This is a genomic window from Mesorhizobium sp. B2-9-1 (assembly GCF_006439455.1).
Lineage (GTDB): Bacteria > Pseudomonadota > Alphaproteobacteria > Rhizobiales > Rhizobiaceae > Mesorhizobium.
On the sequence record NZ_VFTP01000003.1, the window covers coordinates 56,152 to 110,208 of the forward strand.

At 63.9% G+C, this 54,057-nt stretch carries 58 protein-coding genes, 1 tRNA gene and 3 pseudogenes; 30 read left to right on the forward strand and 32 right to left on the reverse strand.

Annotation, left to right across the window (positions count from 1 at the left end):
- Nucleotides 1-45: 45 nt before the first annotated feature.
- Together FJW05_RS07685 and FJW05_RS07690 are read right to left on the reverse strand one after the other, a co-directional pair.
- Nucleotides 46-834, reverse strand: a complete 789-nt coding sequence (locus FJW05_RS07685; protein ID WP_140629912.1) for an SH3 domain-containing protein — start codon at nt 832-834, stop codon at nt 46-48.
- 139 nt (nt 835-973) lie between these two features.
- Complete coding sequence (locus FJW05_RS07690; RefSeq protein ID WP_140541455.1) at nt 974-1,330, reverse strand: helix-turn-helix transcriptional regulator; 357 nt, start codon at nt 1,328-1,330, stop codon at nt 974-976.
- 195 nt (nt 1,331-1,525) lie between these two features.
- Here FJW05_RS07690 and FJW05_RS07695 point away from each other — a divergent pair, with 195 nt between their 5' ends.
- Entirely contained in the window at nt 1,526-2,704 is a 1,179-nt protein-coding gene (locus tag FJW05_RS07695) for an MFS transporter (protein ID WP_140629915.1), read from the forward strand.
- A gap of 368 nt (nt 2,705-3,072) precedes the next feature.
- Here the strand turns inward: FJW05_RS07695 and FJW05_RS07700 are convergent, their stop codons facing one another.
- Nucleotides 3,073-3,672: a LysE family translocator gene (locus FJW05_RS07700; protein ID WP_140629918.1), complete on the reverse strand. Its 600-nt coding sequence runs from the start codon at nt 3,670-3,672 to the stop codon at nt 3,073-3,075.
- Between the two features lie 100 nt (nt 3,673-3,772).
- Between FJW05_RS07700 and FJW05_RS07705 the strand changes: the two genes are divergently transcribed.
- Nucleotides 3,773-4,639 (forward strand): LysR substrate-binding domain-containing protein, encoded by an 867-nt coding sequence (locus FJW05_RS07705; RefSeq protein ID WP_140629920.1) that lies wholly within the window; start codon nt 3,773-3,775, stop codon nt 4,637-4,639.
- Between the two features lie 232 nt (nt 4,640-4,871).
- Here FJW05_RS07705 and FJW05_RS07710 read toward each other — a convergent pair whose 3' ends face one another.
- The 3 genes from FJW05_RS07710 to FJW05_RS07720 all read right to left on the reverse strand — a co-directional run bounded on the left by FJW05_RS07710 (nt 4,872) and on the right by FJW05_RS07720 (nt 7,913).
- Nucleotides 4,872-5,522 carry a dihydrofolate reductase family protein gene (locus tag FJW05_RS07710; protein WP_140629975.1) on the reverse strand — a complete coding sequence of 217 codons (651 nt, stop codon included), beginning with the start codon at nt 5,520-5,522 and terminating at the stop codon, nt 4,872-4,874.
- 153 nt (nt 5,523-5,675) lie between these two features.
- Complete coding sequence (locus tag FJW05_RS07715; RefSeq protein ID WP_140629978.1) at nt 5,676-6,518, reverse strand: protein-L-isoaspartate O-methyltransferase; 843 nt, start codon at nt 6,516-6,518, stop codon at nt 5,676-5,678.
- A 36-nt stretch (nt 6,519-6,554) separates the two neighbouring features.
- Entirely contained in the window at nt 6,555-7,913 is a 1,359-nt protein-coding gene (locus tag FJW05_RS07720; protein ID WP_140629980.1) for an Nramp family divalent metal transporter, read from the reverse strand.
- Between the two features lie 224 nt (nt 7,914-8,137).
- Here FJW05_RS07720 and mntR point away from each other — a divergent pair, with 224 nt between their 5' ends.
- The 3 genes from mntR to FJW05_RS07735 all read left to right on the forward strand — a co-directional run bounded on the left by mntR (nt 8,138) and on the right by FJW05_RS07735 (nt 11,100).
- Nucleotides 8,138-8,593 carry a manganese-binding transcriptional regulator MntR gene (gene mntR, locus FJW05_RS07725; RefSeq protein WP_140541448.1) on the forward strand — a complete coding sequence of 152 codons (456 nt, stop codon included), beginning with the start codon at nt 8,138-8,140 and terminating at the stop codon, nt 8,591-8,593.
- 154 nt (nt 8,594-8,747) lie between these two features.
- Nucleotides 8,748-9,668 carry a neutral zinc metallopeptidase gene (locus FJW05_RS07730; protein WP_140629983.1) on the forward strand — a complete coding sequence of 307 codons (921 nt, stop codon included), beginning with the start codon at nt 8,748-8,750 and terminating at the stop codon, nt 9,666-9,668.
- A gap of 163 nt (nt 9,669-9,831) precedes the next feature.
- Entirely contained in the window at nt 9,832-11,100 is a 1,269-nt protein-coding gene (locus tag FJW05_RS07735; RefSeq protein ID WP_140629987.1) for a TCR/Tet family MFS transporter, read from the forward strand.
- Nucleotides 11,101-11,106: 6 nt separating this feature from the next.
- On the opposite strand, the gene FJW05_RS27355 is transcribed toward FJW05_RS07735, so the two are convergent.
- Complete coding sequence (locus FJW05_RS27355; RefSeq protein WP_246673262.1) at nt 11,107-11,385, reverse strand: helix-turn-helix transcriptional regulator; 279 nt, start codon at nt 11,383-11,385, stop codon at nt 11,107-11,109.
- Between the two features lie 112 nt (nt 11,386-11,497).
- A complete protein-coding gene (carA, locus tag FJW05_RS07745) occupies nt 11,498-12,700 on the reverse strand; it encodes a glutamine-hydrolyzing carbamoyl-phosphate synthase small subunit (protein ID WP_140629989.1) in 1,203 nt (400 codons plus the stop codon).
- 261 nt (nt 12,701-12,961) lie between these two features.
- Here carA and FJW05_RS07750 point away from each other — a divergent pair, with 261 nt between their 5' ends.
- Nucleotides 12,962-13,411, forward strand: a complete 450-nt coding sequence (locus tag FJW05_RS07750) for a GatB/YqeY domain-containing protein (protein WP_140629992.1) — start codon at nt 12,962-12,964, stop codon at nt 13,409-13,411.
- Nucleotides 13,412-13,420: 9 nt separating this feature from the next.
- Here the strand turns inward: FJW05_RS07750 and FJW05_RS07755 are convergent, their stop codons facing one another.
- On the reverse strand, nt 13,421-14,419 hold the full coding sequence (locus FJW05_RS07755; RefSeq protein ID WP_140629995.1) for a hypothetical protein: 999 nt from the start codon (nt 14,417-14,419) through the stop codon (nt 13,421-13,423).
- Nucleotides 14,420-14,703: 284 nt separating this feature from the next.
- Between FJW05_RS07755 and FJW05_RS07760 the strand changes: the two genes are divergently transcribed.
- Both FJW05_RS07760 and FJW05_RS07765 read left to right on the forward strand, forming a co-directional pair.
- Nucleotides 14,704-15,414: a DNA helicase gene (locus tag FJW05_RS07760; RefSeq protein WP_140629998.1), complete on the forward strand. Its 711-nt coding sequence runs from the start codon at nt 14,704-14,706 to the stop codon at nt 15,412-15,414.
- Between the two features lie 47 nt (nt 15,415-15,461).
- Nucleotides 15,462-16,018 (forward strand): annotated as a pseudogene (locus FJW05_RS07765) (GNAT family N-acetyltransferase).
- Between the two features lie 104 nt (nt 16,019-16,122).
- Here the strand turns inward: FJW05_RS07765 and FJW05_RS07770 are convergent.
- The 3 genes from FJW05_RS07770 to FJW05_RS07780 all read right to left on the reverse strand — a co-directional run bounded on the left by FJW05_RS07770 (nt 16,123) and on the right by FJW05_RS07780 (nt 19,401).
- The gene (locus FJW05_RS07770) at nt 16,123-17,304 is read right to left on the reverse strand and encodes an MFS transporter (protein ID WP_140630001.1); all 1,182 of its coding nucleotides are present in this window, start codon (nt 17,302-17,304) and stop codon (nt 16,123-16,125) included.
- 127 nt (nt 17,305-17,431) lie between these two features.
- The gene (locus FJW05_RS07775; protein ID WP_140541439.1) at nt 17,432-17,641 is read right to left on the reverse strand and encodes a DUF2061 domain-containing protein; all 210 of its coding nucleotides are present in this window, start codon (nt 17,639-17,641) and stop codon (nt 17,432-17,434) included.
- Between the two features lie 95 nt (nt 17,642-17,736).
- Nucleotides 17,737-19,401, reverse strand: a complete 1,665-nt coding sequence (locus tag FJW05_RS07780; protein ID WP_140630004.1) for a Na/Pi cotransporter family protein — start codon at nt 19,399-19,401, stop codon at nt 17,737-17,739.
- Nucleotides 19,402-19,753: 352 nt separating this feature from the next.
- On the opposite strand from FJW05_RS07780, the gene FJW05_RS07785 reads away from it, so the two are divergent.
- The 7 genes from FJW05_RS07785 (at nt 19,754) to FJW05_RS07815 (ending at nt 26,967) form a co-directional block, all read left to right on the forward strand.
- A complete protein-coding gene (locus tag FJW05_RS07785) occupies nt 19,754-20,116 on the forward strand; it encodes an RcnB family protein (RefSeq protein ID WP_140630007.1) in 363 nt (120 codons plus the stop codon).
- A gap of 132 nt (nt 20,117-20,248) precedes the next feature.
- Nucleotides 20,249-22,189, forward strand: a complete 1,941-nt coding sequence (gene dnaG / locus FJW05_RS07790) for a DNA primase (protein WP_140630009.1) — start codon at nt 20,249-20,251, stop codon at nt 22,187-22,189.
- 427 nt (nt 22,190-22,616) lie between these two features.
- Nucleotides 22,617-24,644 carry an RNA polymerase sigma factor RpoD gene (gene rpoD / locus FJW05_RS07795; RefSeq protein ID WP_095766628.1) on the forward strand — a complete coding sequence of 676 codons (2,028 nt, stop codon included), beginning with the start codon at nt 22,617-22,619 and terminating at the stop codon, nt 24,642-24,644.
- A 25-nt stretch (nt 24,645-24,669) separates the two neighbouring features.
- Complete coding sequence (locus FJW05_RS07800) at nt 24,670-25,248, forward strand: hypothetical protein (protein WP_140630012.1); 579 nt, start codon at nt 24,670-24,672, stop codon at nt 25,246-25,248.
- 191 nt (nt 25,249-25,439) lie between these two features.
- The gene (locus tag FJW05_RS07805; RefSeq protein WP_095766734.1) at nt 25,440-25,733 is read left to right on the forward strand and encodes a GYD domain-containing protein; all 294 of its coding nucleotides are present in this window, start codon (nt 25,440-25,442) and stop codon (nt 25,731-25,733) included.
- A 61-nt stretch (nt 25,734-25,794) separates the two neighbouring features.
- Nucleotides 25,795-26,175: a DCC1-like thiol-disulfide oxidoreductase family protein gene (locus tag FJW05_RS07810; protein ID WP_246673264.1), complete on the forward strand. Its 381-nt coding sequence runs from the start codon at nt 25,795-25,797 to the stop codon at nt 26,173-26,175.
- A gap of 135 nt (nt 26,176-26,310) precedes the next feature.
- Nucleotides 26,311-26,967 (forward strand): PadR family transcriptional regulator, encoded by a 657-nt coding sequence (locus FJW05_RS07815; protein ID WP_140630015.1) that lies wholly within the window; start codon nt 26,311-26,313, stop codon nt 26,965-26,967.
- 79 nt (nt 26,968-27,046) lie between these two features.
- On the opposite strand, the gene FJW05_RS07820 is transcribed toward FJW05_RS07815, so the two are convergent.
- Nucleotides 27,047-27,307 carry a YiaA/YiaB family inner membrane protein gene (locus FJW05_RS07820; RefSeq protein WP_040996673.1) on the reverse strand — a complete coding sequence of 87 codons (261 nt, stop codon included), beginning with the start codon at nt 27,305-27,307 and terminating at the stop codon, nt 27,047-27,049.
- A gap of 43 nt (nt 27,308-27,350) precedes the next feature.
- Nucleotides 27,351-28,028, reverse strand: coding sequence for a PspA/IM30 family protein (locus FJW05_RS07825; RefSeq protein WP_140630017.1), 678 nt, complete (start codon nt 28,026-28,028; stop codon nt 27,351-27,353).
- A gap of 178 nt (nt 28,029-28,206) precedes the next feature.
- Here FJW05_RS07825 and FJW05_RS07830 point away from each other — a divergent pair, with 178 nt between their 5' ends.
- Complete coding sequence (locus FJW05_RS07830; RefSeq protein WP_140630020.1) at nt 28,207-28,848, forward strand: TetR/AcrR family transcriptional regulator; 642 nt, start codon at nt 28,207-28,209, stop codon at nt 28,846-28,848.
- Nucleotides 28,849-28,896: 48 nt separating this feature from the next.
- Nucleotides 28,897-29,187, forward strand: a complete 291-nt coding sequence (locus FJW05_RS07835; RefSeq protein WP_095766632.1) for an HlyU family transcriptional regulator — start codon at nt 28,897-28,899, stop codon at nt 29,185-29,187.
- A gap of 13 nt (nt 29,188-29,200) precedes the next feature.
- On the opposite strand, the gene FJW05_RS07840 is transcribed toward FJW05_RS07835, so the two are convergent.
- From FJW05_RS07840 to FJW05_RS07850, 3 genes are all read right to left on the reverse strand, one after another.
- Nucleotides 29,201-30,133, reverse strand: coding sequence for a 3-keto-5-aminohexanoate cleavage protein (locus FJW05_RS07840; protein WP_140630023.1), 933 nt, complete (start codon nt 30,131-30,133; stop codon nt 29,201-29,203).
- 32 nt (nt 30,134-30,165) lie between these two features.
- Nucleotides 30,166-30,471 (reverse strand): hypothetical protein, encoded by a 306-nt coding sequence (locus FJW05_RS07845; RefSeq protein ID WP_246673266.1) that lies wholly within the window; start codon nt 30,469-30,471, stop codon nt 30,166-30,168.
- A 92-nt stretch (nt 30,472-30,563) separates the two neighbouring features.
- Entirely contained in the window at nt 30,564-31,202 is a 639-nt protein-coding gene (locus FJW05_RS07850; RefSeq protein ID WP_140630027.1) for an FMN-dependent NADH-azoreductase, read from the reverse strand.
- 115 nt (nt 31,203-31,317) lie between these two features.
- Between FJW05_RS07850 and FJW05_RS07855 the strand changes: the two genes are divergently transcribed.
- Complete coding sequence (locus tag FJW05_RS07855; protein ID WP_140630030.1) at nt 31,318-32,265, forward strand: LysR family transcriptional regulator; 948 nt, start codon at nt 31,318-31,320, stop codon at nt 32,263-32,265.
- Here FJW05_RS07855 and FJW05_RS07860 read toward each other — a convergent pair.
- Nucleotides 32,207-32,833, reverse strand: a complete 627-nt coding sequence (locus tag FJW05_RS07860; RefSeq protein WP_140630032.1) for a TetR/AcrR family transcriptional regulator — start codon at nt 32,831-32,833, stop codon at nt 32,207-32,209. The two genes, FJW05_RS07855 and FJW05_RS07860, sit on opposite strands and share 59 nt — an antisense overlap.
- Nucleotides 32,834-32,899: 66 nt before the next feature.
- Here FJW05_RS07860 and FJW05_RS07865 point away from each other — a divergent pair, with 66 nt between their 5' ends.
- A complete protein-coding gene (locus tag FJW05_RS07865) occupies nt 32,900-33,343 on the forward strand; it encodes a VOC family protein (RefSeq protein WP_140630035.1) in 444 nt (147 codons plus the stop codon).
- On the opposite strand, the gene FJW05_RS07870 is transcribed toward FJW05_RS07865, so the two are convergent.
- Nucleotides 33,340-34,287: a trypsin-like peptidase domain-containing protein gene (locus FJW05_RS07870; protein ID WP_140630038.1), complete on the reverse strand. Its 948-nt coding sequence runs from the start codon at nt 34,285-34,287 to the stop codon at nt 33,340-33,342. The genes FJW05_RS07865 and FJW05_RS07870 overlap by 4 nt on opposite strands.
- A 160-nt stretch (nt 34,288-34,447) precedes the next feature.
- Here FJW05_RS07870 and FJW05_RS07875 point away from each other — a divergent pair, with 160 nt between their 5' ends.
- Both FJW05_RS07875 and FJW05_RS07880 read left to right on the forward strand, forming a co-directional pair.
- A complete protein-coding gene (locus tag FJW05_RS07875) occupies nt 34,448-35,323 on the forward strand; it encodes a S1C family serine protease (protein WP_140630041.1) in 876 nt (291 codons plus the stop codon).
- Between the two features lie 8 nt (nt 35,324-35,331).
- Nucleotides 35,332-35,994: a helix-turn-helix transcriptional regulator gene (locus FJW05_RS07880; protein WP_140630044.1), complete on the forward strand. Its 663-nt coding sequence runs from the start codon at nt 35,332-35,334 to the stop codon at nt 35,992-35,994.
- Here the strand turns inward: FJW05_RS07880 and FJW05_RS07885 are convergent.
- The gene (locus tag FJW05_RS07885) at nt 35,960-36,388 is read right to left on the reverse strand and encodes a type II toxin-antitoxin system VapC family toxin (RefSeq protein WP_140630046.1); all 429 of its coding nucleotides are present in this window, start codon (nt 36,386-36,388) and stop codon (nt 35,960-35,962) included. The genes FJW05_RS07880 and FJW05_RS07885 overlap by 35 nt on opposite strands.
- Nucleotides 36,385-36,651 carry a type II toxin-antitoxin system VapB family antitoxin gene (locus FJW05_RS07890; RefSeq protein WP_140630049.1) on the reverse strand — a complete coding sequence of 89 codons (267 nt, stop codon included), beginning with the start codon at nt 36,649-36,651 and terminating at the stop codon, nt 36,385-36,387. Before FJW05_RS07890 ends, FJW05_RS07885 begins: the two co-directional genes overlap by 4 nt.
- Before the next feature lie 158 nt (nt 36,652-36,809).
- Between FJW05_RS07890 and FJW05_RS07895 the strand changes: the two genes are divergently transcribed.
- Nucleotides 36,810-37,676 (forward strand): NAD(P)-dependent oxidoreductase, encoded by an 867-nt coding sequence (locus FJW05_RS07895; RefSeq protein WP_140630051.1) that lies wholly within the window; start codon nt 36,810-36,812, stop codon nt 37,674-37,676.
- On the opposite strand, the gene FJW05_RS07900 is transcribed toward FJW05_RS07895, so the two are convergent.
- The 3 genes from FJW05_RS07900 to FJW05_RS07910 form a co-directional block, all read right to left on the reverse strand.
- Nucleotides 37,673-37,966 (reverse strand): type II toxin-antitoxin system RelE/ParE family toxin, encoded by a 294-nt coding sequence (locus FJW05_RS07900; protein ID WP_140630054.1) that lies wholly within the window; start codon nt 37,964-37,966, stop codon nt 37,673-37,675. The two genes, FJW05_RS07895 and FJW05_RS07900, sit on opposite strands and share 4 nt — an antisense overlap.
- Entirely contained in the window at nt 37,963-38,199 is a 237-nt protein-coding gene (locus tag FJW05_RS07905; protein WP_140541416.1) for a type II toxin-antitoxin system ParD family antitoxin, read from the reverse strand. Before FJW05_RS07905 ends, FJW05_RS07900 begins: the two co-directional genes overlap by 4 nt.
- Before the next feature lie 580 nt (nt 38,200-38,779).
- Entirely contained in the window at nt 38,780-41,068 is a 2,289-nt protein-coding gene (locus tag FJW05_RS07910; RefSeq protein WP_140630058.1) for an OmpA family protein, read from the reverse strand.
- 193 nt (nt 41,069-41,261) lie between these two features.
- Between FJW05_RS07910 and FJW05_RS07915 the strand changes: the two genes are divergently transcribed.
- Both FJW05_RS07915 and FJW05_RS07920 read left to right on the forward strand, forming a co-directional pair.
- On the forward strand, nt 41,262-41,708 hold the full coding sequence (locus FJW05_RS07915) for a YcgN family cysteine cluster protein (protein WP_140541414.1): 447 nt from the start codon (nt 41,262-41,264) through the stop codon (nt 41,706-41,708).
- Nucleotides 41,709-42,037: 329 nt separating this feature from the next.
- Nucleotides 42,038-42,391, forward strand: coding sequence for a hypothetical protein (locus tag FJW05_RS07920; RefSeq protein ID WP_095766645.1), 354 nt, complete (start codon nt 42,038-42,040; stop codon nt 42,389-42,391).
- Nucleotides 42,392-42,521: 130 nt separating this feature from the next.
- On the opposite strand, the gene FJW05_RS07925 is transcribed toward FJW05_RS07920, so the two are convergent.
- On the reverse strand, nt 42,522-43,232 hold the full coding sequence (locus FJW05_RS07925) for an SIMPL domain-containing protein (protein WP_140630061.1): 711 nt from the start codon (nt 43,230-43,232) through the stop codon (nt 42,522-42,524).
- A gap of 209 nt (nt 43,233-43,441) precedes the next feature.
- Between FJW05_RS07925 and FJW05_RS07930 the strand changes: the two genes are divergently transcribed.
- A tRNA-Ile gene (locus FJW05_RS07930) sits at nt 43,442-43,517 on the forward strand.
- Nucleotides 43,518-43,530: 13 nt separating this feature from the next.
- Here FJW05_RS07930 and FJW05_RS07935 read toward each other — a convergent pair.
- From FJW05_RS07935 to FJW05_RS07965, 7 genes and pseudogenes are all read right to left on the reverse strand, one after another.
- Nucleotides 43,531-43,839 (reverse strand): annotated as a pseudogene (locus FJW05_RS07935) (tyrosine-type recombinase/integrase); the annotation flags it as partial.
- Between the two features lie 264 nt (nt 43,840-44,103).
- Nucleotides 44,104-45,129, reverse strand: coding sequence for an ABC transporter ATP-binding protein (locus FJW05_RS07940; RefSeq protein WP_140630064.1), 1,026 nt, complete (start codon nt 45,127-45,129; stop codon nt 44,104-44,106).
- A gap of 8 nt (nt 45,130-45,137) precedes the next feature.
- On the reverse strand, nt 45,138-45,980 hold the full coding sequence (locus FJW05_RS07945; protein ID WP_140630067.1) for a carbohydrate ABC transporter permease: 843 nt from the start codon (nt 45,978-45,980) through the stop codon (nt 45,138-45,140).
- The gene (locus FJW05_RS07950) at nt 45,977-46,831 is read right to left on the reverse strand and encodes a sugar ABC transporter permease (RefSeq protein ID WP_140630944.1); all 855 of its coding nucleotides are present in this window, start codon (nt 46,829-46,831) and stop codon (nt 45,977-45,979) included. The genes FJW05_RS07945 and FJW05_RS07950 overlap by 4 nt, the downstream gene beginning before the upstream one ends.
- An 89-nt stretch (nt 46,832-46,920) precedes the next feature.
- Nucleotides 46,921-48,165, reverse strand: a complete 1,245-nt coding sequence (locus tag FJW05_RS07955; RefSeq protein WP_140630070.1) for a sugar ABC transporter substrate-binding protein — start codon at nt 48,163-48,165, stop codon at nt 46,921-46,923.
- A gap of 66 nt (nt 48,166-48,231) precedes the next feature.
- Entirely contained in the window at nt 48,232-49,017 is a 786-nt protein-coding gene (locus FJW05_RS07960) for an SDR family oxidoreductase (RefSeq protein WP_140630073.1), read from the reverse strand.
- Nucleotides 49,014-49,772: a FadR/GntR family transcriptional regulator gene (locus FJW05_RS07965; RefSeq protein ID WP_140630075.1), complete on the reverse strand. Its 759-nt coding sequence runs from the start codon at nt 49,770-49,772 to the stop codon at nt 49,014-49,016. The genes FJW05_RS07960 and FJW05_RS07965 overlap by 4 nt, the downstream gene beginning before the upstream one ends.
- A gap of 115 nt (nt 49,773-49,887) precedes the next feature.
- On the opposite strand from FJW05_RS07965, the gene FJW05_RS07970 reads away from it, so the two are divergent.
- The 5 genes and pseudogenes from FJW05_RS07970 to FJW05_RS07990 form a co-directional block, all read left to right on the forward strand.
- The gene (locus tag FJW05_RS07970; RefSeq protein ID WP_246673269.1) at nt 49,888-51,033 is read left to right on the forward strand and encodes a mandelate racemase/muconate lactonizing enzyme family protein; all 1,146 of its coding nucleotides are present in this window, start codon (nt 49,888-49,890) and stop codon (nt 51,031-51,033) included.
- A 52-nt stretch (nt 51,034-51,085) separates the two neighbouring features.
- Complete coding sequence (locus tag FJW05_RS07975) at nt 51,086-51,958, forward strand: DUF6772 family protein (protein WP_140630947.1); 873 nt, start codon at nt 51,086-51,088, stop codon at nt 51,956-51,958.
- The gene (locus tag FJW05_RS07980; RefSeq protein ID WP_140630080.1) at nt 51,958-52,293 is read left to right on the forward strand and encodes a hypothetical protein; all 336 of its coding nucleotides are present in this window, start codon (nt 51,958-51,960) and stop codon (nt 52,291-52,293) included. Before FJW05_RS07975 ends, FJW05_RS07980 begins: the two co-directional genes overlap by 1 nt.
- A 50-nt stretch (nt 52,294-52,343) precedes the next feature.
- Entirely contained in the window at nt 52,344-53,129 is a 786-nt protein-coding gene (locus FJW05_RS07985) for an SDR family oxidoreductase (RefSeq protein ID WP_140630082.1), read from the forward strand.
- A gap of 189 nt (nt 53,130-53,318) precedes the next feature.
- Nucleotides 53,319-53,711, forward strand: a pseudogene (locus FJW05_RS07990) (ArdC-like ssDNA-binding domain-containing protein); the annotation flags it as partial.
- Nucleotides 53,712-54,057: the final 346 nt, after the last annotated feature.

Here is a 54,057-nt window from a genome sequence, read left to right on the forward strand (position 1 = left end):
TCTCCAATTGCAACCACTTCCCTATTTCCCTACTCCCCTACTCCCCTACTCCCCTACTGCCACCTGATCCGTGATCTCGAAGCGCTCGGAAGCGCCGATGCGGATCATGTTGAGGCTGCCTTCGCGGGTGAAGCGGAATTCGTCGGGGGAGTCGGAGCCGGCGGGCTTGCCGTCGTGGAAATTGATGAGGCGGGTGCCGCCGTCCGGCCAGGTCACGGTCACGACGCTGTCGCCGCCCTCATGCGCGACACTGATTTCGCAGCGGGTCATCGGCTGGCCGACATGGCGGGCGCAGGGGATGCCGGCGTCCGGGGTGTCGGACCCGGCGCTGGCCGAGGCCGCGAAGGCGAGGCCATAGGCGTCCTGCATGGCGGTCCTGCCGATCTCGGCCGCAGATGGCGGCTCGGCCGGCTCGCCGCCGCCCAGGCGCGCTGCTATATCGGGCTGCGGCTCCTCGGAAGGTTGGAGCGCCGCGGCCGCGGGCGCTGCGGCATCTTCAGGCGCCGGCGCAGGGTTGTTGGGGCTGAGATAGCGTGCCGGCGCCCAGCCGACGATATGCGCGTCCTGCGTATCCTCGACCTTGCACCAAGGATAGCCGTTGACGACGTTGCAGCCGAGATTCTTGACGGCCGTGCCGTTGGGCAGCCGCGCCGCCACTTTTCCACTCGGCGAAGCGGTGACGCGGATGTTGAGGAGATCGTCCGGTGCCAGGCCGCCGATAATCGAAACGATCGGTCCCGGCGCATCCTGGGCCATGGCCGGGAGGGCCGCAAGCAGCGAGGGAACGGCGAAGAGTGCCTTCAGCGTCAGTCGGAGCGTAGTATTGCGCTTCATCTTTGGCTGCATTTTTCCGAGTCGCGCCCAGGGCCAAAGGGAGCTCCGACCGCAAGGCGATGGGTTATAGTCGGCGAGACCGCGGGATGTCATGCTGAATTTTAGCGGAATTGTGAGGCCAAGGGCACGCGCAGATCGTTCAGGCCGAAACCTCGATCTCGGACGTGCCGACCGCCGGCAGATCCTTGTCGCCGTCAGCCGCGGCGATCACGCTGTCGAGCAGGCCGGGAAAGCGCTTGTCGAGGTCGTCGCGGCGCAGCGTTATAAGTCGGCTGGTGCCTGCCGCCTCGCTGCGGGTGACGCCCGCCTCGCGCAGCTTGGCGAGGTGGTAGCTGAGATTGGTCTTGGAGGCGAGGTCGAGGAACTTGCTGCAGTTCATCGGCACGCCTTCCTTGCGCGCCAGATAGCGGACAATGGCAAGCCGGGTCGGGTCGCCGAGCACGGCGAGCACGATCGGCAGGCTGATCTGGTCGGCGGTTGGATGGGGCAGGCTCATGGCCCAGAATTAAGCATAAACGGCACGAACTTCAACGCGGCTTCCTTTTCTGCCGACAGACATTAGCCTCTTCCCTTTCGGCCCGTCCTGACACAGGGCTGTCAGCAGGGTTCAGCTATTTTCTCCCGGCTCGGTTGACATCATGCCCTGTTATGTCCAATTGTTCAATAACTTTTGAACTAAGGACAGTTCCCCATGGACAAGCGGATCTTCTGGCTTGCGCTCGGATCCTTTGCGATCTCGACCGAAGGCTTCGTCATCTCCAGCCTTCTTCCGGATATCGCCACTGACGCCGGCATCTCCGTGCCGCTCGCAGGCTCGCTGATCACCGCCTTCGCGCTCGCCTATGCGTTCGGCGCGCCGGTGCTGGCGACGCTGACCGGCGAATGGGACCGGCGGCGCGTCATCTTGTGGACGCTGGTGTTCTTCGTCCTTGGTAATGTTGCTGCCGCGCTCAGTTCGTCCTTCGAGGTGCTTTTGATCGCCCGCATCGTGATGGCACTGTCGTCCGGCCTGTTCGCGGCGACCGCGCAAGGCACGGCGGTGGCTCTGGTCGACGACCACCACCGGGCACGCGCCATCGCCGTCGTCGTCGGCGGCACCACTGTGGCGGTTGCCGTCGGCGCGCCGCTCGGCGCGCTGATCGCGGCCATTGCCGGCTGGCGCGGCACTTTCTTTGCCATTGCCGGGCTCGGCGCGCTGGCCGGTGCGATCCTCTGGTACCGGTTGCCCCGCAGCATCATCGGCACCAAGCTGCCGCTGAGGGCGCGGCTGGCGGCGGCAGTGCGGCCTGGCGTGATGCCGATCCTGCTGACCACGGTGCTGGCGCTGATTGGAGCCTTCACCGTCTTTGCCTTCATCGCGCCCTTGGCCATCGAAGGCGGCGGGCTCTCTGCGATCGCGCTGCCGGGCATGCTGCTCGCCTTCGGCGTCGGCGCCGTCATCGGCAACATCGCCGGCGGGCAGGCCGCCGACCGCTTCGGCGCCACCCGAACCGTCGCCTGGTCGCTGGCGCTCTCCGCCGCGATGCTCGCCACCTTCTCGCTGATCCCGACCTTCCTGCCGCAGTCGATCGCCGGGCCGGCGCTGATGGGTATGATGGTGCCGTGGGGCATTGTCGGCTGGGCCTTCCCGCCGGCGCAGGCGAGCCGCATCATAGAGATCGCGCCGGATGCCGCGCCCATCGTGCTGTCGCTCAATGCTTCGGCGCTCTATCTGGGCGTCGCCCTGGGCGCGGTGGTCGGCGCCGCGGTGCTGCGCTTCGGCGCGCCGGCCGATCTCGGCCTGATCGCGGCGGTGTTCCCGATCGTCGGGCTGGGTGTCGTGCTTGCCGGCCGGATGTTGGCCCGCCCCGTGGCGATGCCGGCGGAATAAAGCTGCCCATGGAGACTGACTGGCGGCCTGGCGCCAGAGATCGTTTCCTCGGCAAAGTCTGTTTTCCGACAAGTCGGCGGCCGCATGCTTTGTCTTGTGTAGCGCAGGTCGACCCCCACTCCGTCTCGGCTTCGCCGAGCCACCTCTCCCCCGATCGACGGGGTAGAGGAAAGGCGCCAAGCTTTTTGCCGTCAACGCTTGTCCAGCAACGCTCACTTCCGTTCCCTCCGGAGGAGGAAAGGTGGCGCTGCGAAGCAGCGACGGATTGGGGGAACCACCTGGCAATCAAGCCTCAGATCGATCAGTCACGCCAGTCACAGAAGATGTGCAGGAGCGTAGCCACCTTCGCGGGGGCGAGGAACCAGCGTTTATACCGGTCGCCACATCTGCAGGATCGAGGCGGCCAGCAACAGGCCGAGCACAATGTTGAGCGCGCGCCACTGGCGCTCCGTCTTGAGCAGGCGGGCAAGCAGGGTTCCCGCCACGCACCACAGCGACAGCGAGAAGGCCGCGGTCAGCCCGAACACGGCGCCCAGCAACAGCGCAAGCTGCAACGGACCATCCGCCAGTGCCGCGAAGGATGCGGCGGCGCCGAGCCCCATCGCCCAGCCCTTCGGATTCATCCACTGGATGCCGGCGCCGCCGAAAAAGCTGTTCGGCCTGGCCATGCTGATGTCGAGGTTGGGCGGGCCGCTGCGGCCGATCTTGATCGCCAGCCAGATCAGATAGAGCGAGCCGGCGATCTTCATGGCAAGCTGCAGGGATGGCACGGCGGCTAGAAGTCCAGCCAGGCCTGCCGCGCCCGCGGCGGCCACCGTAGCCAGCCCCGCGGCGCTGCCGGCCATCAGCGGCACCGACCGGCGAAAGCCGAATTGTGCGCCTGACGCGGTCGACAATGTCGTGGCGATGCCGGGCGTCGAGGTCGAGATCAGCGCGAAAAGGACCAGCGGGATGATGGTGTTGGACATGCGGGCTTCCCAATCGAGGAGTTGGCATGCTTAGGCGCTTGATGGCATCAGTAAATGCAATGTTTGATATGGTTCGCATTAGCGATTATAATGCCAGCCAATGATCCGCGATCTCGACACGACCCTCATCCGCACCTTCGTCACCACCGCCGACAAGGCCAGCATGACGGCGGCCGCCAATGCGCTTCACCTGACGCAAGGCGCCGTCAGCCAGCAGGTCAAGCGGCTGGAGGAGGTGTTCGGTGAGAGCCTGTTCGAGCGCGACCGCCGCGGCCTGAGGCTCACGCGACCCGGCGAGCGGCTGCTCGACAAAGCCCGCCGCCTGCTGCAGCTCAATGACGAGATCCTTGCCGAGATCAGGGGAAGGGCGGTTGCCGGGCAGGTGCGGATCGGCGTGCCTTACGATCTCGTCGGCACGCTGCTCGCGCCCGTGCTGAAGGCCTATGCGGAAGCCTATCCGCAGGTGGAGATCTCGCTGATCTGCGCGTCCTCGCCGGAACTCGCGGCGGCCCTGGCGGCGGGCACCATCGACCTTGCCGTCATCGAGGAGCGTGTCGGCCCGACCCTGGGCGAATGCCTGCTCGTCGACCGGCTGGTCTGGGTCGGCGCCAGAGGCGGGACGGCACGCCTGAAGCGGCCGCTGCCGGTTTCGATCGTCGCCGACACCTGCGCCTTCCGGCCGGCGGTGCTGTCAGCGCTCGGCGAGCAGGGGCTCGACTGGCGCACGGTGTTCGAGAACGGCAACATCGATGCCACGACCGCGATAGTGCGCTCGGACCTCGCGGTGACCGCGTGGCTTGCCTCTACGGTGCCGGCCGATCTCGACATCTTGTCCGATGCCGCTCTTCCGGCGCTGCCGAATTTTTCCGTCAACCTGCATCTGCCGAAACATGCCACCCAACCGGCGGCGCGAGAGTTTGCGGCACATATTCGCAAAGGCCTGGTTAGGCGGCGCGAGGCGGCTTGAAAGTCTCACTCCGCTGGAGCATCCGTCTCGGCGCTGCGCGCCGATCCACCTTCTCCCACAAGGGGACACAAGGGGGAGAAGGCAAGATCGCGCTGATGGCGCTGCCTATCGTCGATGTCGGAGATTGGCTGAGCTGCATGCGCCAGGCTCCGCCTTCTCCCCTTGTGGGAGAAGGTGGCCGAGCGAAGCTCGGTCGGATGAGGGGTGTTCCAGCTTGGCGACAACCCAAATTCTACTTCCAGTTCTTGCGCCGTTCGAGCTCGGCTTCCGAAGGCTCCTGCTGGGCAAACGAGCCCGTACGGATTTCGCCTCCGCGCTCATAGGTCGCCATGATGACGCCGGTGGTGGAAGCCTGCGATTTGACCAGCTTGAACGCCGCCGGCATCGCGTTGTCGCCGAACAGCCGCTTGCCCTTGCCCAGCAGCAGCGGGAAGGTCATCAGCCTGATCTCGTCGATCAGCCCGTTGGCGAGCAGGGTCTGGATCAGATTGCCCGATCCCTGGATGAGCAGGTCGGGTCCGTCTTCCTGCTTGAGCTCCTTGAGCCTTGCAACGACATCCGGTCCGAGCGACTGCGTGTTCTGCCAGGTCAGCGTATCCGGCCGGTGCGTCGCCACATATTTGACCGCAGGGTTGAAGACAGCCGCGATCGGATCGTTCTGATACGGCCAGTACGCGGCGAAGATATCGTAGGTTCTGCGGCCGAGCAGCAGGTCGAACGGCTTGGAGAACATCTCCTCCATGGCCGCGCCTGCCACCTCGTCAAAATAATGGAAGGTCCAGCCGCCGAATTTGAAGCCGCCGACCGGATCCTCTTCCGGCCCGCCCGGCGCCTGCATGACGCCGTCGAGGCTAACGAATGTGGCGGCGATGATCTTGCGCATCTGTCTTCTCCCTTTCACGATCCGCGCCGTCGCGGCCGGATTTCTGCCTAAAGCATTCGACGCAATTCCTGACGGAAAACCGCTTCGCACTTTTCCTGGAATTGCTCCAAGGACGAACGGCAGGGCTGCTCTCCGACACAGCCCCGCGAATTTCTAGCGCGTGTCGTCGACGCGAATGGCGCGTGACGAGAACCAGACATCGCCGGAGACGGCGGTTGCCGTCCGGTCCGGCGCCTTGTCTTCCCTCAGCCAGATCGAGCGCGTGCGCGCGGCGCGCTCACGTGTCGGTATTTTCGCGCCCGGCCCGGCAACGGAGGCGCCGACACAAGGGATGAACCAGGAGCCCATGAAGGGCCGGCAGGCAAAGCCGTTTTCCAGGCGCATTACGACCACCGCGAGACCGACGGTTTCGGAGGGGCGCCAGGGAAAGACCATGCGGCCGCCGGGTTTCAGCGCTTTCAGCCATGCGGTGGGCGGCGCGACGACGCCGGCATTGACATAGACGATGTCGGAGGGCGGCAAAGGGTTGGCGACGGCGTCGCCATGGATCACCTCGATGTTGCGGTACCGGGCGAGGTTCGCCTTGGCGCGCGCGGCAAGGCCGGCCTCGATCTCGAAGGCAGTGACGCCGCCGCCCGGCTCGACCAGCCTCGCCAGCAGCGCCGTGTAATAGCCTGTGCCGGCGCCGATATGGGTGACGTGCTCGCCCGGCTTCGGCTCGACCTTGCCGAGCCACATCGCGTGCAGCATCGGCTCGCCATTGTTGATGCCCTTGTCGGCATCGAGCACGACGAGCACATTCTGGTAGATATAACCAGGATCGGCGCTTGGCGTCTGGAACCGGCCTTCGCCGGCAAAGACGGTCCATGGCCCCGGACCTAGGAAGGCCTCGCGCGGCACCGCAGCGAACACCTCCTCGATGCGTGGATCGGCCGACCGTGCGTGCGCAGCCATCAGCCTGGCGTAGAATCTGCGGGCTTCGTCCGGTTTGGCCATGGCGCGAAGATAGCGCGGCCGGCGCGAATGTCGCGGTCAGCCGGCGACCGTGTCGTAGAGGAGCTTGAAGTTGAGAACGAGGATGACGGCGGCAACCACCCAGGCCAACGCCGCAACGCCGCGCGGGATGGCGAAATTGCCCATCTTCTTCTTGTCCGACACGAACTGCACCAGCGGCACCACCGCGAAGGGCAGCTGCATCGACAGGATCACCTGGCTGAAGACGAGCAGCTGGCCGGTTCCCTTCTCGCCATAGAGTGCCGTGACGGCCACCACGGGGATAATGGCAATGCCGCGCGTCACCAGGCGCCGCGCCCATTGCGGGATGCGCAGGCGCAGGAAGCCTTCCATCACGATCTGGCCGGCGAGCGTCGCGGTGACGGTCGAGTTGAGGCCGGAGGCAAGCAGCGCGACGGCGAACAGGATCGAAGCGATGCCCAGGCCGAGCAGCGGCGAGAGCAGCTCGAAGGCCTGGCCGATCTCGGCGACGTGGTGATGGCCGGTATCGTGGAAGGCGACCGCCGCGACGATCAGGATCGACGCGTTGACGAACAGCGCCAGGATCAGCGCGATGGTCGAATCCGTCGTCGCCCATTTGATGGCGTCGCGCTTGCCGGCATCGGTGCGCTCATAGGCGCGGGTCTGCACGATCGAGGAATGCAGATAGAGATTATGCGGCATGACTGTCGCGCCGATGATGCCGATGGCGATGTAGAGCATCGCCGGATTGGTGACGATCTCGGGCGAGGGCACGAACATCGAATGCAGGATCGTGCCGGCCGGCGGCGCGGCGACGAAGATCTGGATGGCAAAGCAGCCGAAGATGATGATCAGCAGCGCGACGACGAAGGCCTCGAGATAGCGGAAGCCCTTGTTCATCAGCAGCAGCACAAGGAAAGCGTCGAGCGCGGTGAGGATGGCGCCGCCGATCAGCGGGATGCCGAACAGAAGCTGCAGCGCGATCGCCGTGCCGATCACCTCGGCGAGGTCGCAGGCGATGATGGCCAGCTCGCAGGCGATCCAGAGCACCAGATTGACCGGGCGCGGATAATAGGCGCGGCAGGCCTGGGCGAGGTCGCGGCCGGTGGCGATGCCGAGACGCGCGGCAAGCGCCTGCAGCAGGATCGCCATCAGGTTCGACAGCATGATGATGAAAAGCAGCGTGTAGCCGAACTGGGCGCCGCCGGCGAGGTCGGTCGCCCAGTTGCCTGGGTCCATATAGCCGACCGAGACCATGTAGCCCGGCCCCATGAAGGCGAACAGGCGGCGGAACCAGACGCCGGTCCGCGGCACCGCGATCGAGGCGTTCACCTCGCGCAGGCTCGGCTGCTCGTCGTCGGGCCTGTCGAATCGCCATGCGGGTCGGGCTACGGTTGCTGCATCGGCATCAGACATGGGATTTCCGCTGGAATTGTCGAACGTGCCTCTTATCTACGCCATGGCTCAACATTATGCAATATGCTATATTTCATTGATCATGCTTTCGTGATGAGCCGAGACAAGGCTGGCGGCGGGCTGCCGCAAACGCCGGTTGCGCATGAGCAGGAATGCAAATAAACGGCCGGACCATCAGGGGTTCGTGTTATGGATGCGGTCCCCGATTCAAGGAGGAGCGCGGATTGGCGCTGAGGAATAAACCGGTTCGACGCGAAGAGCCGCTTCCCGATGCCGAAATCCATTCGGAGGGTTTCCGGCAGACGCGCGAGGCGCGCCGTAGCGCGCTGGTCGAGGACTATGTCGAGCTGATCGCCGACCTGATCGAGGACGGCAATGAAGCGCGGCAGGTGGATATCGCGGCAAGGCTCGGCGTCGCGCAGCCGACGGTGGCAAAGATGCTGACCAGGCTGTGCGCCGACGGGCTGGTGTCGCGAAAGCCCTATCGGGGTGTGTTCCTGACCGAGGCCGGCCGCAAGGTCGCCGAGGAAAGCCGCATTCGGCACCAGACGGTCGAGGCCTTCCTGCGCTCTCTCGGCGTCAGCGCCGAGACGGCGCGCATCGACGCCGAGGGCATCGAGCACCATGTCAGCGCCGAAACGCTGGAAGCTTTCCGCCGGGCGATGACCTCCGCTCGTTGAGCTCGGGCTCGATACGAGAATAGCGCTGCAGGACGCAAAGTGTCGGTACCGACCTCGCGAAAAATACTGACTTGACGTATTCGTTGCGATAATTGTCTGCAGGGGGCGGTGGCATGCCGCTCCCTCCAGGACATTCGTGTCGCGAGGAGTTGCCATGCTTTGGAGAGGCCGTCGTCAGAGCGACAACATCGAAGACGAACGCAGCGACAGCGGCGGCGGGCCTGGCGGCGGGCTGGGCGGCGGTGGCCAGTTCCGCATCCCCATCGGCGGCCGTACCGGTGGCGGCGGCAGCATCATCCTGGTTATCCTTGTCGTGCTCGCAGGATGGTATTTCGGCTTCGATCCATCGCAGATCCTGGGTGACGGCAGCGGGGGCCTGGTGCCGGGAGGCGGCGGCCAGATCTCCGACACACAGGACAATGGCAACGCCCCCGCCAATGACGAGATGAAGCAGTTCGTCGCGACCGTGCTTGCCGATACCGAGGACACCTGGACCGGCATTTTCAAGTCCCAGGGCCTGACTTACGAAGATCCCAAGCTGGTGCTGTTCAGTGGCCAGGTCCGTTCGGCCTGTGGTTTCGCCTCGGCGGCGGCCGGGCCGTTCTACTGCCCAGGCGATCGCAAAGTCTATCTCGACATGACCTTCTTCCAGCAGCTCGACCAGCAGTTCGGCGCGTCCGGCGAATTCGCCCGTGCCTATGTGGTGGCGCATGAGGTCGGCCACCATGTGCAGAACCTCACCGGCATCATGGGCAAGTTCAACCAGATGCGGCAAGGCATGAGCGAGGCCGACGCCAACCAGCTGTCGGTGCGCATCGAGCTTCAGGCCGATTGCTTCGCCGGCGTCTGGGCACATTACACGCAGCAGAAGGGCATCCTGGAGCAGGGCGATATCGAAAGCGCGCTGAACGCGGCCAAGCAGATCGGCGACGACACGCTGCAGAAGAAGATGCAGGGCTACGTCGTGCCGGAAAGCTTCAACCACGGCACCTCGCAGCAGCGGCAGACGTGGCTGGCGCGCGGCATAAAGAGCGGCAAGCTGTCCGACTGCAACACGATGGGCGGTCCGATCTGACGCGGCCCTGCCGCTTCTTTGGCGGCGAGGATCGGCGATCAAAGGCGGCTGGCAAGTGATGTCAGGATGAGGCAATTGCCTTCGTTCGCGTATTGTTCCTGTCGGCAACGTCGCCTATAAGATGCCTCCCGCCTTTGCCCCGGGCGGCCTGAGGAGATTCATCATGATCGACCCCAAAACCGCCAGGCGGGGCCTTGCGCTCGTTTTCACCACGCTGCTGCTCGACATCATCGGCTTCGGCATCATCATGCCGGTGCTGCCGGCCTATCTGGAGGAACTGAGCGGCGTCAGCGTCAGCCAGGCCGCGATCGAGGGCGGCTGGCTGTTTTTCGTCTATGCGGCGATGCAGTTCGTCTTCGCGCCGATCATGGGCGGCTTAAGCGACCGCTTCGGCCGGCGGCCGATCTTGCTTGCCTCGGTGCTGACCTTTTCCGTCGACAACCTGATCTGCGCCATCGCCTGGTCCTATCCGATGCTGTTCATCGGCCGCGTGCTCGCCGGTATTTCCGGCGCCAGCTATTCGACGACATCCGCCTTTATCGCCGACATCTCGAACGACGAGAACCGGGCGAAGAATTTCGGCCTGCTCGGCATCGCCTTCGGCGTCGGCTTCGTCATCGGCCCGGTGCTGGGCGGTCTGCTCGGCACGTTCGGGCCGCGCGTGCCGTTCTATTTCGCCGCAGCACTTGCTTTCGTGAATTTCCTGATCGCGATGTTCCTGCTGCCGGAGACGCTGGACGAAAAGCATCGTCGCCGTTTCGAATGGAAGCGCGCCAATCCGGTCGGCACGCTCATGCAGATGCGCAATTATCCGGGCATCGGCTGGATCGGGCTGGTGTTCTTCCTAATGACGCTCGGCCATATGATGTATCCGGCGGTCTGGGCGTTCGTCTCCAACTACCGCTATGGCTGGAACCAGCAGCAGATCGGCTTCTCGCTCGGCGCCTTCGGACTGTGCGGTGCGATCATCATGGCGACGGTGCTGCCGCGGATTATTCCCAAGCTCGGCGAATGGAGGACGGCGGCGATCGGCCTGACTTTCACCGCGCTCAGCGCCTTCGGCTATGCGTTTTCAACGCAAGGCTGGATGATCTATGCGGTCATCGTGGCCGGCTGCCTGGAGGCGCTGGCCGATCCGCCGCTCAGAAGCCTCGCGGCCGCCAAAGTGCCGCCCTCGGCGCAGGGCGAATTGCAGGGCGCGATGACCTCGATCTTCTCGATCACCTCGATCATCACGCCGCTGCTCTACACCGCGATATTTTCCTGGTTCACGGGCCCGACCGCGCCAGTCGTGTTCGGCGGCGCGCCCTATGTGCTCGGCGCAATTTTCCTGACGCTGGCGGTGATCGTCTTCGTGACGAAAGTTGCCAAGCCGACGCCGAAGGAAGTCGAGCGCATGCACACGCAGGAGCCGGTGACGGACACCGCCTGAGGACGACTAGCGTTCGATCCATGCTCCGGGAATGTCGAGCGCCTTCGCCAGCATTGCGCTGGTCTGCTCAGACGGCTTACGGCGATTGGATTCGAGGTCCGACAGGAAACCCTGGCTGACACCGATCGCCGCGGCCAGTTCGGCTTGGGTAAGCTTTCGCCAGTTGCGCAGCGCCTTTAGTCGACTGGAGCTGCGCAAGACATTCATGGTCACGTCCGCCGGCAGCGCCCTTTCGGTTTTTGAGATCGGCTTTGCGCTCGTCATAAATGGCGACATCCGCAGCATCTTTGAGAGCCTCCTCGGCGGCATGCAGCAACGCCTCGTAGTCCGCCTTGGGTATCACGACCAATTCCTCGCCGGTTGAGGTTTTGATGATTTGCGGTGCATTCGGAATGTGTCAACGTTCGGCCAGCGCTTCCTCGCCGCGGCGTTCGCGGATGAGGTTGACGAAGCGCCGGAACAGGTAATGCGAATCCTGCGGGCCGGGCGAGGCCTCGGGATGATGCTGGACCGAGAACACGGGACGGCCGGTCAGGGCGATGCCGCAATTCGAGCCGTCGAAGAGCGAGACATGGGTTTCCTCGACGCCTTCGGGCAGCGAGTCGGCGTCGACGGCGAAACCGTGGTTCATCGAGACGATCTCGACCTTGCCGGTGGTATGGTCTTTGACCGGATGGTTGGCGCCGTGATGGCCCTGGTGCATCTTCTCGGTCCTGCCGCCGAGCGCCAGCGCCAGCATCTGATGGCCGAGGCAGATGCCGAACACCGGGATGTCGGTCTTCAAGAGATACTGGATCACCGGCACGGCATATTCGCCGGTCGCTTCCGGGTCGCCGGGGCCATTCGACAGGAAGATGCCGTCCGGCTGCATGGCCATGATCTCCTCGGCGCCGGTCTTGGCCGGCACGACGGTGACCTTGGCGCCGAGGCCCGCAAGCAGGCGCAGGATGTTGCGCTTGACGCCATAGTCGACGGCCACGACGTGCATGGAAGGCTCGCCTTGCTCGCCATAGCCTTCGTTCCAGATCCACGGCGTCTCGCGCCAGACCGAAGACTGGCCCGACGTGACCTCCTTGGCGAGATCGAGGCCGACCAGGCCCGACCAGGCCGCGGCCTGCCGCTTCAGGTCCTCGATGTCGAAGACGCCGTCGGGCGCATGCGCGATGACGGCATTGGGCATTCCCTTCTCACGGATCAGCACAGTCAGCGCGCGGGTGTCGATGCCGGACAGCGCGACGATGCCGCGCCGCTTCAGCCACTGGTCGAGATGGCCGGCGGCGCGATAGTTCGACGGGTCGGTGACGTTGGCCTTGAAGATGGCGCCGACAGCACCCGCGCGGGCGGCTGGATGCAAATCCTCGATGTCCTCGTCATTGGTGCCGACATTGCCGATATGCGGAAAGGTGAAGGTGACGATCTGGCCGGCGTAAGACGGATCGGTGAGGATTTCTTCATAACCGGTCAGCGCGGTGTTGAAGCACACTTCCGCAACCGCCGATCCTGTGGCGCCAAGGCCGCGGCCTTCGATCACCGTGCCGTCGGCGAGCACCAGAAGGGCGGTCGGCTTTTCGGTTGCCCACGGGGCGGTGGTCGTGGCCATGGCGGCACTCCTGTCAGGCGCGGCAATCGGTCGGGAGGACCATTTGCGCAGCAAGGCGCGAAGCTGGATTGCCCGGCTCCCACGCGTCAACTCATTGTCTCATGCAGGACCGAGTACATAGGCGAACGCGCCGGAGCGGTCAATGCGGCGCCCCCCGGACCACGGCCGATTTGCTTTCGTCCAGCAATATCAGCGGCTTGGCGGGATTTGCGTTGACCGTTCGGCAAAGCTATTGTCCGCCGCATTCGAAGGAGAAGCACGATGCGCGAGAAAATCGCCGAATCCATGAAGAGCGCGATGAAGGCGCAGGACAAGCACCGCCTGCCGACACTGCGGCTGATCCAGGCCGCCATCCACGACCGCGACATCGCCAATCGCGGCGCCGGAAAGCCGCCGGCGAGCGAGGAGGAGATCCTGCAGATCCTCGCCAAGATGGTGAAGCAGCGCGAGGAATCCGCCAAGGCCTTCGAGGACGGCAAGCGGCCGGAGCTGGCGGCGCAGGAGCGCGGCGAGATGGAGATCATCCGCGAGTTCCTGCCGACGCAGCTCGACGACGCGGCGATCCAGGCTGCGGCGCGCGAGGCGATCGCGGCGACGGGCGCCGCCAGCCAGAAGGACATGGGCAAGGTGATCGCCGCGCTGAAGCAGAAATATGCCGGCCAGATGGACTTCGCCAAGGCGAGCGCCATCATCAAGGGGCTGCTGCAATAGACGACGGTCTCAGTCCTTGCAGATCGGCACCGGCTGCGGTGGCGGTGCCGGATGATCCTTCTTGTACTGGGCGATGATGGGCTCCAGCACCTTCTTCGGCCAGAATTTGGGAGTGCCGATCTCCTTCAGGCAGGAGGCGTTCCAATAGGTGCCCGCGTTTGAGAGCGCCTGGCCGGCGGCCTTGGCCCGGGCGACAGCGGCGATGTCGCGCGATTCCGGATAGATGTAGAGCGTCGTCGGGTTGTTCTTCACGAGGGGGATGATCTGCTCGGCGTCGGCGGGCGACCAACTGGTGCAGCCGTTGCTGCGGCCGCCGGCATAGTTCACCAGCTTGCCGAACGGAACGAGGCCGTCATGGTCGGCATAGGAGCTTTGCGGGCTCTTGCGCATGCACAGGCCCTTCAAGATCGCCGCCGGATGGCCGCCGATCACGCGCTGCCTGGCGTTCGCCGCTTCGCCTTCGCCGTCGAACTGGATGAAGCTGCGCATGAACACCGCGTTCTGCGCGCCGACACGATAGTAGCCCTTGAAGGACGTCTTGGTCTCTGCCGTCATATAGGCGCCGCCGGCCGTCAGCGCCGAGTCCATGGCATTGCCGAAATTCTTCGCGCAGCGCCTGCCGTTGGAGAAATCGGCAACGCCTTTCAGGTTGCGGCCGCCGCCATGGCCCGAGGAAACCGCGCGGAAGAGCTGCTTGCTTTCACAAATGATGTAGTAGCGCTGGCCAGGCACGCTGTTGCCCAAATCCCCGGGACGCGTGGCATCCATGGCGAAGTAGCAGGGGTTGCTGACCGAACCTTCGCTGACCTTCTTCTGGTAGAGCGCGCGCGCCCGCTCCAGCACGACCTGAGAGATCTGGCCTTCGCCGTCGCCGACATGGCGCTGCAGCCAGTCGGGAACGGTCGACGGCCGCAAAGCCGCAAAAGAGCTGACCGATGCCGTCAGGGCGGCCAGGATCGCGACAAGGCAGAAGATGGCCGCGCCCCGCGGGACAGATCTCAACCGCACCCTCTTGCCCCTCCCGTCGAAATGTCTCGTATCCGTGAATCAGCTGGGCCGATTATAGAAGGTCTCGCACGCATCGGCGAAACACTTCTAGTTTAGCGACGCCCTTTTGGAGGTCGGATTTTCGGCCCGCTTCGATTGAGCTATGATCTGATTCCGGCGCGCCCACGCCTCCTCCCTCCGTCGGGAAGCATCGTTCATGCAGGGCAGTTTATCACCGAACCAACTGTTCGAGCGCCAGGCATAAGGAGGGGTTGTCAAGACTGCTCGCGGCAGGAGGTTTTTCGATGCGGTTTTCCGCGCCCGTCTATCATCTGAAACGCCAGGCGAGGCTTCTGTCCCGCAGCGAAAATGTGCCCCTCCACCAGGCGCTCGACCGCGTTGCCGCCAAGCAAGGCTTCGGCAGTTGGAGCCTGCTTGCGGCCAAGGCCGCCGAGGCTGCGCCAGCCGGCGCCTTGTTGGCGCGGCTGATCCCCGGCGACATGGTCCTCGTGGCGGCGCGGCCGGGGCAGGGCAAGACGCTGATGAGCCTCGAACTTGCCGTAGCCGCCATGAAGCAAGGCAGTCGCGCCGTATTCTTCACCCTGGACTACATGCATGCCGATATCCTCGACCGGTTCCGTGACATCGGCGTCGACCCAGCCGATTTCAACCGCCTGTTCGAGTTCGACAATTCCGACGCCATCAGCGCCGCCTACATCATCGAGGCGTTGCGGGCGGCGCCGCGCGGCACGCTGGCGGTCATCGACTATCTGCAACTGCTCGACCAGAAGCGGGAGAATCCGGAACTCATGGTCCAGATCCGCGCCTTGAAATCGTTTGCCCGGGAACGGGGACTGGTGCTCATCTTCATCTCGCAGGTCGACAGGTCATATGATTCCGCCCGGAAAGCATTCCCGGATATCGGCGATATCCGGCTGCCGAACCCGCTCGACCTGTCGCTGTTCGACAAAGCCTGTTTCCTGAACAAGGGCGAAATCCGGTTTCAGGCGACTTGAGAGCGATCCGTATCGCTTCTATGCCGGTCTCGACAGGGAAGCCAAGAATGATCGAAATCGTCAAACCCGCGCTCGAACATTTGCCGTCCTACAAGGCGGCGCTCGAGCGCGGATGGTCGCCCACAATGTGCGGCTCCTCGAAGCGACGCGCGAGCAACTCGAGGCGATCGAGAAAGATCCCGTTGAATTTCTCGCCGGCCTTGACGATCCCGAAGCGAAGGGGCCGCCCATCGCGTTGCCCGACGGCACGACCGTGCCGCGCCTGCCGGGCTTCCGGCGCTGGATCTGGGACGGCGAGGCCGCCGGCTCGATCGGCTTTCGCTGGCAGAAGGGCACGTCGGAGCTGCCCTCGCATGTGCTCGGCCATATCGGCTATGCGGTGGTGCCGTGGAAGCGCAACCGCGGCTATGCCACCGAAGCGCTGCGGCTGATGCTGGACGAGGCGAGGGCGGTCGGGCTCGATCATGTCGAGATCACCAGTGATCTCGACAATCCTGCCTCGCACAAAGTGGTGCTTGCCAATGGCGGCAGGCTGGTCGGGCGGTTTGCCAAAATTGCGGCCTATGGCGGCGCAGAGAGCCTGAGGTTCCGGATCGATCTTTAAAGCGCTGGCGCTGAGACGAATTCAGGCGACGCGCTTTAAATTTTTGTTTTGATGCATGTCGTTGTCCCAGAACCGCTGCACACTTCTGGGCGAGATGCATTGAATTATTCCGCGGCCGCCGGCAGCGGCGGCGTCGCGCGGCTGCGCCATTCCCAGGTCTGCGAGGCAAAAGCCACCACGACCGCCACCAGCATGGCGAGCACGCCGGCCAGCGGCAGGCTGCGATAGCCCAGGCCGGCATTGAGCATCGCCGCGCCCAGCGAGGCAGCCAGCGCGATGCCGACATTGAAGCCGGACGGGATCAGCGAGGAGGCGAGGTTGGAGGCATCGGCCGTCCAGGCGAGGATGCGCGTCTGGATCGGCGCGCCGATAGCGAAATTGAGACCGCCCCAGATGACGATTGCCGCGACCATCGGCACCGGATAGGGGCTGACGAGGTAGATGACGCCAAGCGTCACCGCCTGCAGGGCAAGCATGACGACCAGCGACGGCATCAGCTTCCAGTCGGCGAGCTTGCCGCCGACCAGGACGCCGATCGTGGCCCCGACGCCGTTGAGCAAAAGCACAAAGGGGATCAGGCCCTCGTCGAGGCCCGTGACCTCGAGCAGCATCGGCGTGATGTAGGTGAACAGCGCAAACTGGCCGATCATCAGCATCAGCATCAGGATCAGCGAGGTCCAGACCTGCTGGCGGCCGAGCACGCGAACTTCGCGCGCCAACCCGGCTGGCCGGTTGGCGGCGCCCGCCGTGCGTGGCAGCAGCGCCAGCATGGCGACGATCGCGACAAGGCCCAGCGCGCCCATCACCCAGAAGGTCGCGCGCCAACCCCACAGGCTGCCGATCGCGGTGCCGGCCGGCACGCCGATGATATTGGAAACCGTCAGCCCCGAGAGAATGACCGCGACCGCCCGGCCGCGCTGGTCCTCGCGCACCAAGCTGACCGCAACCACCATGGCGACACCGAAATAGCAGCCATGCGCCACGGCAGTCGCGACCCGCAGCAGAAGCATCGAGGCGAAATCGGGCGCCAGCGCGCAAGCCGCCTGGCCAAGGGTGAAAGCGATCGTGAGCCCAATCAGCAGCGTCTTGCGCGAGACCTTGCCGGTGGCCAAAGCCAGCAGCGGGCCGCCGATCGCAATGCCGCAGGCATAGCCGGAGACGAGATAGCCGGCGGTGGGCACCGAAACGCCGAGGCCCTGCGCCACCTCCGGCAGCACGCCGGCGATGACGAATTCGGTGGTGCCGAAGGCGAAGGCGGCAAGGAAAAGGGCAATCAGCGGCAGCATGGTTCAAAACATAGGCGAGGAATGCACGTCTCAAACCATGCCTGCGCGGGCGCGGCAATGCAGAAATTGGCGATGGCGCTTTAGCTTTTCTTGACGGGACGCATCAAAGTCGGCCTGTCGCTTGCTGCTACGCTGCCTTTTTGCGCCCGTAAGGGATCTTCAGCCAGGCCCGTTCGTGCAGGTAGTAAAGCAGCGACTTGGTGACCACTTCGGTGAGCCCGATCGTGGCGGCGAGCTTGATGCTGCCGGTGACCACCAGGGAGATGATCATCGTGTCGATCGTGCCGGTGACGCGCCAGGAAAGCGCCTTGGCGAAGCTGCGCGAATGCGTGTCCATCGACGGATCGTCCTCCCAACAGGTCCACAGGCGTTCCTTAGCCGACGGAAGCGAGGATGAGCAAAGACTTATTTTTTCGGAAGGTCCCGATCGCCTCAGCTGGCCTTCAGCCGCGAACCGCCGAGCAGGCCGCGCTCCTCGAGCACCGGATAGGCGATCGAGGCGAGCAGCGAGTTGATCTGCTTCAGGTCGCGGATGGTGTCGAGGTGGATCGAGCTCGTCTCGACGCTCTTGGCGGTGCCTTCGCGCAGGCGCTCAAAATGGCTGGCGCTGGTTTCCTTCTCGCGTTCGCGCAAGAGATCCTTTTCGAGCACCAGCTGGCGCGCGGTTTCCGGATCGCGCGAGACCAGCACGTTGAAGGCAAGCCGCGCATTGGCGAGCACCGAGGAATGGAAGGCGCAGAGCTCCTGCCAGCCTTCAGGCGTGAATTCCAGGCCGCGCTCCAGCTTCTTCCTGACATGCACCAGCATGTTGCGCACGATGATGTCGCCGACCTGCTCCAGCTTGACGCAGGCGCCGATCAGCTCCTGGCACCGCAACGCCTCATCCTCGGTCAGCGGGTTCCTGGTGATCTTGGCGAGATAGAGTTTTATCGCCGCGTGCTTCCTGTCGACGCGGTCGTCGAGCGCGGCCAGCGCCTTGATCTTGTCGGTGTCGGCTCTCTCGTAAAGCTCGATGATGCGCTTCAACATGATCTCGACCGTCTCGCAGACCCGCACCACCTCGCGCGTCGCATTGGCCAGCGCCTGGCTCGGCGTGTCCAACGCGCTTTCATTGAGCGCCGACAGTTCGACGACATCCAGCGTGGCGGCCGGCTCCGGCACGGCTCCGAGCGCAACGATCTTCTCCGAGACACGGTAGACGAGGCCCGCGAGCGGCAGGCCGGCGAGCAGGATGATCACATTGAACAGGATGTGGGCATTGACGATCTGGTCCGGAACAGTGGCGCCGAGGAAGCCGATGGGCGGCTTCAGCGTCATGAACAGGATCAGCACCACCAGCGAGCCCACGCCGCGCATCAAAAGGTTCCCGATCGGCACGACGCGGACGCCTGGATCGGCGTTGCGGGTAAGCAGGGGCGCGATGATCGAGGAGCCGAGATTGACGCCGAGCACCAGCACGATGCCGAGCTCGGGAGGGATAAAGCCGCGCCCGGCCAGCGTCACCAGGAGCAGCACGGCGGCGATCGAGGAATGGAACAGCCAGGTAACCAGCGCGGCGAGCAGGTAAGCGGTGACATAGTCGCCGGAGAAATAATTGACGATCAGCGGCATCAACTGGCTGTTGCGCAGCGGTTCCGACGCCTGACCGATCATCTCCAGCGACAGGATCAGCAGGCCGACGCCGATCAGGATACGGCCCATCTGCCGCCAATCGCGCCGCTCGGTGGCCATGAACATGACCGTGCCCGCGATCAGGCAGAGCGGCACCAAAAGCGTCAGATCGAAGGTGAGCAGCTTGGCCACCAGCGCCGAACCGATCTCGGCGCCGCGCACTGCCAATTGCCCGGCGGCGCCCGAAACGATGCCGGCGCCGGCGAAGGAGCCGACCAGCAGCGTCACCGCGGTCGAGCTCTGCAGCGCGATCGCCAGCCCGCAGCCGGCCAGCACCGCCATGACCGGATTGCGCATGGTGGCGCGCAGCCGGTGGCGCAGCACGTCGCCATAGGCGCGCTCGACGCCCGTCTTCACCATGCGGGTGGCGAACAGCATCAGCGCCACCGCGCCGGCAAGGTGCAGGAGGACGACGGAGCCGCTCACAGCCAAACTCGCGAGGTGGCATCAGGGGTGCGGAGAGGGGTACGAATCTTAGTCATTTCAACGGGTCGAAATATACCAGATAAAATTAGCCGAATAATAGATTTTTCTGATGCGATGATCGTCTCGGCTCGGCGGCGCATGTCGGAAATGAATGTAGGAAGCATTGGTTGCATGCGCCTGCCGGCAGCGCTTCGCCTCATATCGCCCAACGCTCGGCCGCGTGATCCGAAGCGTTGTTGAAGCGGCTGGTGCAAGCCTCGGAAAACATTACAGAATTGTAATTCTGGCGTTCAGTTTCGGTTCATTCATTGGCGGCTATTCCCCTGCCTATCGACAACAAGGAATACCGACCATGAAGCGTCTCATACTTTGCGCCGTCACCGCCTCGATGCTGGCCGCCTCGGCCTTCTCCGGCCAAGCCGCGCCGCTCGCCCAGCCGAGCACGCCGCAGTCGAGCTACACCCAGGTCGACTGGCAGAAGCCCGGCAGGCATCTCGACAAGCGCGTCATCGTCAAGAAGGAGGTGGTAAGGCGCAGCCATTGGCGCAACGGCCAAAGATATTCCAACTGGAACCGTCACCAGCCGCTCCGCGACTGGAACCGCCACGGCCTGCGCCGCCCTGGTCCCGGCCAGGAATGGATCCGCGTCGGCAACGACTATTTGCTGGTCAGCATCCTCTCCGGCATCGTCTTCGGCGCGATCGCCGCGCAGTAATCTCGACAATCGCGAAATTCGGAAGGCGGCCGCCCGGCCGCCTTCTCGTCTGTGAAAAGCGGGTACGATGGGCCGGATGGGGTCGCCGTGCCCGGGCTGCTTGATTATATGGAGGGCAAACGAGTTTCCCCGATGCGCTTTCCGCCCGCCTTCCTCGACGAGATACGCGACCGCGTGCCGATTTCGCAGGTCATCGGCACGCGCGTCGCGTGGGACAGGAAAAAGACCAACGCGTCGCGCGGCGACTACTGGGCCTGCTGTCCCTTCCACGGCGAGAAGAGCCCGTCCTTCCATTGCGAGGACAAGAAGGGCCGCTATCACTGCTTCGGCTGCTCGGTTTCGGGCGACCATTTCAAGTTCCTCACCGAGCTAGACGGCATGAGCTTCCCCGAAGCCGTCGAGAAGATCGCCGAGATGGCCGGCGTGCCGATGCCGGTGCGCGACGAACAGGAAGAGCGGCGCGAGAAGGAACGCGCCAGCCTGACCGACGTCATGGAAATGGCGACCGCCTTCTTCCAGGAGCGGCTGCAGAGCGCCGACGGCGCCAAAGCCCGCGCGTATCTGCGCGACCGCGGGCTGACACCGGCGACGCAGCAATCCTTCCGTCTGGGCTATGCGCCCGACAGCCGCAACGCGCTCAAGGAACATCTTGCTGCCAAGGGCGTGCCGAAGGCCGATATCGAGGCCTGCGGCCTGGTGCGGCACGGCGACGACATCCCGGTCTCCTACGACTGGTTCCGCGACCGCATCATGTTTCCAATCCCGGATTCGCGCGGCAAGATCATCGCCTTCGGCGGGCGCGCGCTGGCGCCCGACGCGCTCGCCAAATACATGAATTCGCCGGAGACGGAGCTCTTCCACAAGGGCAACGTGCTCTACAATTTCGCGCGCGCCCGCAAAGCGTTGGCCAAAGGCGGCACGGTGATCGCCGTCGAAGGCTATATGGACGTGATCGCGCTGGCGCAGGCCGGCTTCGAGAACGCCGTGGCGCCGCTCGGCACGGCGCTGACCGAAAACCAGCTCGAGCTTCTGTGGCGCATGGCGCCCGAGCCGGTGCTGTGCTTCGACGGCGACCAGGCCGGGCTGAAGGCGGCATGGCGTGCCGCGGATTTGGCGCTCCCCTCCGTGCAGGCCGGGCGCTCGGCACGTTTTGCGCTGCTGCCGGAAGGCAAGGACCCCGACGACCTGGTCAAGGCCGAGGGACCGGACGCGTTCCGCGTGGTGCTGGCGGAGGCGCGACCGCTTGTCGACCTTCTGTGGATGCGGGAGACCGCCGGCGGTGTCTTCGAGACGCCAGAGCGACGCGCCGAGCTGGGAAAAAGGCTGAGTGAACTCGCCAGCCGTATCCGGGACGAGAGTGTTCGCTACGAATATCAACAGGTGATGCGCGAACGGGTGCGGAGCTTCTTCGGAGCCCAGCGGAATGTTCGGCAAGGCCGTCAGGATTGGAAGCCGGGGCAGAGCAAGACGCCCGTGCCCGGCGGGCAGTTCGCGAAAGGTGGGGCGGCCGGCGGGCGCGCCGCGATCACCGAGAGCCTGGGTCGCTCGGCGCTGGTCAAGCGAGCCGGCGAGGGGATGTCGGTGCGCGAGGCGACGATCATCGTGGCACTGGTCAACCACCCGGCGCTGATCGACGAGAATTTCGCCCATGTCGAATTCCTCGACCTCGCCAATTCGGATTTGCGCAAGCTGCACGCGGCCATTCTCGACGCCATGGCGCATGAAGCGGCCGACGAGCGCGGCGCGGTCATCGCCACCATCGAGCGCGCCGGCTGCGGCGGCATCTGGGAGCGGGCTGTCGAGTTGATTAAGCGCGCGCGGCAATGGCCGGCGCTGGAAACGGCGGCGCTTGACGATGCCCGCGACGCCTTCAACCAGGCGCTCCACTTGCAGCGTAGCGCCCGCACATTACATAGAGAGCTGAAACAGGCGCAGGCGGCGCTCGATGCAGACCCTTCGGACGAAAACTTCCGGCATCTCGTCGAGATTCAAGCGCAATTCAACGATGTGCAGGCAACGGAAGCGCTGATCGAAGGATTCGGCGTCTCGTCGGGCAGGGTTGGCCGCGTTTAGGGCCGAACACCACCCATTGGAAGTGAAGTGGAAATGCGCGGCGCGTCGAATCGACGCCTCTAAGTCGGGTAATTGATTCGCTTTTTTCATGCGAATCATGCCAGAGGCGCTTGACCTTCTGGCAGATTGGCGGAATCAGGACGATTCGAAACGTTAACCGTGCCACGGCATCGACGGGAATTCGAGCGATGTGAGGCACCGGTGGCGACTGGACAGGCAAAGTGCCCGCTCCAGATATCAGGGTTAATCTGGACTTAATGCATGTCGCCCAAAAGTGGAAACCGGTTTGGGACAGAGACATGCACAAAACAAAAGAGATGACACGGTTGCTGGGCCGGTGAAAAGCGTTCCGGCGCGAGCGCGTCCAGCATAACCGGTACGGCAGTTTACGCGGCCTCGATATTCGGCCGCTTGGAGACGACAAAGAATGGCGACAAAGGAAAAGGAAGAGGTCGAGACCGAACGCGAAGGCGCCACCGATGGCCCCCTGCTCGACCTTTCCGACGATGCTGTCAAGAAGATGATCAAGGCCGCGAAGAAACGCGGCTATGTCACGCTCGACGAGCTCAACGCGGTGCTGCCCTCGGAAGAGACGGATCCGGACCGCATCGAAGATATCAATGCGATGCTCAGTGACATGGGCATCAACGTCGTCGAGGACGACGAGGTGGGCGAGGAGGCGGAAGCCGAGCCGGCCGCCGACGCCGAGGAAGACGCCAACGAGCTCGCCGAGCAGACCGGCACCGCCGTCGCCGCCACGACCACCAAGAAAGAGCCGACCGATCGCACCGACGACCCGGTGCGCATGTATCTGCGCGAGATGGGCTCGGTCGAGCTGCTGTCGCGCGAGGGCGAAATCGCGATCGCCAAGCGCATCGAGGCCGGCCGCGAGACGATGATCGCGGGGCTGTGCGAAAGCCCGCTGACCTTCCAGGCCATCATCATCTGGCGCGACGAGCTCAACGAATCGAAGATCCTGCTGCGCGAGATCATCGACCTCGAGGCGACCTATGCCGGCCCCGAAGCCAAGCAGGCGCCCGTCGTCGAACGCATCGAGGAAGCGCCCAAGCCCGAGGAGAAGCCACGCGGCCGCTCGGCGGCACGCGAGGAAGAAGACGACATCACCAATGTCGGCGGCGACACGCGCGGGCTGGAGGAAGAGGAAGACGACGAGGACGAGGCGAGCCTGTCGCTGGCCGCGATGGAAGCGGAACTGCGCCCGCAGGTGATGGAGACGCTCGACGTCATCGCCGATACCTACAAGAAGCTGCGCAAGCTGCAGGACCAGCAGGTCGAGAACCGCCTGGCCGCGGCCGGCACGCTGTCGCCCAGCCAGGACCGCCGCCTGAAGGAGCTGAAGGACCAGCTGATCAAGGCAGTGAAGTCGCTGTCGCTCAACGCAGCGCGCATCGAGGCGCTGGTCGAGCAGCTCTACGACATCAACAAGCGCCTGGTGCAGAACGAGGGCAAGCTTTTGCGCCTCGCCGAAAGCTATGGCGTGCGCCGCGAGGAGTTCCTGCGGGAGTATCAGGGCTCGGAGCTCGATCCGAACTGGACGCGCTCGATCGCCAACCTGACCTCGCGCGGCTGGAAGGAGTTCACCAAGAACGAGAAGGATGCGATCAAGGAGCTGCGCGCCGAGATCCAGAATCTCGCCACCGAAACGGCGATCTCGATCCTGGAATTCCGCAAGATCGTCAACCAGGTGCAGAAGGGCGAGCGCGAGGCCGCGATCGCCAAGAAGGAAATGGTCGAGGCGAATCTTCGCCTGGTCATCTCCATCGCCAAGAAATACACCAACCGCGGCCTGCAGTTCCTGGATCTCATCCAGGAAGGCAATATCGGCCTGATGAAGGCGGTCGACAAGTTCGAGTACCGTCGCGGCTACAAGTTCTCGACCTACGCCACCTGGTGGATCCGGCAGGCCATCACCCGCTCGATCGCCGACCAGGCGCGCACCATCCGCATTCCGGTGCACATGATCGAGACGATCAACAAGATCGTTCGCACCTCGCGCCAGATGCTGCACGAGATCGGCCGCGAGCCGACGCCGGAGGAACTGGCGGAAAAGCTCGCCATGCCGCTGGAAAAAGTGCGCAAGGTGCTGAAGATCGCCAAAGAGCCGATCTCGCTCGAAACGCCTGTCGGCGACGAGGAGGATTCGCATCTCGGCGATTTCATCGAGGACAAGATGGCGATCCTGCCGATCGACGCGGCGATCCAGGCCAACCTGCGCGAGACGACGACGCGCGTGCTTGCCTCGCTGACGCCGCGCGAGGAACGCGTACTGCGTATGCGTTTCGGCATCGGCATGAATACCGACCACACGCTGGAGGAAGTCGGCCAGCAGTTCTCGGTAACACGCGAGCGCATCCGCCAGATCGAGGCCAAGGCGCTGCGCAAGCTCAAGCATCCGAGCAGATCGCGCAAGCTCAGAAGCTTCCTCGACAGCTGAAGCAGTCTGCTTTCCGGAGTTCGGCATGGGGGCGACCTACGGAAACATCAGCATAGAGGGGCCAACGCGTGAGGCGTTGGCCAACTGGCTGAGATTGAAGAAAATCGATGCCTTCGTCACCGCGCCGGATGAGAGCGGTTGGATCACATTTTCGGACCAATATACGGACGGGCTCGATCCTGCCTGGATTGAACCTTTGCTCCAGAGCCTTACGCGTGACCTGGCCTGTGTCGGCATCGCGATCACCGTCTTCGACGAAGAACAATTGCGCCTCTGGGCGGCGAAGGATGGTGTTCTGCAGTCTCGCTACAATTCTTGCCCAGGCATAGAGATGAGCGACCCTGACGATGAGGATATGCGTCCTCGGCTCGAAGATGCCGCCGCGTTGCTGGCTACGATCGGCAAATCCACCGCGGCCGACAGTCTGCTTCAGATATTGGGGATGGATGGAGCCAAAGAGTGCGCAGCTCCGCTCGACCTCCACGAAGAACTCGCGACGTATCTGCGACTTCCAGAGAATTCCGTTGGCCTCGGCCACAGATACATTCTGAAGGATAAGGTTGACCTGCTCGAAGAGGGGCTGATCAGGACCGTCGACAACTAGCGTTGTCGTTTGGGCAGCTGAGCCAAGCGCTGGGCAAGGATCGAAAGGGCGCTTCGGCCCCCTTTTTCATTGCCAGTTTCGCTTGCAACCCTTGTCTGGAACGGTTGCCGGGAGGATAGTCGAAACGTCGAATGCATTTCCGGACAGTTGGCCGGATGCCCTGGCCATCTAGCTCCGATGGGAGGTGTGCCATGACGACGTACATCGTGCTTATCAACTGGACTGAGCTCGGCGCCAAGAATGTGCGGGAGTCGCCGAAGCGGCTCGATGCCGCCAAGAAGCTGCTGGGGGAAATGGGCGGCTCGTTCAAGGCATTCTACCTGACCATGGGCGAATGCGACATGGTCGCCATCGTCGAAGCGCCGGACGATGCGGTGCTTGCCCGCTTCGCGCTGATGTTGTCGTCGGGCGGCAATGTCAAAACGCGGACGATGAAGGCGTTTCCGGAATTCGCCTATCGGGAGATCATCAGCTCGCTCGGGTAAAGCGGCTGACGGGCTCGGCGCGGCTGTTGCGAAACCGCGCCGCATTCCCGATAGTCGCGCCATGCCCGAGCCGTTGCTGACAGTCTGGTACAACACACGCTGTCCGGTGTGCGACGCCGGCATCAACCGGCAGAAGCGGCGGCTGGTCGAGGCGGTCAAGGCTGGCCGCATCGAATTCCGCGACATCAATTTCGAACCCGAGGCGCTTTCCGCCTTCGGCGCCTCGCTGGAGAATATCCGCCGGCGCCTGCATGCGACCGATGCCGGCGGGCGGCTGCTGGTCGGCGCCGACGTGGCGATCGCGGTCTGGCGGATCACGCCGGGCGAGGGATGGCTGGCGAGCTTGTTCGGCAACCCCATCGCGCTGCCGTTGACGCGCTTTGCCTATGACCGTTTCGCGGACGTGCTCTACGCCTGGAACCGACGCAAGGGCCGTTGGTAGCGGTCTGGCCCAGCCGTATGAGGACGCATATGCCATCTTGGAACGGCGTAAGATACATCTTAAGATATATCTTGACTCAACAAGCGCCGCGTCTTACTTACGATGTATCGTAAGATATAACTCAAGGAGCAATCCATGCACAGACACAACCACTTCGGCGAGCGCATGTTCATGCATATGGCCGGCAAATTTGGTGGCAGAGGGGGGGGCGGCTTCGGCCCGTTCGGCCATGGCGGCAGGGGCGGCGGACGCGGCGGCCCGGGCGACATGTTCCGCGCTGGGCGCATGCTGGCCGACGGCGATCTCAAGCTGATCACGCTGTCGCTGCTGGCCGACGCGCCGCGCCACGGCTACGACATCATCAAGGCTCTGGAAGAGCGCACCAGCGGCATCTACAGCCCGAGCCCGGGCGTGGTCTATCCGACGCTGACCTTCCTGGAGGAGGCGGGCTACGCGGTATCCTCGAGCGAAGGCAACAAGAAGGTGTTTTCGATCACCGAGGCCGGCAAGGCGCATCTGGACGAGAACCGCGAGATGATCGACAGCGTGCTCGACCATCTCGAGCGTTTCGGCCGCAAGATGGCCGCGGCGCGCGAATGGTTCGGCTGGGTCGACGACAAGGACGAGGGGCGCCGCGGCCGTTCGGAAACGCGCGACCGGTTCCGCGCGCTGCGACACCGGCTGCGCGCCGCGCTCGGCGACATCGCCGACGCGCCGGAGGACAAGCAGGCCGAGGCGATCAGCATCCTGGAAGACGCCGCAGAGGCGATCGAGGCCTTGGCTCGTCGCTAAGACATTCTCATAGGGAAACCCAAAAGCCCGGATCGCTCCGGGCTTTTGTAGTCAGTCAGCGATCGGCAAGAGCAGGGGATTATTCCTTGCCGACATATTCGCTGATCAGCTTCTCGTTGCGCGCCTTCTCGATCTTGGCGGTGGTCTCGGCCGCGATCCGCTCGTCGGTGCGGTACTTGACCAGGTTCACCAGGCTGCCGGTGAGCAGCAGCACGCCCATCGCCCAGTAGCCCTTGGTCGAGAGGTCGACCGGCGCCAGCCACAGCGACAGGCCGAGCATGAAATAGGCTGCGCCCACCGATACGGTGTTGAACAGGATGTAGGTCTGATTGCCGTTCATCGTCGTATTCCTTGGATTTGATCTATTATGGGAAATTGCGGGTTCAGTTCAGGGATTTGAGGCGCGCCAAAACATCCTCAGCGCGCACTTTGGTGGCCGGCCCGTGGCCTGCTTCGGCGAGGCGTTCACGGATCGCCTCGTGGCGCAGCTCGTCGTCAATCTCGTCGAGGATGCCGGCCTCTTCGAACGGGTCGGAGCTGTCCTTGATGCGGGCCAGCAATTCCTCCGCTTCGTTGATGCTTGCGGTGCGGCCGATCGAGCGGTTGAGGCGCGACTGCGCCTTGCGTTCGGCATCGATCGCCCTGGCGGAGATCATGCCCTGGTTGAGATCGATGATGCGGCGATGCGCCTGTTCCACGGACAGGCGCATCCGCAAGGTCTTCTCGCCGAGGCTCTTGACCGTGGCGCGGCGGACCTCGCGCTCGTTCTCGAGTTCGGCGATTGCGGAAGCGCCGCCTTCGGCAAGCGCCTGGTTGTTGGCGGAAAGCGCGCTGAGCGTGCGGGTTTCCAGATCGGCGATGCGGCGGTCGAGCTGGTCGAGGCTGGTCTGCTCGGCGCGCTGGCGCACGATCAACGAGGCGAGCGTCTGCTTGGCGGCGGCAAGGCCCGCCTCCGCGTCGCGGATGCGCTGGGCCAGAAGGTCGATCGCAAAACGATCCTTCAGATTGTCCTCGGCCCGTGCGCTGGCGCCGTCCAGCAATGTCTTGATCAGGCTAAGCATGGTCTTCTTCTCCCTGTTTTTGTGAACGATGTTCACAAACCCAACATAACAGGAAATGAACACTGTTCAAGCGTTATTTGAACGCTGTTCATGAAGCGTTGGCCATGGTAAACGCAAGCAAATGGAATGAATCTTGGGCTGGGCTTGCCGACTTCGGACATAAGGACAGGAAAGAAGCATGGCGCTGGACAAGGAAGAGATGAGCGAGAAGGTGCTCGCCATTGCCGAGGCGCTGCTCAACGAGGGCGGCGCCGACAATCTGAAGGCACGCACCATCGCCGAGCAGGCCGGCATCTCGGTCGGATCCGTCTATAACCTCTTTGCCGATCTCGACGAGGTGCACCGCGCCGTCAACATGCGCCTGCTCGACCGGCTCGGCGCGACAGGCATCGCGGCGATGGCCGATCTCGAAAGGCAAGGGGTGACCGATGTCCGGCATCGCATCCTGGCGATGGCGGCGGCCTATGTGCGCTTCGTCGAGGCGCATCCCGGCAGCTGGCCGGCGGTGCTTGCCTTCAACCGCCGCCGCGCGACGCAGCCAGGCCCCGATGCCTATGACGCGCTGCTCGACGCGCTCTTCGACATCGTCGCCGGCGTGCTCAAGGCCGGCGATTTCGGCCTCGACGACGACCGCCGCGCGCTTGCGGCGCGGACCTTGTGGTCAAGCGTGCACGGTATCGTGACCAGCGGCTATGTGGCGAATTCGAACAGCAGGCAGGCCGAGGAGATCTGGCATCAGATCGAGCTTCTGGTCGGCGTTTTCGTCAAGGGGCTGGAACACGGCGGCGCATTCGCGCATGCTGAGACAAAGCCTGAATGAACAGGCGGCGCCGTAATGACGTGCCCGCGTGGATGGGAGTTTTGAAAAATGTCTTTTCTGAAGAAGCTTTTTGGCGGCGGCGGTGAGGCAACGGAGGCCGGCACCGCCAAGCCGGCAAAGCAGGTCGAGCACAAGGGGTTCCTGATTAGCGCCACGCCCTACAAGGCCGAGGGCCAGTACCAGACCTGCGGCGTCGTCTCGAAGGAAGTGGACGGTGTGATGAAAGAGCACCGCTTCATCCGCGCCGACCGCTTCGCCGGATTGGACGACGCCGTCGACATCTCGATCAAGAAGGGCATCCAGCTCGTCGACGAGCAGGGCGAGCGGATGTTCGGCTAACGGGCGCCGCCGCTCAGAACGCGACCTTGTCGCCGCCCTTGAGCTGGAGGATCTGCCGCGCTTCGTCGGGCGTGGCGATCGAGGCGCCGAGGCCTTCGATGATCTGGCGCACCTTGGTCACCTGTTCGGCGCTGGAGCGGGCGAGCTTGCCCTTGCCGATCCATAGCGAGTCCTCCAGGCCGACCCGCACATTGCCGCCCAGCGCAATCGCCTGCGTAGCGATCGGTAGTTGGTGGCGGCCGGCGCCCAGCACCGACCAGTGATAGTCGTTGCCGAACAGGCGGTCGGCCGTGCGCTTCATATGGGCGACGTCTTCCGGGTGGGTGCCGATGCCGCCGAGGATGCCGAAAACGCTCTGGACGAAGAACGGCGCCTTGACCAGGCCACGCTCGACGAAATGCGCCAACGTGTAGAGGTGGCCGATGTCGTAGCACTCGATCTCGAAGCGCGTGCCGTTGTCAGCGCAAGTGCGCAAGATGTGCTCGATGTCGCCGAAAGTGTTGCGGAAGATGCGGTCGCGCGAAGATTCGAGATAGGGCCGTTCCCAGTCATGCTCGAATGTCTTGAACCGCTCCAGCATCGGGAACAGCGCGAAATTCATCGAGCCCATGTTGAGCGACGCGACCTCGGGCGCGAACACCTTGGCCGGCCTGACGCGCTCCTCCACGCTCATCGTCGCCGCACCCCCGGTGGTGATGTTGACGACGCAGTTGGAGCGCTGCTTGATGACCTGCAGGAACGGGGCGAAGGCCTCGGTTGACTGGTCTGGGCGCCCGTCGACCGGGTTGCGGGCGTGAAGGTGGACGATCGCGGCACCCGCATCGGCCGCCTCGATCGCGGCTGTCGCGATCTCCTCAGCCGTCACCGGCAAATGCGGCGACATTGACGGCGTATGAATCGAGCCTGTGACCGCGCAGGTGATGATGATCTTGTTCTGGTTCGCCACTTTGATGTCCTGACTTCGTTGTTGGACTGCGCCTATCTGACCGCGCCTTGCGTGATGCCGGAAACGAACTGCTTCGACAACACGATGTAGAGCAAGCTAATCGGCAGCGCCGCCAGTGTCAGCCCGGTGAACAGCACCCCCCAGTCGGTGGTGAATTCGCTGACGAACACGGTCAGCCCTTGCGGCAGTGTCTTCAAATTGTCGGAGGTGATCAGGACCAGGGGGAAGAAAGAGTCGTTCCAGCTGTTTGCGCAGGCGGCGGGCGGATCGCTTTCGGCAGAGCAGGATATCGGATCGCGCCCGGCGCCGCGAGGCTGATCCTGCGCGAGGACCGCCATCCAGCCGTGGCGCTGCCGCCGCTGCAGCGGGGCGAAAATGCAAAAAGAGGCGGGCGCTGATCGGCGCCCGCCTTCTTGGTTTCCAGATATAATCAGGCCGCGACTGCAGCCCGATCCGCATTGGCGGCAGCGATCGCGTCGACCTTGGCGGTGGCTTTGGCAAGCGCCGCCGCGACGGCGTCGGCGCCCATGCCGACGCCTTCGACGCGGATGACTTCGACATCAGTCATGCCGAGGAAGCCGAGCACGCTGCGCAGATAGGGAACCGCATGGTCCATCTGCACCGCGGCGCCTTCGGAATAGATGCCGCCGGAAGCGAGCACGATATAGACCTTCTTGCCGTTGACGAGGCCCTTCGGCCCGCCTTCGCCATAGGCAAAGGTCTTGCCGGAGCGGGCGACATGGTCGACCCAGGACTTCAACGTCGAGGAGATGTTGAAGTTGATGAAGCCTGTCGCGAGGATCACGGTGTCGGCAGCGAAAAGCTCGTCGAGCACGGCGTCGGAGACGCCGACGACCTCGGCCTGGCGCGGCGTGCGTGCTTCGGCCGGCGTGTAGATGCCGGTGGCGTAATCAGGGTCGATATGCGGCAGCGGATTGGCGACCAGATCGCGCACGACAAGCGTGTTGGCCGGATCGGCGGCAGCGAGCTTCTGGGCAAGATCTGTGGCGACGCGGGTCGAGTGTGAAGCGGCGCCGCGCGGGCTGGAGGTGACGAGAAGAATAGACATGGCGGTGTCCCCTTGGGGTTGGATTGAAACTTCCCCGCCAATATGGGATTGCCGCCCTATCAGGATAACTGGTATAATATGCATACAATCAATCTATAAAATGGATTGGACACGCATGCAGCCGAACCCGACATTAGATCAGCTCCAAATCCTGGTAGCGGTGGCCGATACCGGCAGCTTCTCGGCCGCGGGGCGCAAGCTCAACCGGGCGCAGTCGGTGGTAAGCTACGGCATCGCCAATCTCGAGGCGCAGCTCGGCCTGAAACTGTTCGAACGCGAAGGCGTGCGCGAGCCGCAACTGACCGATGTCGGCAAGGCGATGCTCGAAGATGCGCGGCGCATGATCGGCGTGCTGCATCGCATCCGCTCGCGCGCCGATGGCTACCGGCAAGGGCTGGAGGCGGAAGTGACGGTGTCGGTCGACGTGGCGCTGCCTTCACCGGCGCTGGTGCGCGTGCTCAAGGCCTTCGAGGCCCAGTTCCCGGCGGTGATGCTGAGACTCTATATCGGCTCGCTCGGCGCGATCGTCGATCAGGTCCTCAACGGCCAGTCAGATCTCGGCTTCGGCGGCCTGCACGGCGATGCCGACGTCAATCTGCTGCGCATAGGCTTCACTTCGATGGTGCCTGCGGCGGCACCCGATCACCCATTGGCCAAACTACCGAAGCCGGTTGCCGTCGAGGATCTGCGCGAGCATATCCAGCTCGTCGTCTCCGACCAGTCGGAGCGGACGCGCGGGCGCGACTACGGCGTGTTTGCCTATCGGACCTGGCGATTGACGGACGTGCGCACCAAGCATGCCTTGATGCGCGAAGGTCTCGGCTGGGGCGGTCTGCCGCGCTGGCTGATCGCCGACGATCTTGCCAGCGGCCGGCTGGTCGAGCTCGAACTGGAGCCGTATCGCGAGGTGCGCTCGCCGCTTTATGCCATGCACCGCACCGACCGCAGCCCCAAGCCGGCGGCATCCTGGCTGATCGACGAGTTCAAGCGGCAGCTCGGCTGCTTCAACGAGATGGAGCCGGGCGTTTGGACGGAGGAGGAGCCGGAGACAAGCCGTCCATGAGCGCGATCAGTACCGCGCGGTAATCCTCGCCGGACGCGCCGGCCTCGATGGCTAAAGCGGCCCGATCGAAGGCGGCCGCCAGCAAAGCGGTCAGCGCCTCGACCGGCAATCTGATCATTGCTTGCGCGCGCATCGCGGCGACCAGGCCTTCGCGCAACGAGCGGTTGCCGTGGCGGTTGTCGATCTCGTCCATCGCGGCGCGGCCGAGCACGGCCGGCCCGTCGAGCAGCAGGAGACGCGTGCGGCCGGGCGCTCGCATTGCCTTGAGATAGGCGTCCGAGCCTGCGATCAGCGCGTCACGCGCGGATAGCGAGGGCGGCGAGGCATGGTCGATCTCGCCCGCCACGGCCGCTGCTTCCTGCTCGACGACCGCCGCGAACAGCGCCTGCTTGTCGGCGAAGTGATGATAGAGCGCGCCGCGCGTCACGCCGGCCTCGGCGACGATCTCCGGCGTGCCGGTCTCGGCATAGGACTTTTCCGTAAACAGCTTTCGCGCCGCTCGGATCAGATCGGCGCGCGTCGCCTCGGTGCGGTCGCGATTGGAGCGGCGTTCGGACTCTTGTTGCATACATGCAGCCTGTATGTTATTTGAATTTACATACAGACTGTATGTTGGATGAGAGGAGAAGGAAAGATGAAGACGACAAGCTATTATCCGGTGCTGATGACGGATGATGTCGCAGGCACTGCGGACTTTTATGTCGAGCATTTCCGCTTCGAGCCGCTGTTTGCGAGCGACTGGTATGTGCATCTGCGCTCCAGCGAGGACAGGCGCGTCAATCTTGGCATCGTCCAGGGCGATCATCAGACGATCCCGCAAGAAGGGCGGGGGCGCACGTCGGGCCTGCTGATCAATTTCGAGGTCCGCGATCCCGACGCGGTCTATGAGCGGATTGTCGCCGCTGGCCTGCCGATCCTGCGCAGCTTGCGCGACGAGCCGTTCGGCCAGCGCCATTTCATCACCAGGGACCCCAACGGCGTGCTGATCGACGTCATCAAGCCGATCCCGCCGAGCGAGGAATTCCTGGCGCAATATGCCGAGGGCGTGGCCGGGGATAGGCCGGCGCGGCGATCTTAGCTCGTCCGCGCCACCGGCGTCACCATAACCTGGGAAACGCCGGTGCGGCGAACGACCGTGCAGAGCGTCTCGCGGCCGATGCGCTCGGCATCGAGCATGCGCACGAGGTCGTCGACGCCGGTGACCGGCCGTCCGTCGATAGCTGCGATGATGTCGCCTTCCTTCAGGCCGGCCTTGGCGGCGGGGCCGTTCTTCTCGACGCTGCGCAGGCGCACCGCCGTGTTCGTGGTCACCTGCGACAGAAGTGCCGCACGGCGCGGCAGGTTGGTCGTGTCGGCGGAAACGCCGATGAAGGCGCGGCGCACGCGGCCGAAGCGGATGATTTCAGAGATGACGAAATTGGCGGTATTGGACGCGACCGCGAAGGCGATGCCCTGCGCGCCATGGATCATGGCGGTGTTGACGCCGATCACCTCGCCTGCCGACGACACCAGCGGTCCGCCGGAATTGCCGGGATTGAGCGCGGCATCGGTCTGGATGACGTCGTCGATCAGCCGGCCGGTCGAGGCGCGCATCGAGCGGCCGAGCGCCGAGACGACGCCGGCGGTAACGGTCCACTCGAAACCGAGCGGATTGCCGATCGCAATCGCGATCTGGCCGCGGCGAAGGCGCTTGGAATCGCCGAGCGGCGCGATGTCGGCGAAGCTGCCGTCGGCGCGCACGAGCGCGATGTCGGTGTCGGGATCGCGACCAAGCACATGACCTTCGCGCGAAGCGCCGTCCGGCATGGTGACACGCACGGCGCGCGCATCGCCGACGACATGGAAGTTGGTGACGACCAGCCCGTCCTGCGCGATGACGAAGCCGGAGCCGTGGCCACCCGCGCCGATGCGCTCGATGCGGCACACGGCAGGCCCGATGCGGTCGACGGCGTCGGCGACCGTCGCCGAATAGGCGTCGAGCAAGGTGTCGTCGGATGGAAGTTTTTCGGCTGCGAAAGCCATCGGCGTGTTCCCTCGTAGAATGATGACTATATGTGCGGAGCAGCCGCAATTGCCGCGACCTGACCAGATGGCCAGTCCGGCCGGCGACTAGCCGTCAGGCGAGTACCCGCGGCGGTGTTGCCGAGCGATATCTGGGTCACCGAACCCAGGAGACAGTCTTATGAGCGACTTCAATCTCAGTGCCTTTTCCGACGCGATCGCCGATGTCGCGGCCACCGCCGCCCCCGCGCTGGCGAGTTTCGTCACGCATCATCACCGCACCGCGAGCGCCTTCCACTGGCGCGACGGCTATTTCGTCACCGCCGAGGAAGCGGTCGAAGCCGGCGAGGAGATCGAATTGACGCTGGCTTCCGGCGAAACCGTCAAGACCGAGCTCGTCGGACGCGATCCTTCGACGGGCGTTGCCCTGCTGAGGCCTGCTTCCGGGGACGCCGGGTTGCCGCAACTGGCTCAGGCCGGCGCTGTGCGGCCCGGCCATATCGCGATTGCGGCCGGCAACAGCGACGGCGCCGCGCTTGCGGTGCTCGGCACGGTCGGCGAGGTCGGGCCGGCCTGGCGCTCGATGCGCGGCGGCACGATCGACCGGCGCATCAATCTTGCCATCAACACCGGCGGGCGCTTCGAGGGCGGGCCGGTGCTCGACGCCAAGGGCAGCGTGATCGGCATGCTCTTGTTCGGGCCGCGCCGGCGGGCGCTGGTGATGCCCTACGAGACGATCGAGCGCGCGGTGGCGACGCTGCGCGAGAAGGGCCATGTCGCGCGCGGCTATCTCGGCGCCGGGCTGCATCCGATCCGCAATGGCGACACGAAAGGCGCCATGGTGATGAGCCTCGACGATAACGGCCCGGCCAAGGCCGCCGGCCTGCATGTCGGCGACATCATCGTCGCCTGGAACGGCGAGGCGGTGCATGGTCCGCGCGAGCTTATCCGCAAGCTCGGGCCGGATAGCGCCGGCACCACCGTCACGCTCGGTGTCTCGAGCGGCGGCGCTGAGCGCGACGTCTCGATCACTATCGGCGAGAAGCCGCTGAGCTGAGAGGGTCTATGGCAAGCAGCGCAGCACAAGCAGTCGCGAGACCGGCGATCGCGAGACCGGAGCCGGCAATTCACCGGCTGACGGTGCTGGTCGCGCTCGGCGATGCCCAGCGCGCCGAGCAGCTTGCCGATGCGCTGGCCGCGAGCGACGATCTGGCGCCGGCCTTGGCTGGGAGCGGCGTCGGCCAAATGGCGGATGTCGCCATCGTAGATGGGGCCGGCCTGGAAAGCCGGGTTGTCAGTTCGGCCACCCCAATCGTCCTGCTTTCGCGGCGTGCGGGCAGCGAGCAGGTGGCAAACAATGTGCTGGCCGTGCTGCCTGCCTCCGCGGACGGCCTGCTGATCGCCGCCGCAGCGCGGTTGGCGGCCTCAGGCTACCGCGTCGGCAGGGCGGCGCCGCCGGAGGCCGCGCATGGCGATTTCCACGATGACGAGCCTGCCGAGGAAGAGACGCCTGACGACAACCAGCCGCGCCCGGCTTTGTCGCCGCGCGAGGCGGAGGTGCTGGCTCTGCTGGCCGAAGGCGCGCCAAACAAGGTCATCGCCCGGCGGCTCAACATTTCCGTGCACACGGCGAAGTTCCACGTCGCCGCCATCCTGATCAAGCTCGGCGCCGCCAACCGCACGGACGCGATTGCTATCGCGATGCGGCAGGGGCTGGTGCTGGTCTGATGCCTTGAATAGCGGGTTCGATATCGGTGAGCCGAAAATCGTCCCTCTCGAACAGCAGCGGCATCGCTTCGAGCCGCGCGGTGGCGTAAGCGATGCAGTCGCCAAAGTTCAACGCTGCGGGATGACGACCCTTGCCGTAGCGCAGGAAGGCGTGGCGCGCGACGGCCGTGTGGTCGGCGGTGAAGGCGATCGTCTCGATCGAAGCCGTGCGCAGGAAGGCGTCGAACGGCTGCAGGATTTCATCCTGCCACCCGCCGGCGAGCACCATGCTCGTTTCGAGAAGGGTGGGCGCTGCGATCAATCGCCTTGTGGCATTCGCAATCGCCCGCACGAAACGATCATGACCCGGCTCGGCGCGGAGGATCGCGACCAGGGCCGATGAATCGATGATCATCGCGTCGGGATTCCAAGATTGACGTAACCGAGGATCTCATCCTCGGTCATCGCATTTTCCCGCTTCGGGATCCGTGCGCCGCTGTCCGAAATCGCCATCAGACGTTGAAAAAGATCGCTGCTTTCGTCGCGAGGCACAAGCCGCTCGCGTGCAACTTCGCGCTCGAGGGACTGACGGATCGCCTCCGTCACGGACACGCGACGGCGGCGGGCTAGCTCGCGCGCCAACTGCTCGACTTCCAAATTCTTGATCGATAGAGCCATTATATATTCTACCTGCCTGTCTAGAATATATATCGCTCTGCGAAGCTCGGCAAGACGGCAAGGCTCCGCAGCGTCATCACGGACCACATGCGCGCGCCCTTGTGTCCGCGGGTCGGTGCGGGCAAGGATCGCACCGAAGAATGACGGGAGGCAAAAAAATGTCGCTCCACGGAAAGACGCTGTTCATCTCGGGCGGATCGCGCGGCATCGGGCTGGCGATCGCGCTGCGCGCGGCGCGCGACGGCGCCAATGTGACGATCGCGGCCAAGACCGCCGAGCCGCATCCGAAGCTGCCGGGCACCATCTACACGGCAGCCGAAGAGATCGAGCGGGCCGGCGGCAAGGCGCTGCCGGTGCTTTGCGACATTCGCGACGAGGCGCAGGTCGCCGATGCGGTGGCAAGAACCGTCGAGCGGTTCGGCGGCATCGACGTCTGCGTCAACAATGCCAGCGCCATCCAGCTCACCGGCACGCTGGAGACCGACATGAAGCGCTACGATCTGATGCACCAGATCAATACGCGCGGCACCTTCCTGGTCTCCAAAATGTGCATTCCCCACCTTAAGTTGGCAAAGAATCCTCACATCCTGAATCTGTCGCCGCCGCTCGACATGAAGGCCAAGTGGTTCAAGAATCATGTCGCCTACACAATGGCCAAGTTCGGCATGTCGATGTGCACGCTGGGCATGAGCGCCGAATTCGCCAAGGATGGTATCGCGGTCAATTCGCTATGGCCGATCTCCACCATCGATACCGCGGCCGTGCGCAATCTTCTGGGCGGCGCCACGGTGGCCGCGATGAGCCGCTCGCCCGACATCATGGCCGACGCCGCGCATGCGATCTTCATGCGCCCGTCGCGCGAAGCGACCGGCAATTTCTACATCGACGAAGAGGTGCTGCGCGCCGAAGGCGTGACGGACTTTTCGATCTATGCGCCAGGCGCCAAAGGGGCACTTGCCGGCGATTTCTTTGTTCCTGACGAGGTGTTCGCCAATTCGAACACGAAGATAACGCGAGCCTTTTAGAGGTGTCTCGGATAATCCATCTGTTGATGTAAAATACGAACAACGTCAATGGATTGCCCACTCATCCGCAGATACACTACGTGCGAGCCGACTGAATATTTCAGCAGGCCAGGTCGAACATCCGACGCGTTTCGTGCTATCGCCGGAAACTGGTCTATCAGATTGATCATGGAGTGGATGGAGCGGATGTAGGCTTCTGCCCGCTTGGATCCCCATTGGCTCAGCGAATAATCCCAGATACCATCAAGGTCCCGCCTCGCTTTCGGCGAAAACCGGACCGTTCTTTTCATCCGCGTTTCTTTGCCTTCAGAAACGCCTCAATGTCGAACGGCTCGGGGTTGCCCGACATGTCTCCTTCGTCGATAGCGGCACGCAGCTGCTCGAGTTTCAATTCTTGTTCTTCGAGAAGGCGAAGACCGGCACGGACGGTTTCACTTGCCGAGCCGAAGCGGCCTTTCGCTATTTGCCGTTGGATGAAGGCATCATACTGATCGCCAAGGGTCACGGAGGTGTTTTTGGGCATTTCTCATCTCCAATACCAATAGATGGTATCAAGGCGCCGGCAAGCTGACAAGCCTAGGCCAAATTCGTCGGAGCGTTTCACCGTTTCACGGAAACGGCGAACCGCTCTATCTTTTTTTGTTTTGACGCAAGTCCGGACGGAAGGCTACGGCGAAGGCGCCGGGCGTAACCGCTTACACTGTTCCTGGAATTTGCTCTGGGCGTATTTCGGCCCGGTGACACAGGTTTTCAAGGCAAAAAACCCCGCCGGGGAGGGGGCCCGGCGGGGCTCAACGTGTCCCGCTGGAGTCGGGACGGGGCAGGGAACGCCCTGTCTGGAATCTGGGTGGCGCAATGCGGCAATTCAATGAGCAGGGCGGGCCAGGCAGGACAATTCTTCTTGAGCCGGCAACGAAAAAAGCCCGTCCGGGCGGGATGGGCCTTCATCTTGCGCGCTGATTCCGAAAATCCGGACAGGATCTTGAAATCAAACGCTAAACCGCGACGCGCTGAAACGGATTCAGCGCGTCGCAGTTTACGTCTCTTTTCAATGCATGTCGTTGTCCCAAAACCGCTGCACAGTTTTGGGCGACACGCATCGATCACTGCCCGCTGTTGCTCGCCACCGGCGCCACCAGCGAGGTGATGCGGCGGATGGCGACACGCCGGTTCTCGCGGTTCGGACCGGGCGTGTTCACCTTGAGATACTCCTCGCCATAGCCCTGCGTGGTGAGGTTCTCGGCCGGGATACCAAAGGCATTGGTAAGCGCCTCGGCCACCGCCTCGGCGCGCCGGTCCGACAGAGCGAGGTTCGCGTCCGGCGTGCCCACGGCGTCGGTGTGGCCTTCGATCAGGAAGGTCTCGGCCGGGTTCTTCTTGAGCAGTTTTTCAATGGCACTGGCGACGCCTTCGAGCTTCTGCACCTCGGCGTCGGAGATCGTCGCCGAGCCGAAGTCGAAGTTCAGCGTGTCGAGATCGATGCGCCGGGCGATGTCGCGCACGCGGGCCGACCGCTTCACCTCGTCGATCGAGTAGAGACGCTGCACCTTTTCCACAGGCGGCTGCTCGAGGAAGGTGTAGTAGTCGTCGTCGCTCTCGACATCCTCGGAATCGAGGATGTAGTCCCGGCGCGGGATATCAAGCCGCATCGGTGGCAGGTCGTCGCCGGGATCGCGCCACTCGTCGACATCGTTATAGTAGCGCTCGTCGACATAGCTCAGCACATATTCGCGGCCATCCGATGTAACGCGCGATCGCCGAATGACGTCGCCATTACGGTTGCGGATGGTGATGATCCTGACACCGTTGTCGCGCTCCACGATTTCGCGGGTGCGGCCGTCCGAAAGATCCTCGTAGTAAACATCCCTGGCGCCGCGGGTGATGCGAGGAGCTTCGTTGCTTTCCACGAATGTCTGGTTGTTGAACTGAAGGATCACCCGGTCGCCGAACTGCTTCACCACGTCGGCACCCTGCGGCCGGCGACGCTCGCGGACAACCTGCTCGGGCGTAAGCTCGATCCGCTTGCCCTTCTCCTGGTCCACTGGGACGATCTTTTCGGGCTTGATCGCCTGCTGCGCCGACTTGTCGTCGGTGGGCGGCGGGCCCTGATTTACGGGAGCCTGCTTCTCGGCCTGCTGGCCGGCTTGTTGCCCGGCCTGATTGCCGCCCTGCTGCTCGGCTTGATTACCGCTCTGTTCAGCGCCGGCTTGGCCAGTCTCGTTCTGGCCGGCCGGCTGGCGGCCCTTGTGCCTGCGCATGGCATCCTTCTGGCTGTCAAGCACAGGTGCCTCGTTCGGATTGGCAGGCGCCGCGCCCTGCGCGGCATTGCCGCCGCTTTCGGGCTGGTTATTGTTGGCAGGCTGATTGTTGGCCGGCTGTTCACCAGTGGCAGGCTGCTGCTGCCCGGTTGCGGGCTGCTCGGTCAGCGGTTTCTTGGCCTGCCTCTTGTTCTGGTTCGAAAGCTGTTCCTGTTGAGCCGGCGCTTGCTCGGTCTCGGCAGGTGCCTGCGCGGTTCCGGGAACCGGCAACGGCTTGAGCTTGCGAGAACCCTGGCCTGCTGGCGTCTGTTCGGCAGGGGTCTGGCTTTGCTCGGCAGGTTGCTGGGCCTGCTTGCGCCGCTTGCCGGGCTGGTTGTCATTTGCCGGCTGTTCTGACGGCTGTTCCGCGGGTGCGGCTTCCTGCTGCTGCTGATTGAGCTTCTTCTTGCGCAGTTGCTGCTGCTGGTCGGGGGCGGCCTGCTCGGCCGGAGCCGTCTCGCCCTGCTGCTGATTGAGCTTCTTCTTGCGCAGTTGCTGCTGCTGGTCGGGCGTGGCCTGCTCGGCCGGAGCCGTCTCGCTTTGCTGCTGCTGATTGAGCTTCTTCTTGCGCAGTTGTTGCTGCTGGTCCGGTGCGGTCTGCTCGGCCGGTTGCTCAGCCGGCGCCGTTTCGGCCTGCTGGTTGCGCTTCTTCTTACGTGGCTGCTGCTCTTCGGTTGTAGGCTGACTGCCCTGATCGGCTGGAGCAGCCTCGGTCTGCTGGTCGCGCTTCTTGCGCGGCTTGAACTGCTGCTCGGCCGGTGCAGCTTCCCCGGACTGGGCGCCCTCCGTCTGCTGCTGCTCGTGCCGCTTCTTGCGCGGCTGTTGCTCGGACTCGGCGGGCGCGGCCTGTTCGGCCGGCGCCGATTCGCTTTGCTGCTGCTGCTCGCGCTTCTTTCTACGCGGCTGTTCGGCTCCACCTTGCGCGCATTCTTCGGCCGACTGGCCTTCGGCGCAGGCGGCCTGAGCCAGCACGAGCGGCGCTCCATGCAGGCCGCCGGAAGCGACCCCCCCCTGCAGCGGGTACGCGCCCAACGGCGCGGATGCCATAAGCAGGCCGATTGCAGTGCCCGCCAGAATCCGTGGTTGGCGTTTCATATCGATTTCTCCTAATGGGGTCCCATCCCTGCCCAAACTTTCATCAACCATAATTGGTTCCGTCGGGCATTGGCGCCAACCAAGGATGCCTGGCCGGCCTTTTGAAGGCAATTTCGTGTTTTTCTAATGTTGATACTGGGTCGCCGCCACACAGCGCTTGACCGCAAGGCCGCGGAGGGCCAAATCCAGCCAAATGACCGCGCCATTCTGGAAAACCAAGACGCTTGAGGCGATGACCCCGGCCGAATGGGAATCGCTTTGCGACGGCTGCGGCAAATGCTGCCTGTCGAAGCTCGAGGATGAGGATACGGGCGAGATCTTCTGGACGAGCGTCGGCTGCAGGCTTTTCGATGCCGAGAACTGCCGCTGCTCCGACTATGCCAACCGCCTGGCGCGGGTGCCCGATTGCGTCGGCCTGACGCCGCAGAATGTGCGCACCATCACCTGGCTGCCAAAGACCTGTGCCTACCGGCTTATCGCCGAGGGCCATGATCTCTACTGGTGGCACCGGCTTGTTTCGGGAAGCGCTGAGACCGTGCACGAAGCTGGCATCTCGATCCGGGGCCGGGTGAAGGCCAAGGAAACCGATCTGGCCGAACCGGACGACTACTTTGATTATATATTGGACGACGAACCGTAACCGGTTCGCGTCTGGACGACGAACCGTAACCGGTTCGCGTCTGGACGACGAACCGTAGCAGTTCGCGTCTGGATGACGAACCTTGACGGGGTTCGCACCTGGATGACGAAGCCTGACGGGGGCGCTTTTGGCGAGGAATGACGAACCCTGCGGGTTCGCGTTTAGAATCCTGAGGTGGTTGGCGTTTTTGACGACGAGCGACGAACCCTGCGGGTTCGCGCTTATATGAACCGGACATGAATGGCCGGTTCGCGGAAGGTTCAGACGCAAAAAGGCATTTTCCAATCATCGGTTCTACGGGCGAAAGCCCACAATAAGGAGAGAAGACGATGTTCAACACCATCAGGACGGCAGCCCTTTCGGCCCTTGTCGGGCTTGGCACTTTGACCGCCATTCCGGCACATGCGGACAGCCTCTATCTCGGTTTTGGGGACAGACACGACCCGCGTTTCGGCATCTACACCGGCGACGATGACGGTTATCGCCGCGACTGGCGCCGTGACCGCGACTGGCGCGGCTGTTCGCCGGACCGCGCCCTCGACAAGGCCGAGCGCATGGGTCTGCACCGCGCCCGCATCGTCGACATCAGCCGCCGTACCGTGAAGGTGGCAGGCCGCCAGTATGGCGACCGTGTCGTGGTGGTGTTCGCCAACGAGCGCGGTTGCCCGATCATCTATCGCTGAGGCTGAAAGGACGATCCTCTGCGAGGATCGCCTATGCGGACGATCCTCTGCGAGGATCGCCTATGAAACGCCCCGCAGGATGATCCTCCGGGGCGTTTTGCTAACGGCATGTCTGCGGCTGGGCTGGATATCACCTCAGCTCGAAAGTGACCGTGACCTGGACGTTGTAGGAATTCTCGCCGGCCTGCACCGGGACGGCCGAACGGGCCGCATCGAACGACTTGGCCGCCATCGGCATCGGCACCGGCGCGACATTCTGGTCGGTGATCTCGAGCACCTTGCCCAGACTGACGCCGGCCGCTTCGGCGAGCGTCTTTGCCCTGGTCATCGCGTCGGCGACGGCCTTCTTGCGCGCCTCGGTGATCGTGGCCTTCGGATCGTCATTGGTGAAGGCGATGCCGCCGCCCTGGTTGACGCCGAGCGACACCGCCTTGTCCAGAATCTCGCCGGTCTTGTCGACGTTGCGCACGCGCACCGACAGCGTGTTGGTCACCTGATAGGCGACGAGCTGGGCTTCCTGGCTGCCGTCGGCCTTGTTGGTGTAGTTGTAGCGCGGGTTGATCTGGATGCCGGCGGTCTGCAGGTCGCGTTCGGCGATGCCGGCGGATTTCATCGCCGCGATCACCGCCGCCATGGCGTCGTTGTTGGCATCGAGCGCTTCGCGCGCGCTCTTGGCCTCGCGCATGACGCTGAGCGAAAGGATCGCCATGTCCGGCGCCACGGTCGCTTCGCCTTCGCCGGACACGATGATGCGTGGCGGAGGCTGGATGTCGGCGGCGCTCGCCAGCGCCGGGAAAGCGACCGCGGCAGCGAGCGCGATGGGCAAAAGATGTCTGGTCATGAAAACTCCTCGAAGTCTGCGGTCCGCCGCCGTGCCGTATCTGCCTCGATCCGCAAAAGGCATCAGTGCGGCGCAAGGGTTGGACCTTTCTCGCGCCATATGGGCGCAGGCCGCTCTACGGCGCGAATATGGGCTGATTTTGGCGTTTTGCGCCAGAGCTTTCGAAAGCCTTGTGCGGACGAGCGAAAAACACTAAGCCAGCCCGCGTGGGGCCTGTAGCTCAATGGTTAGAGCCGGCGGCTCATAACCGCTTGGTTGGGGGTTCGAGTCCCTCCGGGCCCACCATTATCGTTATTTATCAAGGGTTTACGGGTTGGTTCGCCAATAGGTTCGCCAGCAACGGCTTGCGGGTGACGAGCCGCGCGACCCGATCCATGCCTTGCACTGCCAGACGAACCTGTGATGCCTCGCGTGAATAGAGTTCCGCGTGATCGATGTCGTCGTGCCCCAGCACATTCATGAGCTGTCTGGTCGAGGCCTCTGCCTCGGCGAGATAAATGCCAAGCGACTTTCTCAGTCCGTGCAGCGTCAGCCCTTTCGGAAGCCCGGCGAGCTTGCACCAGCGAGCCATGGTCCCGGTCAGGGATTTGGCGGAGAAGGGCTGGCCGTCGAGGCTGGATTTATCAAAGATGGTAGCGGGAGGTCGCTACCGCCGTTCCCCACACTAAGGGGACGTACGATACTTCCTCCGTTGTCCTCCGTTGTTGCGCGTAGTGGTGGTTCACCTCTATGTCGCTTTGATCCGTCGAGAACGGAAACTTTGACCCGAAGCAGGGTATTGGCAAACCTTGGTCCAGATTTTCGGGGGGCGGTGCTCACTCCATGTCGAGATGGTGTTGGAACATCGCGGCCCGCGAGCCACTCATGATCGTCAAACCGCGCATCCTTCCTTATCGAAGAAATGCAGATGCTCGGGTGCAGCCTTCAACCCAACCTCGGCGCTAATTTCAGGCATTGTCCCCTGGTTATGGATCACGAGGCAAGTCTGGCCCCCGTCCAGTTCGACATGAATGAGCGTGACGGCGCCGGTGTATTCGGCGAGCCTTACCTTGCCGCGCAGCGTTTCGGCCGAGGGCTGCACGAGCGACAGGTGCTCGGGCCGGATACCGACCGAGACAGCCGTCGCGGGCACGGACGCGCCGTGGCTGATCGGCTGCCCATCGGCCAGCGGCAGTATGTTCATCTTCGGGCTGCCGATGAACTGGGCGACGAAGACGGTGCCAGGGCTTTCGTAGAGGTCGCGGGGTGTGCCAACCTGCTCGATTTTTCCTTCGCGCAACACGACGATCTTGTCGGCAAGGGTCATGGCCTCGATCTGATCATGGGTGACGTAGATCATCGTGGTCGACAGGCGTTGATGCAGCGCCGCGATCTCGGAGCGCATGTGGACACGCAGTTCGGCGTCGAGGTTCGAAAGCGGTTCGTCGAAGAGAAAGACGTCGGGATTGCCGACGATGGCGCGGCCGATGGCCACGCGCTGGCGCTGTCCACCCGACAGTTGACGCGGGAAGCGGTCAAGCAATGGTTCGAGCTTCAGCGTCGAGGCGGCTTCCGAGACGCGCCGGGCGCGCTCACCGGCCGGCACTTTGCGGACCTTGAGGCCGAAGCCCATATTGTCGCGCACCGTCAGATGCGGATAGAGCGCATAGGACTGGAACACCATGGCGACGCCGCGTTTGGCTGCCGGCACCTCGTTGACGATGCGACCGCCGATCGAAAGCTCGCCTTCGCTGATATGCTCCAGGCCGGAGATCAACCGCAGCAGCGTCGACTTTCCGCACCCCGACGGGCCGACGAAGACGACGAACTCGCCGTCCTCAATCTCCAGATCGACGCCACGGATGACCTCGACCGTGCCGAAGCGCTTGCGGATATCCTTGAGCAGAACCTTGGTCACGACTTGCCTTATCCCTTGACGCCGGAGAGCGCGAAGCTCTCGATGATCTGGCGCTGGGCGATCAGATAGATGATGAGTATGGGAACTACGGCTAGGCTCGTCGCCGCCAGTTGCAGGTTCCACAAAGGCAGGCCGTAGCTGTCGTTGAAGTTGGACAGCGCCAGCGGCAGCGTGAACTTATCGAGCGAACTGAGGAAGATCAACGGCTCGAGGAACAGGTTCCACGAATGCAGGAATGTGATGATCGCAACCGCGGCAAGCGCCGGCCGCGCCATTGGCAGGGCGATCTTCCGCCAGACGCCGAACCGCGACAGCCCGTCCATCTTGCCGGCTTCTTCGAGTTCCCTGGGCAGCGCCAGGAAGAACTGGCGCATCAGGAATGTCGCCACCACGCCCTGCGGGCCGAAGACCGGCAGCAGGATGAGCGGCCAGTGCGTGTCAATGAGGCCCATGGCGCGGATCAGGAAAAAGTTCGGGATGATGGTGACCTCTTCCGGCACCATCAGAGCCATCACCAGAAACAGCATCAACAGTCCAGCGCCGGCGAAGCGGATGCGGGCGAGTGCGTAGCCCGCGAGCGAGGCGATGAACAAGGTCAGCACCGTCACGGTCGCTGCGATGTAGAGCGAGTTGAAATACTGCCGCGCGAAAGGCTGATAGGCGAACACTTCCGCGAAGTTCTCGAAGCGCCAGACGCGCGGGATCAAGGTCGGCGCGCCGAAGATTTCGGTGGTGCTCTTGAAGCCGCCGGAAATCATCCACAGGAACGGGAACACGAAGGGCACAGCCAAAAGCAGCAGGGCCACGGTCCAGCAGATGCGGTAGAGAGTCTCGATCCGGCGCGGGGTCATTCCATGTCCCTCCGCCGCAGCATCACCTGCACGAGGGTGAGCGCCATGACGATGGCGAACATGATCAGCGCAAGTGCCGCCGCATAGCCGACATTGAAGAATTTGAAACCCTGCTGGTAGATGTAGAAGGCCAGCACCAGGGTGCCGTTTTCCGGGCCGCCGCCGGTCATCTGATAAATGTGGTCGAACACCTTGAACGAACCGATCGTCGTCAGCACCATGATGACGAGCGTCGTCGGCGCGAGCAGCGGCCAGGTGATCATGCGGAAGACCTGCCAGCGCGAGGCACCCTCCAGCGTCGCGGCCTCCTCATAGTCGCGCGGTATCGATTGAAGTGCGGCGATATAGAGGATCATGTTGAGCCCGACCATCTTGATGACGCGGGTGACGATAACGGCCGCCATCGCCCAGTTGGGCTCGCGCAGCCAGTTCGGACCATTGATGCCGATCCAGGCGAGCATCTGGTTCACGGCGCCGCCTTCACCCTGCAGCATGAATTTCCAGACGATCGCCCAGGCGATCGCCGACGTGACCACCGGCGCGAAGAAAACCGTGCGAAAGAAGACGACGCCGAAGAACGGCCGCGACAGGGCCAGCGCAAGCGAGAGCGCCAGCGCGATGTTCAGGGGGACAAGCCCCAAGGCGAAGATCACTGAATTGCGCACGACATGCCAGAAATCGGGATTTTCCAGCAGGGCATTTTCGAAATTGCGGAGCCCGACGAATGTCGCCTGCTGGCTGAGCAGGTTCCACTCGGTCATCGAATAATAGAAGATGGCGACCAGCGGCCCCAGGAAGAAAATCAGGAAGCCGATGAAGGTCGGGCTGACGAACAGCCAGGCCTCCAGCATTTCCCTGGTTTTCAAGGTCAGCCACGGCGCGCCTGGCTGGCGCGCCGCATTGTCCCGCGATGCCGTGCCGGCCACGAAGCGCGGTCCTCTCAGAGCAGCGGCTGGATGGCGGCGCAGACGCCTTTCAGCGCCTCCTCGACATTGGCGTCGGCGCGCCACAGCGCGTCGACGCGCGGCGCCATCGCGGCGAAGATTTGCGGCACGTGCTCATGCGAGGGGTGGACGCGGCCGTTGACGATCGCGGCGGCGACATTCTTCATCTGCGCCGGCGGGATCAGCTTGTTGGAATTGACGAAGGCATCGCTTTCAAGAACGCTCTTGCGGGCGGGCGGGAAGAACTGCGCCATGACAGCGACATTCTCCTTGCTGGTCATCTCGGTCACCAGCTGGGCGGCAAGCTCGGTGTTTTTGCCGGAGGCAAAGACGGTCAGCGCGGCCTGGCCGATGACAGGAGCCTCGCCCGCCGGTCCCGAAGGCAGCGGCGCGATGCCCCATTTGAAGCCCGCCTCGGGCATTTTCGAGGCGCGCGAGATCTGGTTCACGGTCATGGCCGAATTGCCGGAGAAATAGTCGCCCTGTTCTCCCGGCGGTACGATCGACTTGTCCTTGAACACCATATCGTGGAGCTGTTTGATGGCGGCCACCGCTTCCGGCTTGTCGAGGCCGCACTGGCCGTTGGCCCACAGATCGCCGCCATAGGCGCGCACGGGCGGCAGCAGCGCATGCGTCATGCGCGAGGCGTAGCCTTCGCCGTCCTTGAACTCGAAGCCCCATTTGCCGGGATTGGCCTCGGTGAGCTTCTTCGCCACCTCCTGGAATTTCCGCATGTTCCATTCGCCCTTGGCGGCGAGCTGGTTGGGGTCTTCAAGGCCGGCTTTGTCGAACATGTCCTTGTTGTAGTAGATCAGGAAAGGCGAGGTCGAGAACGGCACGCCAAGCACCTTGCCGTCCTTCTGCCACAGCGCCATCGCCGGCTGGGTGAAATCGTCGAAATCATATCCCTGGGTCGCCTTCAGCGTCGGGCCGATGTCCATCAGCAGCCCGGCATTCTCGAAGGCGGGTGCGGCATCCTCCATCATCCAGGCGATGTCTGGAGCATTGCCGCCGGCGACCTGGAAGGTGAGCTTTTGCGTATAATCGGCGACGGGAACGGTCTCGAATTTCACCGTGACGCCCGGGTGCTTGGCGATGAAACCGGCGGCGATGCTGTTCAGCATCTTGAGATGGGCCTCGCTGCCGGTCCACACGGTTACCCTCAGCTCCTGCGCCAGCGATTGCGCCGACAGGGCGAAGAGGGCCAACGCCGATAATGCGAATTTCAGTGCGGTCTTCATGGTTTCCTCCCGAAACGATGATGGTTCAATCGACGGCCCGGCCCGATAGCCGGCGGCGGCGTCTTGTCATGCGGTTGCTCCCGGCAGCACGCCGGGCGCATCGCCGATCGTCCAGCCGCCATCGACGGGGATGTCGGCGCCGGTGACGTAGCGGGCGGCGTCGCTGCACAGGAAAACGAAAGCGCCGACGAGGTCGTCGGCCTGGCCGTGGCGGCCGGCGGGGATCTTCGCCGCGACCGCCTGGCGGAAAGCGGCGTCGCGGTAGCGCGCGGCCGTCGCCTCTGTCTCGACGGCGCCAGGCGACACCACGTTCATGGTGACGCCATGCGGAGCCACCTCACGTGCCATGGCGCGCATCGCCGTCAGTTGCGCCGCCTTCATCGAAGCGTAGACGATCGTGTCGGCGCGCGGACGCCTGGCCATGACGCTGCCGGTCGCGACCACACGTCCCCAGCCGCGTTTGGCCATGGCCGGGACTAGCCGCGTGGCCAAGGTCAGCAAGGCCGTGAAGTTTGCTGCGACATGGGCTTGGATATGCGCTTCGTCGACCTCGCTCCATGCACGCCGCCGCTCGATCGCCCCATTCGAGATGAGGATGTCGATGGGGCAGGCGGCAACGTCGTCCGCGAAAGCCGACATTGCCTTGCTGTCGGTGAAGTCGGCCTCGAGAACCGCGGTGCCGGGGCCTATGGCCGCCGCCGTGTCGCGCGCGCCGGCGGCGTCGCCGAAATGATGCAGCGCGACCGAGGCTCCATGCTGCGCAAGAGCGATCGCAACCGCGCGCCCGATGCCCGAACTGGCGCCGGTCACCAGCGCTCGACGTCCGGCAAGGGAAAAACGATCCTTGCTCAAGGCGACGGCTCCCCGAGCTTCTCGGCAACCTCGAAGGACGCGATGTCGGCCGCGTCGAAATGCTCGTTAATGCGCCGGTCCGCGAGATCGGTGTCGCCCGCAGCGATGGCGTCGTAAATTGCCTGGTGCCGTTCGACGGTGGCCCGCCAATCCGCTTCGGTGCGATTGGCGCGCTGGGAGAACAGCTCCGAAACCTCCCGTTGGACCGACCGCATGCCTTCCATCTGGATGCGGATCATGGAGTTGCCGGTGGCGACCGCGAGGCCGAGATGGAACAGGATGTCGGCCTGCGTGAAATCGCCCGGCTTGCCGATGCCTTCATGCATGTCGTGCAGGGCCTGGCGCATCATCTCAAGCCCGCGCGGGTCGCGACGCTCGGCCGCCAGACGGGCGATGCCGACCTCGATGACGCGGCGCATCTCGTTGGCTTCCTGCAATCGCGTCAGGCTGGAGCGGACCGCATAAGCGTAGATGCGGTCCATCGGCTCGCCGCTCAGCGCCCTGGCGCGGGCGACCTTGCCCTGCTGCGTCGACACCAGGCCGGCATTGGTCAGCTGGCGCAGCGCCTCGCGCGCGATCGGCTTGGAGACGCCGAATTCCCTGGCGATCTCGCCTTCCGGCGGCAGCGCTTCGCCAGGCGCGATGCGTCCGTCGAACAGGGCCGCGGCGATGGCATCCGAGACGCCGTCGGCAAGCCGGGACGGACTTGCGAGCTTTGCGGCGAAAACCGACTTGCGGGTGTCTTCTGCGGTCATTCGGGTTCCTTTCAGGACTGCCTAGCATAAATGGCTAAAACATAGCAACTAAGTTTCATGGTTGCTAAGTTTATAAGTGGACGTTACAAGCCATCCGGAAGGACGTTTGGAGGCGATGCGCGTGAGCGATCCAGTCGCGGCGGGACCGCTGAAGATTGCCGAGGTGATTGCCCATCCCCTCAGCCAGACACTGCCGAGGCCCACGGTCACCTCCTGGGGCGTCTATGAAAAAGTCTCGCTGGTGCTGGTCGAGGTGCGCACGGCCGAGGGCATCGTCGGCGTCGGCGAAACGCTGGCGCGGTTTTCGCCCAAAGCCTATGTCGAATTGATCGAGAGCTCGCTCAAGCCGCGCCTGCTCGGCCAGGACGCGCGCAACATCGGCGCCTTGTGGCAATCCATGCGCCGCGCGCTGTCGGGCCGGGCAGGGGGCGTGCTGATCGAGGCGATCGCCGGCGTGGACATCGCGCTTTGGGATATACTGGGCAAGGCGACCGGACAGCCGGTAGCCAAACTTCTCGGCGGTGTCGGACGCGACCGCATCGACGTCTACGCCGCCGCCGTCAACTGGGTCGACGACGAGGCCGCCGACGCTGAACTCGATCGCTATGTCGGCGAGGGCTTCACACGCATCAAGGTGAAGATGGCGCGGCCCGTGCTCGAGGCCTGCAGACGGATCGAGCGCGTGCGCAAACGAGCCGGCGACGCGATCGGGCTCTGCGTCGATGCGAACTGGGCCTACGATCTGGACGAGGCCGTCGAGGTCGGACGTGCGCTTTCGGCAAACGGCTATTTCTGGTTCGAGGAGCCGCTGCGGCCGGAGAACGAGCAGGGCTATGAGGAACTGCGCCGGCGCTGCGACGTGCCGCTGGCCGCGGGCGAGAGCAATTTCACCCTCGACCAGGCGCAACGCCTGATCGCCAACCGGACACTGTCGGTGCTGCAGCCCGACGTGGCGCGCGCGGGCGGTATCTCCGAGACGCGCCGCATGGCGGATTACGCTGCCGCGCACGACGTCCGCTACGCTCCGCATATCGGCATGTCGGGCATTGTCTGCGAGACCGCGAGCGTCCACTTGGCGGCAGCGGTGCCGAATTTCGGCGTCATGGAATGCGAGTGCGACGCCAGCCCTTTCAAGACGAGTTTGGCCGATCTGGCGCCCGGCTGCGTCAGGCAGAAGAACGGCACGCTCGATGTCCCGCAGCGGCCGGGGCTCGGCATCGAAATCGACTGGAATGCCGTCAAGAAACTAAAAGCCGGATGAGGCCGAGATGAAGAACCAGGCTCCAAACCAGGCCGGCGACCTGACCGAGGCGATGCGGCTGGCGCTGCTGCGCGCGGATCCCGCGCTCAGCCGCTTCGACCCGCTGCCGCGGATACTGTCGTTCGACAATTTCGCGCGCGGCCATTGCGGCTGGTCACAGCTTGTCGGCAACTATGAGGACGATCTGGACACGATGCTGCCGGGCTACGCGCAGCATACCAGCGCGATGCTGTCGACGCTCGCGCACTGGGACGCCGGCTCGCATGGCGGGATGGATTCATCCTATGCGCTGAAGCTCGCGACACGCCCGCTGCCAGGGGCCCGCAACGTCGTCATCAAACGCCATACATTCAGGAAACGCGGGCCGATCCGTTTCGAAATGTATTTTACCTTCAAGCCCGAGGCCAATGCGCTCAAGCTGTCGGAAACCGATGTGCGCTCCGTCGGCCTCCTCTTCGACCTGCAAGGGGGAGACCAGGACGGCAACAGCAACAACGATCGCGTCATGCCGCATCTGCGCTTTCTGAACGCGCTCGACGGCCAGCATCTGCAGAAATGGCAGTACAAGCGCGAGACCGAAAGGATCATCCCGATCGGCACCGACAACAAGACGATCAGCCACTACCATCTGTCGCCGGAGGGCTGGATCGATCTCCCCGATGGATCGCAGCGCCTTTGCTACAACGAGATTCCCACCAAGGTGAACTGGACGTATCTGTGCTTCGATTTCGATCTGGCGACGATGACAGCGCTAGGGTTGCGCTGCAACGATCGCAGCTTCGATCTCTCGGGATTCGATTCGATCCGCATTCCGGCGATGAAGAACCTGTGGTGCATGCTCAATTTCGGTCTGTTCGCCGAAACCGATGTTGCCAAGCGGGCCTTCCTCTACGTCGATTCCATCTGCATTTCCGGAGACTTCTGATGCTGCCCGAGAACATCACCGCGGTCGTCTCGCGCAACGAGCGCTGGCGCGGCGAGGCGGCCAGCGAGCCTTGCGAGGCGGGATGGGCGCGCGAGGCGATCTTCTTCGTGCGCGCGCTGAAACAGCCTGTCGGCCCCACGGCAACGGCGTGGGTCGAGATCTCGCCGGATGGAATGCACTGGCTGCGCGAAGGCACCGAAATTGCCATGCCGGCCGAGCGCGACGGTGTGGCAATGGCGCGGCTTAGCCATTTCGGCAACTGGCTGCGTATCGCGGCGCGGTTCGACAGCGGCGCGGAGTGCAGAGTGCTCGTAACGCTGCACCTGAAGGCCTGATCACCAGCCTTGCCGTCGCCGACCAACCCTTCTGGTTCCACGGAGACATCATGACCGATCCATACGCGACATTCGCCCCGGACAGTTTTGCCGGCAAGACCGTGCTGGTGACCGGTGCCGCGAGCGGCATGGGTTTCGAGACCACCCGTGCATTCCTCTCCAAGGGAGCCGAGGTCGTGATGTGCGACCGCGACGCCGATGGGCTCGCCAAGCGCCATGACGACCTGGCCGGAATGGTCGGGACACCGCACAAAGTAGTGGCCGACATGGGTGACCCCGACAGCATCGGGCGCATGTTCGATTATTGCGACGCCAGGCTGGCGCGGCTCGACAATGTGGTCACCTGCGCGGCGATCATCACCGCCAAGAGAATCCCGGAGCAGGATTGGGCGCATTGGCAGCGCGTGCTCGGCGTCAATCTGCTGGGCACCTTCTTCACCGTCCAGGGCGCGGTGCAGCGCATACAGACCAACGCCGGCGGAGGAAACATCGTCTGCGTGGCCTCCGACGCCGGCGTGCATGGCGGCGGCGGCCTCATCGCCGACACGGCCTATGCGGCCTCGAAGGCCGGCACGCTGTCGCTGGTGAAGTCGGTTGCGCGCGAACTGGCGGGAAAGAAGGTGCGCATCAACGCCCTCAATCCGGGGCCGACCGATTCGCCGATGCATTCCCATATCGACCCGGCCCTCAAGGACCGCATCGCGGCCAACCTGCCGATACGCCGCATGGGCCGGCCCGAGGATATGGCTGCCGCGATCCTGTTCCTGTGCTCCGACGCCGCGAGCTTCGTCTACGGCGCGGCGCTCGACGTTGATGGCGGCTCGATGTTCCGCTGAGCGACATGGCGGCGGTCAGTCATAGGAGAGTTTGACGCGCCTATATGGCGGTGGCGTATTTGGCTTTGGCTGCCATCAGCATCCAGAAATTGGCTTCGCGACGCACGACTCCGCGGCCTTCCTGCTCCGCCCAAGTGGACCCGTGACGGGGCCGCGATCGGGGCGGCCTCCAACTGGAGGTTTATGAAAATGACGAGGAAAGAAACTGCAGAGCGCATCGATGTCTATGCGCGGATCACCGACCGCATCGTCGCCGAGCTGGAGAAGGGTATCCGTCCTTGGATGCAGCCATGGCAATCGAGCAATGCCTCCGGCAGCGTCACCCGGCCGCTCAGGACCAATGGTCTGCACTATAACGGCATGAATGTGCTGCTGCTTTGGTCGGAGGCCGTCGCACGCGGCTTTTCCAGCCCGATGTGGATGACATTCAAGCAGGCGCTCGACCTTGGCGGCGGGGTTCGCAAGGGCGAGACCGGCTCTATGGTGGTCTTCGCCAGCCGCTTCACCAGGACGGAGACGGACACCAGGGGCGAGGAAATCGACCGCGAGATCCCGTTCCTCAAGGCATATTCCGTTTTCTCCCGCTGGAACTACATCGCCGAGGGCGAGCAGGCGAAGAGCAGGAAGGCCGCCCTAGCGGCGGAGCCTCGAAAAATCGTTTCCGGTCAGTGCTAGGCGGCTGTCGCCTCTTCTTCGACGAACTCGCCGTAAGTGCGCCGCCTTGGCACGCACTGGGGCAAGGCAAATTGAGCCATTTCTGACGGCGCGAATGACCTCGGCTACCGCTTGCATCGGCGACATTATCAAGCAGATAACGGACAATCGTTAGGCTTACGTCCGATGAAGCAGTAGGCTGTTCCTCGACGCACAGATTTTGTGATTGCGATCCAATTTGTTGGATTTGCCAGGCGGTTTCGACTGGACGCTC

Coding starts and splice junctions, on each gene's coding strand:
- FJW05_RS07895 (WP_140630051.1), top strand. CDS start 36,810: ATGTCGCTCCACGGAAAGACGCTGTTCATCTCGGGCGGATCGCGCGGC.
- FJW05_RS07750 (WP_140629992.1), top strand. CDS start 12,962: ATGCGCGAGAAAATCGCCGAATCCATGAAGAGCGCGATGAAGGCGCAG.
- FJW05_RS07760 (WP_140629998.1), top strand. CDS start 14,704: ATGCGGTTTTCCGCGCCCGTCTATCATCTGAAACGCCAGGCGAGGCTT.
- FJW05_RS07870 (WP_140630038.1), bottom strand. CDS start 34,287: ATGGCTTTCGCAGCCGAAAAACTTCCATCCGACGACACCTTGCTCGAC.
- FJW05_RS07925 (WP_140630061.1), bottom strand. CDS start 43,232: ATGACCAGACATCTTTTGCCCATCGCGCTCGCTGCCGCGGTCGCTTTC.
- FJW05_RS07800 (WP_140630012.1), top strand. CDS start 24,670: ATGGGGGCGACCTACGGAAACATCAGCATAGAGGGGCCAACGCGTGAG.
- FJW05_RS07875 (WP_140630041.1), top strand. CDS start 34,448: ATGAGCGACTTCAATCTCAGTGCCTTTTCCGACGCGATCGCCGATGTC.
- FJW05_RS07730 (WP_140629983.1), top strand. CDS start 8,748: ATGCTTTGGAGAGGCCGTCGTCAGAGCGACAACATCGAAGACGAACGC.
- FJW05_RS07915 (WP_140541414.1), top strand. CDS start 41,262: ATGACCGCGCCATTCTGGAAAACCAAGACGCTTGAGGCGATGACCCCG.
- FJW05_RS07890 (WP_140630049.1), bottom strand. CDS start 36,651: ATGGCTCTATCGATCAAGAATTTGGAAGTCGAGCAGTTGGCGCGCGAG.
- FJW05_RS07700 (WP_140629918.1), bottom strand. CDS start 3,672: ATGTCCAACACCATCATCCCGCTGGTCCTTTTCGCGCTGATCTCGACC.
- FJW05_RS07785 (WP_140630007.1), top strand. CDS start 19,754: ATGAAGCGTCTCATACTTTGCGCCGTCACCGCCTCGATGCTGGCCGCC.
- FJW05_RS07735 (WP_140629987.1), top strand. CDS start 9,832: ATGATCGACCCCAAAACCGCCAGGCGGGGCCTTGCGCTCGTTTTCACC.
- FJW05_RS07830 (WP_140630020.1), top strand. CDS start 28,207: ATGGCGCTGGACAAGGAAGAGATGAGCGAGAAGGTGCTCGCCATTGCC.
- FJW05_RS07810 (WP_246673264.1), top strand. CDS start 25,795: ATGCCCGAGCCGTTGCTGACAGTCTGGTACAACACACGCTGTCCGGTG.
- FJW05_RS07880 (WP_140630044.1), top strand. CDS start 35,332: ATGGCAAGCAGCGCAGCACAAGCAGTCGCGAGACCGGCGATCGCGAGA.
- FJW05_RS07820 (WP_040996673.1), bottom strand. CDS start 27,307: ATGAACGGCAATCAGACCTACATCCTGTTCAACACCGTATCGGTGGGC.
- carA (WP_140629989.1), bottom strand. CDS start 12,700: ATGGCCACGACCACCGCCCCGTGGGCAACCGAAAAGCCGACCGCCCTT.
- FJW05_RS07850 (WP_140630027.1), bottom strand. CDS start 31,202: ATGTCTATTCTTCTCGTCACCTCCAGCCCGCGCGGCGCCGCTTCACAC.
- FJW05_RS07770 (WP_140630001.1), bottom strand. CDS start 17,304: ATGCTGCCGCTGATTGCCCTTTTCCTTGCCGCCTTCGCCTTCGGCACC.
- FJW05_RS07710 (WP_140629975.1), bottom strand. CDS start 5,522: ATGCGCAAGATCATCGCCGCCACATTCGTTAGCCTCGACGGCGTCATG.
- FJW05_RS07945 (WP_140630067.1), bottom strand. CDS start 45,980: ATGACCCCGCGCCGGATCGAGACTCTCTACCGCATCTGCTGGACCGTG.
- FJW05_RS07865 (WP_140630035.1), top strand. CDS start 32,900: ATGAAGACGACAAGCTATTATCCGGTGCTGATGACGGATGATGTCGCA.
- FJW05_RS07845 (WP_246673266.1), bottom strand. CDS start 30,471: ATGGCGGTCCTCGCGCAGGATCAGCCTCGCGGCGCCGGGCGCGATCCG.
- FJW05_RS07855 (WP_140630030.1), top strand. CDS start 31,318: ATGCAGCCGAACCCGACATTAGATCAGCTCCAAATCCTGGTAGCGGTG.
- FJW05_RS07905 (WP_140541416.1), bottom strand. CDS start 38,199: ATGCCCAAAAACACCTCCGTGACCCTTGGCGATCAGTATGATGCCTTC.
- FJW05_RS07985 (WP_140630082.1), top strand. CDS start 52,344: ATGACCGATCCATACGCGACATTCGCCCCGGACAGTTTTGCCGGCAAG.
- FJW05_RS07715 (WP_140629978.1), bottom strand. CDS start 6,518: ATGGCCAAACCGGACGAAGCCCGCAGATTCTACGCCAGGCTGATGGCT.
- FJW05_RS07975 (WP_140630947.1), top strand. CDS start 51,086: ATGCGGCTGGCGCTGCTGCGCGCGGATCCCGCGCTCAGCCGCTTCGAC.
- FJW05_RS07805 (WP_095766734.1), top strand. CDS start 25,440: ATGACGACGTACATCGTGCTTATCAACTGGACTGAGCTCGGCGCCAAG.
- FJW05_RS07950 (WP_140630944.1), bottom strand. CDS start 46,831: ATGCTGGAGGCCTGGCTGTTCGTCAGCCCGACCTTCATCGGCTTCCTG.
- FJW05_RS07690 (WP_140541455.1), bottom strand. CDS start 1,330: ATGAGCCTGCCCCATCCAACCGCCGACCAGATCAGCCTGCCGATCGTG.
- FJW05_RS27355 (WP_246673262.1), bottom strand. CDS start 11,385: ATGCTGCGGATGTCGCCATTTATGACGAGCGCAAAGCCGATCTCAAAA.
- FJW05_RS07965 (WP_140630075.1), bottom strand. CDS start 49,772: ATGACCGCAGAAGACACCCGCAAGTCGGTTTTCGCCGCAAAGCTCGCA.
- FJW05_RS07920 (WP_095766645.1), top strand. CDS start 42,038: ATGTTCAACACCATCAGGACGGCAGCCCTTTCGGCCCTTGTCGGGCTT.
- FJW05_RS07835 (WP_095766632.1), top strand. CDS start 28,897: ATGTCTTTTCTGAAGAAGCTTTTTGGCGGCGGCGGTGAGGCAACGGAG.
- FJW05_RS07980 (WP_140630080.1), top strand. CDS start 51,958: ATGCTGCCCGAGAACATCACCGCGGTCGTCTCGCGCAACGAGCGCTGG.
- FJW05_RS07775 (WP_140541439.1), bottom strand. CDS start 17,641: ATGGACACGCATTCGCGCAGCTTCGCCAAGGCGCTTTCCTGGCGCGTC.
- FJW05_RS07970 (WP_246673269.1), top strand. CDS start 49,888: ATGCGCGTGAGCGATCCAGTCGCGGCGGGACCGCTGAAGATTGCCGAG.
- dnaG (WP_140630009.1), top strand. CDS start 20,249: ATGCGCTTTCCGCCCGCCTTCCTCGACGAGATACGCGACCGCGTGCCG.
- FJW05_RS07900 (WP_140630054.1), bottom strand. CDS start 37,966: ATGAAAAGAACGGTCCGGTTTTCGCCGAAAGCGAGGCGGGACCTTGAT.
- rpoD (WP_095766628.1), top strand. CDS start 22,617: ATGGCGACAAAGGAAAAGGAAGAGGTCGAGACCGAACGCGAAGGCGCC.
- FJW05_RS07815 (WP_140630015.1), top strand. CDS start 26,311: ATGCACAGACACAACCACTTCGGCGAGCGCATGTTCATGCATATGGCC.
- FJW05_RS07910 (WP_140630058.1), bottom strand. CDS start 41,068: ATGAAACGCCAACCACGGATTCTGGCGGGCACTGCAATCGGCCTGCTT.
- FJW05_RS07885 (WP_140630046.1), bottom strand. CDS start 36,388: ATGATCATCGATTCATCGGCCCTGGTCGCGATCCTCCGCGCCGAGCCG.
- FJW05_RS07695 (WP_140629915.1), top strand. CDS start 1,526: ATGGACAAGCGGATCTTCTGGCTTGCGCTCGGATCCTTTGCGATCTCG.
- FJW05_RS07705 (WP_140629920.1), top strand. CDS start 3,773: ATGATCCGCGATCTCGACACGACCCTCATCCGCACCTTCGTCACCACC.
- FJW05_RS07685 (WP_140629912.1), bottom strand. CDS start 834: ATGAAGCGCAATACTACGCTCCGACTGACGCTGAAGGCACTCTTCGCC.
- FJW05_RS07825 (WP_140630017.1), bottom strand. CDS start 28,028: ATGCTTAGCCTGATCAAGACATTGCTGGACGGCGCCAGCGCACGGGCC.
- FJW05_RS07860 (WP_140630032.1), bottom strand. CDS start 32,833: ATGCAACAAGAGTCCGAACGCCGCTCCAATCGCGACCGCACCGAGGCG.
- FJW05_RS07720 (WP_140629980.1), bottom strand. CDS start 7,913: ATGTCTGATGCCGATGCAGCAACCGTAGCCCGACCCGCATGGCGATTC.
- FJW05_RS07955 (WP_140630070.1), bottom strand. CDS start 48,165: ATGAAGACCGCACTGAAATTCGCATTATCGGCGTTGGCCCTCTTCGCC.